A 57,671-nucleotide genomic window follows, 5' to 3' on the forward strand; every position below is an offset into this window, starting at 1 on the left:
AAGTTTTTACCCATAATATTTGGTTCAATAATATTTCCTTGGATAAACTGTCCAACACCCCAAACGAGAGCCATTTTAAATAGCATTGCTGGTGAAGTGAAAGCAGCGACAATTAAAGCAGGAATGATACCAATCGTTGCACCGATAAAAGGGATGATTGCTGTTACGGTAGCGATGGTTGCTAGTACGAAAGCATAATCTAACCCAATCAACAGATAACCAAAGAATAATAAAACACCTAAGCTAAGAGCTACTAATATTTCTCCTTGGATATAAGAACGAACGACATTGGAAACACGTGTGGAAACAGTTTGAATATCATCACGGAAAATAGGTGGGATCATTTTCATCATAAAAGGTCTAAATTTCCCTTTATCTGCCAACATAAAGAAAAGAATAACTGGGAAAGTAATAATAACAGATACGACAGTCGAAATAGTAGAAAAGACATCGACAATTTCTTGAGAAGAACTCCCAATCCAATCCATTACTTTTGTAGGAATACTTCCAACGGTGCTATCTAAACTATTCATAGCATTTTGATAATAGCTTTCAAACATACTTCCAGAAACAAATCCTTCTAAACGTTGTTTTAACGTGTCAATATAATCAGGGAAGTCGGATACAAATTCTCCGATTTGTTCGGATAAGATCGGAATTAAGAGAACTAGTCCATATCCCAATAGAACTAGGAAAACAATAAAGACAATAGCTGTACCGAATTTTCTTTTAAGACCTCGTCTCTCCATCCAGGAAACGAGTGGATTTAATAAGTGATAGAAGACTACCGCAAGGATTAAAGGAGCAACAATAGTAGTAAAAACAACTTGTAAAGGTTGAAAAACAAAGGAGACTTGATTAAAAATCATAATCAGAAGTGCTATTAAAATTAGCACACCTAAAGTAAAAACTAGTTTTTTTCCACCCCAAAAGTTAATGAAATGCATATCTTCATTAACTTTTGTATTTTTTTTATTATTTTCTTGCATAAGAGCACCTCTTTTACATCTACTTTCTTTTATTTTAGCATACAACACTCTAAATTATCTTGTCTCAAGGTGTAGGGGTGGACCATTAAATAAAAAGTGAAGTACAATGGGGGGGTAACGAGTTTTTTGAAAGAGAAAGGGGAAAAATAATGAAACCACCTATTTATACAAGGACAGGGGATAAAGGTAAGACTAGAATTGGCGGAGGAACAGCAGTTGGGAAAAGTGATCATCGTGTAGAAGCTTTTGGTGAATTGGATCATGTGAATTCTTGGTGTGGCTTAGTAGAAGCTACCTTAGCTAAAGATGCGTATGCAGAAGATATTCGTAAAGACTTACGAATCACTCAACAATTCCTTTTTGATTGTACATCAGACCTTTCCGTCCCTCATGGTTATCGGGAGTACAAAATTACTGCCGATCATCTAACATGGTTAGAAGAAAAAATTGATACATATAGCAAAGAAACCTCAGAAATCCAATTTTTTATTATACCTGGAGGAACAGAATCTTCTAGCTGGCTACATGTTTTAAGAACAACAACACGTAATGCAGAGAGAAAAGTAGTTGCATTCATGCAAGCAGAGCCAGAAGAAGTAAATCCTTTCGTATTAAAATTTGTAAATCGATTATCTGATTATTTCTTTGAAGTGGCTCGTGTGATCAATCAACGAAATCAAGTAGAAGATGTAGCTTACGAGCGAAGTGAAAAAGTATTCCACCTTTCTAAAGAAGAACGCGAAAAAAAGGAATAAATCAAATAAATTAGTTAATAAAATAAGAAGACTTCCAACTAGGGCATCTAGTGGAAGTCTTCTTTTTAGAGTTTTTAAGTATCTTTTCTACTTTAAAATGCTGTCCAAAGCTTCGATAATATCACTAGCCATCATAGTATACTCAGATGTTTGCTTTGCAGCGTAATCTCCAGCCAGCCCATGAATGTAGACAGCCAGTTTTGTGGCTTGGAAAGGTTCTGTTCCTTGTGCTAATAAGCCAGCAATGATTCCAGTTAGAACATCTCCAGATCCAGCGGTTGCCATCCCGCTATTTCCCGAATTATTGATATATCGTTCTTGATCATACCCAACTAACGTACGAGCATCTTTAATAGCGTAGATTAATTGAGAATCAGTTGTACATAAATCTACAACTTCAAGTAATTGATCCTCGATATAAGAAACACTTTTATCCATTAACCGAGCCAACTCTTTTAAATGAGGGGTAATGATTGATTGAGGTGGCAAAGTATGAGAAAACTCATTCAATCTTACATAAGGATGATCGCGCATCAAAGGAAAGGAATTATAAAAATCTGCAATAAGGTTGATGGCATCTGCATCAAATACAGTAGGTTTTTCTAAATAGAGTGTTGTAATATCAAGTAATTGTTTAGAAGATTCGGTAACACCGATTCCTGGTCCAATTACTACAGCGTCAGCTCGTTGTATTGCTTTTTTAATTTTTTCTTTTTCTGCTTTATCTTCTAATTGATCAGGGTTATAAGTAGTAAGGATTGCTTCTGGAAGTTGCGTTTGCAAGATGATACGATTGACATCTGTAGAAAGGATTTCAACTAGACCAGCACCCGTACGATAGGCAGCTTTAGCAGATAGATAAGCTGCTCCACTCATGTTTTCTGAACCAGCAATAATGAGCACCCGTCCAAATGATCCTTTATGTGAATGTTGCTTACGTGTTGGAATATGACTTAAATCATACTCATCATAGGAAACATAATTAGAATCAATCGATTCTAAAGCAGAAGGTGGAAAGCCAATATCTACTATTTTTAATTCACCCACGTAATGATTTCCAGGATGAAGAACTTGACCAATTTTTGCAAAACCAAAAGTAATCGTAACGTCTGCTTTTACAGCAGTACCCAGAACTTTTGCATGATCTGCAGAAATCCCTGAAGGAATATCTAATGCATATATATAACTTTCATGTTCATTCATTTGTTGGATCACTTGGGCAAATGTTCCTTCTATATCTCGATTTAAGCCAATTCCGAATAATGCATCTACTAAAATTGTATAATTGCTAAAATTTATTTCATCAATAGAATTCCAAATAACAATATCTAAATTCTCTACAATCGTTAATTGCTGTCTTGATTCTGTAGTTAATTGGTCTCTTTTTCCCGCAAAAAAGACATCAACTTGATAGCCGCTGTTTGAAAGAATTCGAGCTGCTGCTAAACCATCGCCGCCATTGTTTCCAGAACCGCATACAATCAATATGATATCTTTTGGGGTAATTTTCTTCTCCATAATCCGAACCACTTCATTAGCTGCATTTTCCATTAATACCATTGAAGGGATTCCAATTTTTTCAATGGAGTAAGAATCAATGGCTTTCATCTGTGTTCGAGTTACTAATTTTTTCATCGACTTTTACCTCCATTACCTTTTGTCCGAGTTGTATTTATGTATAATTCATTATACCATTTTGTTGCTCATAATCAGAATAAAAAGATTATAGTAGGAAACACAAAGAAAGCAGAAAGAATATTTCCTTTCTGCTTTCTTTTTGTGTAGACAACCATAGAGTAGAAATGTAAGAGATTTTTTCAACCAAAGAAGGAGAGAAGTACTCCTGCTGCTACTGCAGAACCAATTACACCAGCAACGTTTGGTCCCATAGCGTGCATTAATAGATAATTAGAAGGGTTATATTTAACTCCTTCTTTTTGTACAACTCGAGCTGCCATTGGAACAGCAGAGACTCCGGCAGCACCAATTAGTGGATTAATTTTCCCACCGGTTAATTTATACATGAGCTTGCCCATCAATACTCCTGAAATAGTTCCAATTATAAAAGCAAATAGTCCTAGAGCAATAATCTTCAATGTTGTAGCAGAGAGGAAAAGATCCCCAGTTGCTTTTGCACCAACGGTTAATCCTAATAATATCGTAACGATGTACATAAAAGAATTTTGTAAGGTTTCGGTTAATTTAGGAACTCGTTCGCTTTCCCTGATTAAATTTCCTAACATTAACATACCAATCAATGCAGTTGCAGAGGGAACTAATAAACTTACAAAAATCGTTGTAATAATGGGAAATAGAATCCGTTCAATTTTATGAACGGGACGTAGTTGTTTCATCATGGTTTTTCTTTCTTCTTCTGTGGTTAGAAATTTCATAATAGGTGGTTGGATAATAGGAACAAGAGCCATATAGGAATAGGCCGCTAATGCAATGACTGGTAGTAAGTGCTCAGCCAGTAGTGCAGCTAGAAAAATAGCAGTAGGACCATCGGCACCACCGATGATGGCAATGGCTGCTGATTCCTGTGGGGTCATATTTAAAGACAATGCCACAAAAAAAGCTGCAAAAATACCGAACTGGGCAGCGCCACCAAGTAGTAATGTTTTTGGATTTGCAATCAATGGACCAAAGTCAGTAGAAGCACCGAGGCAAAGGAAAATAAGAGGGGGATAAATTCCTAAATTAGTTCCTTGAAAGAGATAATAGAGTAAACCTCCTGGCTGTCCGTCTATTGGAGCAGTCATAAGTCCGCCTAAAGGGAGATTAACAAGTAAAATTCCAAAAGAAATGGGAATTAGAAGATAAGGTTCATATCCTTTTTTGATAGCTAAGTATAGAAAAAGGAGTGAAATAATAATCATAATAATTTCTTTGTAGGATATGGATGCAATTCCAGAATGATTCCATAAGTCTAATAATATTTGCAACATAAGAAAGCTCCTCTCTAGAACACGATTAATACTTGTTCTGAATCAACACTCTCATTTGGTTTCACTAATATTTTCTTTACCGTTCCATCTTTAGGGGCAACAATTTCATTTTCCATCTTCATAGCTTCAAGTATTAGTAAAGGAGTTCCCGCCTGTACGTTTTGATTGGGATTGACTAGTATTTTCAGAATGGTTCCTGATATGGGAGCGATTATTTGGTCTTCCGCTCTTTCATTTGTATTTGTAGAAATGGGATGATTAACAGGTGGTTGAGAAGATGAATCTTCCATTTTCATGGATGCATCATCAGGGAGCTCTCGTACCTTCACATGATATAGTTGTCCATCCACTTCTATTTCATATTTTTTCATGGTTATTTACTCCTTTTCACAAATAAACTTTTGATGATCTATTTGATTTGTTTTATTTCTATGACTTCATATTTTTTTGCTGGTTTTTCTTCGTGAGCATAAATTAAAGCCATTAGAATAGCTACCATTTCTCTATTTTTATCTACTTCGATTTCAGATTCTCCTAAAATATCTGGAGATGTAGGAATTGGAGGGGCAATCGTTATTCTCTTGGTTATTTTATGAACGATTTCCATCAATCCCCAAATGGAAGCAAGAATGATAAAAACAGTAAACATTGCTACAAAAGTCACAATCAATCCATCACTAAGAAGAAATGTATCATTCATTCTGTATCCACCTCACTTTATTTATGATAACGAGCCTGAATTCGAATAGGTTCCTCTTCTGTCAGAGATTCTTTTTTTCCATATTTTTTTTGAAGATATGCTTTTCCTACTTGTGGAAATAGAGCATATGTTAAAACATCTTCATCCGTTTTAGCTAAATCCCCTAGTTCTAGTTTTAGTTGTTCAAACTCTGGTTTCAGATGATTAGCTGGGCGATCAGTCATTACTTCATCATTTCCAATAATAGAAATTCGGAAGTCATCTGCAACAGGGACCGGGCTTTTTCCATATTTTCCATGAAGATAATCTTTTACTTCAGTAGGAACCATTTGATATCTTTTTCCACTCAGAACGTTAAAGACCGCTTGAGTTCCAATCATCTGGCTCATCGGAGTTACTAAAGGCGGAAAACCTAAATCTTTCCAAACACGTGGGACTTCTTGCAAAACGTCATCATACTTGTCAATTGCATTTGCTTGTTTTAGTTGAGAGTTTAAGTTGGAAAGCATTCCACCAGGAACTTGATAAATTAGTGCCTTAGGTTCGGAAAAAAGCATTTTAGGATCTAGTACTCCAGAATCTAAATATTTATTTCTAATTATTTTGAAATAATCAGCAATCTCTTCTAAAATTTCAACATGTAAGCCAGTATCGTATCCCAACTCTTCCAATGCAAGGGTAAGAGATTCCGTTGTGGGCTGACTGGTGCCTTCTGCAAAAGGAGAAATGGCACAGTCAATAATATTAGCACCACCTTCTACGGCTGCTAGATACGTCATTTGTCCGATTCCACTGGTTGAATGAGTGTGGATATTTAAAGGTAAATCGCTAACTTCTTTAATAGCACGAACTAAATCTCTAGCTACCTTGGGAGTAAGGATACCCGCCATATCTTTTAAGCAGATCGAATCTGCCCCCATTTCTGTTAATTCTTTCGTTAATGTACGATAATAGTCAACGGTATGAACGTCACTAATGGTGTAACAAATAGTAAGCTGTGCGTGTGCTCCATATTTTTTTACAGCATCCAAAGATGCTTGAATATTACGAGGATCGTTTAGGGCATCAAAGATACGGAAAATATCGATTCCATTTTCTACTGCTTTCTCAACGAATTTATCGACAATATCATCTGCATAATGACGATATCCAATTAAGTTTTGTCCGCGCAATAACATCTGTAATTTTGTGTCTGGGGCTTTTTTTCGAATTTCACGTAGTCGTTCCCAAGGATCTTCCTTTAAAAAACGAATAGCAGCATCATATGTAGCCCCTCCCCAACATTCAAGAGCATAATAGCCAGCTTGATTCATTTTCTCGATAATAGGTAACATATCAGCAGTGCTCATACGGGTGGCCATCAAACTCTGATGAGCATCGCGCAATACGGTTTCTGTGATTCTAATCACTTTTTCAGTCATAAAATATCACATCCTTTTAAAGTATGTAGAGTATGGAGGGGAGAATGGGTGAGAGAGAAGATGCTTTTAAAGCGCTTACATATTATTTTAAAAAAATAAATCCAATCATGAAAAATATAGATTTGTTCTGACATCATTTAAATAGTTTGTACGAGTATCCAAGCCTCCTTTTCATAAAGTTTCATATACTCCTATTGTAGAAAAGATAAGTGGAAAAAGCAATAACCATGAGGATTTAAAACTAAATAACTATAAAAAAAGAACGGCATTTCGCCATTCTTTTATCCATCCTTTAAATAGATGGAAATTTGATTAATAAAAATAAAAGTTGCAGCTTTTATTTTCGAAATAGGTCGGAAAAGATTTATTAGTAGGTTCATCTATAATAATAGACTAAAAATATGAAGAAAATCTGACATTTATGTAATATTTTAAAGAAATTTTGATTAAAAATTATCTTTTTTTTCACATAATATTTTTTTAATCAATTATTTTTGAAAAACACTACTCTTAAAATAGCATACAAAATAAGAAAGCGCTATCTTTTTTATGAGTAAAAGAGAATGTTGTAGAAAGAGAATATTCTATTGTTTTTATAAAAAACCTCTGCTATACTCTAAGAGCAAAGTCCTTTAAGCTGATCCAGTGAGATCAAGAAGGGTAACAAATCGAATATTTGATACCTATAGGTCCTTTTGCGAATTTATTCTGGAGGGTTTTTTTTGTGCCCAAAAATAGGAGGAGTTAGGTATGGCAATTAATCAAAGACCATTATTATTAGATGTGGATGAGAAACCACCCGTCTTAAAAGGAATGCTGTTGAGTGTTCAACATGTATTCGCAATGTTTGGAGCAACCATTTTGGTCCCACTCATTTTAGGTATGCCGGTTTCTGTCGCTTTATTCGCAAGCGGGATTGGAACATTAATTTATCAACTTGCAACAAAGGCAAAAGTTCCCGTTTATTTGGGTTCTTCCTTTGCTTATATTACCGCAATGGCAGTTGCTATTGATCAAATGGGTGGAGACATTAGTGCCGCACAAACGGGTGTTGTTTTAGTTGGACTTGTTTATATCGTTATTGCAGCAATTGTAAAAATGGTAGGAACCAAATGGATTGATAAATTGTTGCCACCAATCGTGATTGGTCCAATGATTATTGTTATTGGTTTAGGGTTAGCAGGTTCCGCAGTAACAAACTCAGGTTTTGTAGCTGGTGGAGATGTTCGAAATATGATTGTAGCCGCCATTACATTTCTAATCACTGCTTTTGTAAATACAAAAGGAAAAGGCTTTTTCAAAATCATTCCCTTTCTATGTGGAATCGTTGGTGGATATATCGTTGCTTGGATGGTTGGACTGGTTGATATTTCTCCAGTTATGGCTGCAAGCTGGTTGGAAATGCCTCAATTTAGATTACCTTTTCAGACAGCGTGGTTTGACTCTTATGAATTTTACTTAGGACCAGAAGCATTAGCGATTGTTCCAGTAGCGTTAGTAACGATCTCAGAACATATTGGAGACCATACTGTTTTAGGGAAAATATGTAACCGTGAATTTTTAAAAGAGCCTGGACTAAAACGAACTCTTCTTGGAGATGGAGTAGCAACCGCAGTTTCTGCTTTTATTGGGGGACCTGCAAACACAACATACGGAGAAAATACCGGTGTAATCGGAATGACCCGCATTGCATCTGTTTCTGTGATTCGTAACGCGGCTTTCTTTGCTCTAGGGTTAAGTTTCTTTGGTAAGTTTACTGCTTTAATTTCTACCATTCCCAATGCAGTATTAGGAGGAATGTCCATTCTCTTGTATGGAGTGATCGCAAGTAATGGTTTGAAAGTTTTAATTGAAGATCAAGTAGATTTTGGGCAAGTACGGAATTTAATTATTGCTAGTTCTATGTTAGTACTTGGGCTAGGGGAGCAGAACTTGATTTAGTTTTCATTTCTTTGTCAGGGACCGCACTTAGTGCATTAACAGGAATCTTGTTGAATCAAATTTTACCAAAAGAAGAGCCATATGAAGTAGAAGAAGTGGACCAAGAAGTAGTTAATGAAGAAAAAACTAAATAATACTAAAATTTAAATTTAATGATCTTAAAAGTAGTGTTGTCCTTTCATTGGACACACTACTTTTTGTATTTTAGAAAAAAATAAAAAACATATGTTAAAATAGATGAATAGAAAAGTAGTAAACTAGTAGAGGAGAATGGTTTTGGGAAAAAAGATTAGCATTGCCATAGATATGGATGATGTATTGGCAGATACAACCGGGAAACTAATAACCGTTTATAATCATTTATTTAATGAAAATTATATTTCGGAAGACTTTGTAGGAGTAGATACAGACGCTCTGTTTCCTAAAGAAGCACTGCATGAATTGCATAAAGAATTTAACAAGCCAGGATTCACTAGAGATCTTACAGTAAAGTCACATGCACCAAAAGTTGTAGAAGAGCTGAATGAACGATATGACGTATATATTGCTACAGCTGCGATGGAAGTACCTGGAACATTTAAAGATAAATATGACTGGTTAAAAGAACACTTTCCTTTTCTGAATGAGAATTATTTTATTTTTTGTGGAAATAAAAAAGTGGTTCAAGCAGATTATTTAATTGATGATAACTTTCAACAATTAAAACAATTTCAAGGAACCGGTATTCTTTATACGGCGACAGTAAATAAAGGGAAAGATATTCCTTTTATTAGAATGGATAATTGGTTGGATGTTCATCACCATTTTGTCGATTCCTATCAAGACAGAATGATTGAGGCAGAAGAGCGACGATTTAAAACGTTCCATTAAGTAAAAATAAAAAAACTTGTATTTTTTTACGAGTGATTCTTCATAGTTTTTTCACAATCAAGTGGTATAATACTTCTCGAAAGAGAAAGGAGAATGAAGATAAATGCCATTCCTTTATCCATTTTTTGACAGCACATACATATTAATTATTATTGGGTTAGTAATCTCACTGGCTGCTCAAGCATTTGTGAAAAGCACTTTTTCTAAATATAGTGAAGTTCGTAGTAGAAAAGGGTATACAGCTACAGATGCAGCTCACTACATTCTGGATCAATCAGGAATTACGGATGTTCGTGTAGAACGGATTGCTGGGAATTTAACCGATCATTATGATTCAAGAGACAAAGTATTACGTTTATCAGACGCGACGGCTAATTCTACGTCTGTTGCAGCAATCGGTGTAGCAGCTCACGAGGTGGGGCATGCCATTCAAGATCAAAAAGGATATATTCCTTTACGATTGCGTGCATCACTGGTTCCTGTTGCTAATTTTGGGCAAACCGTTTCATTGCCGATGATTTTAATAGGATCTTTTTTAGCAGGAAGTCAAACGCTTATTAATTTAGGTATTTTAATGTTCTCATTTGCTTTTGTGTTTCAAGTGGTAACGTTACCTGTTGAATTTAACGCTTCTGCCCGTGCACTCCATATTCTTGGTAGTGGTGGGGTTTTGACAAGAGAAGAAGTTCCGCAAGCTAGAAAAGTGTTGCAAGCTGCTGCTTTAACTTATGTAGCTGCAGCAATCATGAGTTTCTTGCAATTAATGAGATTGGTCATACTTTTTGGCGGTGGCAGAAGATCGAATTAAATAGATAACAAAATGCCCTTCATCAGAAATGATGAAGGGCATTTTTAAGGAGATTATTTTATTAAGGCATCGTTTCTTCTGTTCTTACTATTTTACCCAAAAACGCTTCAAACATCCAGATATGTTTATCTACTTTATGTTTCTTGGCAATTAACATATCTTGAGTAGTGTCATCTCCAGCTTCACCAGTAATAGCAATGACTTTCATCAAATCGTCTGTAATTGTTCGTAAATCTTCAACAGTCCCATCGACCATATCCATGTCAGAAACGTCTTTATTTTGAGGGTGCTCTTCCAATGTAGAATGTTCTAGACATTGAGCCATCGTACTATACGGACGCCCTCCAATAGATAGAAGTCGTTCTGAAAATTCATCATAGGTTTCAGCAGCTTCCTCATATAATTCTTCAAATTGTTTATGCAAGGTAAAGAAGTGGCTTCCTTTTACGTAAAAATGGCGATGATACATTTTAAACATGAATACCGCTTCAGTCGCAATTAAACCATTTAACGTCTCGTGAACATTTTCGTAACTAGTCATTTTATCATTCTCCTTTATATTTTTTATTGTTTTTATTTATATAGTAAAGACTATAAATCAAGCAGATAGAGGGTAACTTCTACAGATTTTTAAGGAACGAGGGCAACATACCACAATTTTTACGTTATCTTCCAGTAGACATTGATCAAAGCAGTTATTACAAGCAGCAATCCACTCAACTAGTCTTTGTTCTAAAAGCTTAGTAGCATCATCCATTCAATAACCCCTTTTTCCTCAGTTTTGTATACCCTTACATACAAAGTGTAGGACTTTTATAGAAAGAAATCAAATCATATCTATGTGATGTTGTGATGTTTCGAACAATTCTTATGGGAAATAATTTTCTTTCTAAAATGCGATTTATTGTGAATGAGCAACTATCTATATTATAATAGAGGTAAGATATCGTTTTTTCATGTAAAAAGAGAGATATTTTTATGTACTAATATAAATACGAACTTAAAATAGTGCAAAATAAGGAGGTCAAAATGAAAACCAGGGGAAAACAAACAGACAGGCGAGTAATTCGGACAAAAAGAGAGATTCTCAGTGCACTTACAAAACTAATAGAACAAAAATCAATCGATGAAATTACAGTTCGAGAAATTACTGATTTAGCAGGGATCAATCGAGGAACCTTTTATCTCCATTATGTGGATAAATATGATTTGATGGAGAAAAGTGTTAACAATCTAATTATTGAATTAAGAGATATGGGAATTCATATTATAAATTCAAAAGAAGCAACTGGAGATTCGGAAGAAAGAAAAGAAAAAACGATTTCTTCCCTTACCTCAATTTTCGAATATGTACAAGAAAATAGTCGCTTTATTCGTAGTCTTTTAAGTGACAATAGCAGCTATTCGTTTCATCATAAATTCAATGAAATTTTAAAAGATTCCTTTATAAAAGAAATCCAAATGACAGATCCAAAAATTCCGTCTTTATACTTAGCGACTGCAATTTCTTATGCTTATCAAGGATTGATTAATACTTGGCTTATGCAGGATATGGAGGAATCACCTCGTAAAATGGGAGAGTATGGGTATGAAATTTTACAATATTTTATGGTAAATGCTACTAATAATCGAGTTTAAAATAAAAAAGGATTGAATAACATCAATATTTTTAAAGGTGTTATTCATTTTTTATTTTAAATAACAAGTTCTTATGATAAAAGGAATACTTCAGAAGAATGAAGGAGTGAGGGGAAAGTATGATGAAAGGAAATGTTGACTTTACTTTAGTGGAAGAAATGTTGAATAAGACAAAAGAAGAAATTGAAAAAATGTCACCTGTAAATGTTATGTTAGTTGGGAAAACAGGAGTAGGAAAAAGTACATTAGTTAATAATGTGTTTCGTGAGCGACTTGCTTCAACTGGAATTGGGAAACCGATTACGAAACATCTTCGCAAAATCGAAAAAGAAGGAATTCCAATTGTACTATACGATACACGTGGTTTAGAATTAAGTACAGAAGTACAATCTACTGTACGAAAAGAAATTTTTGAAGCCATTCATATCAATCATAAAAAAGGACCGGAAAAAGCGATTCATGTGATCTATTATTGTATTAATGCGAACTCTTCTAGAATTGAAGAATCAGAAATTGATTTTATTAATGAGCTTTCTGAGTTATTACCCGTCATTATTGTTCTTACACAATCAATGGGAAAACCTGCGGAGACCTTTAGAAAGTATATTGAAGAATTAAATCTTAAAGTTATGGCAGTCGTAACAGTTATGGCTGAACCTTATTTGATTTCGTCAGATGTTACTATTCCTAGAAAAGGATTAAAACAACTCATTGAGTTAACCTTTGAAGTGATCCCGGAAGAAGCAAAGTTAGCTTTTAATAATGCCCAGCAAGTGGATATCCAAAGAAAGGCTCGTGCAGCCAGGAGTTGGGCAACTCGATATATAGCGACTACATTTGGTGTTGGCTTTACACCTATACCATTTTCGGATGCGACTATCCTTGTACCGATGCAAATAGCGATGATGTCACATATTACTGCTATTTTTGGTATCTCCATGGACAAGACGAGTATTGCTAGTATCTTATCTGCTATCGGTGGTACTAGTGGAGCAACGTATGTAGGAAGATATCTAGTGTCTAATTTAATTAAATTTATTCCAGGAGCGGGTACGATAGCTGGAGGAATAATCAGTGGAGCAACAGCGTCTGTTTTAACTACCGCTTTAGCAATGAGCTATATCGAAGTACTTTCTTTTATTGCAAAGGGAGAAGTAGAAGGAACATATCCAGACTTAAAAAATATTGGAGATTTGATGAGAGAGCGACTGCAAGTCTATTTAAAACAAAGTGAAGAGACTTCTATTACAGATTCCACAGTCGATGAAGAACGAACAGAGGATGTAGAGAAAAAAGAAAAGCCAACATTTTTTCAAAAAATCCGTAATACATTTACAAAAAAATAAAGATGATATAGATCAGACAGGTTCTTCTTGCTTAAAAGCAGAGAGCCTTTTTTATTTGTGATTAAAAATTGTAAACGCTTGACATTTAGTAAATTTGTTCGTATTATAAAAGAGTAGTTTCCAAATGATAACTTTACGTTTCCTTATAGGAAACAATGAAACGTTTGGATACACGGTATTTATAAAAAATAATATAAAGAAGAAGGAGAATCAGTAATGGAAACAGCGTATAAAACGTATTATGCACATGCACCAAAGGATGTTGAACATTATTCTACTGAGCAATTAAGAGAAGAGTTTTTAGCACAAGGGTTATTTGTACCAGGTGAAGTTAAATTAAACTACACTCACTTCGATCGTCAAATTTTTGGTGGAGTTACACCTACGACGGAAGAACTAGAAATTGTTTTAAATGACTCACTAGGTGTAGATTACTTCCTAGCAAGACGTGAATTAGGCGTAATCAATATTGGTGGACCAGGAAGTATGATCATTGAAGGTAAAGAAGAATCAATGAAGAAACAAGATGGATACTATATTGGTAAAGAAACAAAAGATGTTCGTTTCAAATCAGATGATCCAGCTAATCCTGCAAAATTTTATGTAGTATCAACACCAGCTCATAAAATTTATCCAACCGTGAAAATTTCTATTGATGATATTACTCCAAAAGTAACGGGAGAAGCAAAAACTCTAAACCAACGAAAAATCTATCAATATGTTCATCCAAACATGTGTGAAAGCTGTCAATTACAAATGGGTTATACCATCTTACAACCAGGTAGTGCTTGGAATACAATGCCAGCTCATACTCACGAACGTAGAATGGAAACCTATTTATACTTTGATATGGAACCTGATACAAAAGTATTCCACTTCATGGGAGAGCCAAGTGCAACAAAACACTTAGTAATGAGTAACGAAGATGCTACGATTTCTCCAAGCTGGTCTATTCATACAGGTGTTGGAACAAGTGATTATACATTTATCTGGGCAATGTGTGGAGAAAATATTACATATGAAGATATGGACCACGTTGCTATGAACGATTTAAAATAAAAGAATTAAATAGAATGAATGTAGATTTACGAGGAGGAAAAAATATGGAATTCAGTATGGATTCATTTTCACTTAAAGGGAAAATTGCACTAGTAACAGGAGCTTCTTACGGAATCGGTTTTGCGATTGGTAGTTCACTGGGTAAAGCAGGAGCAACTATTGTTTTCAATGATATTAATGAAGAGTTTTTAGAAAAAGGTCTTGCAGCATATAAAGAAGCTGGAATCGAAGCTCATGGATATGTTTCAGACGTTACTAATGAAACTCAAATACAAGAAATGATTAAGAAAATTGAAAAAGACGTAGGTACGATAGATATTCTAGTGAATAATGCTGGAATTATCAAACGAATCCCAATGATTGAGATGACACCTGAAGAATGGCGTCAAGTGATTGACATCGATCTAACAGGTCCATTTATCATGGCAAAAGCTGTGCTTCCGGGCATGATTGAAAAAGGACATGGTAAAATCATTAATATCTGTTCATTAATGAGTGAACTTGGACGTGAAACCGTTAGTGCGTATGCAGCAGCTAAAGGCGGATTGAAGATGTTGACTAAAAACATTGCAGCTGAATATGGTGAACATAATATTCAGTGTAATGGAATTGGACCTGGCTATATTGAAACACCACAAACAGCACCTCTACGTGTGGAAGGTCATCCATTCAACAACTTTATTATTGACAAAACACCTGCAGCACGTTGGGGTACACCAGAAGATCTAAAAGGACCTTCCGTATTCTTAGCTTCAGATGCATCTAACTTTGTAAATGGTCACATCCTTTATGTAGACGGAGGAATTTTGTCTAGTATTGGTAAACAACCATAATAGCTTGAACTAAAATTTGAATTTCTAATAGGGGAGGGACGAATTTAGATAAAATCTGAAATCGTCCCTCCTTTATCTAGGAATATAAAATAAGTTGTATATAATAAAAAAGAGGGGAGGCAATCAATATGACCGAAAAAAAGCTCTATGGAACAGTTTTAGTTAAGTCGGATGTTATATTAGAATATGTATACGGTAGTGATGAGCCACAAGGTTTGGCAAATATATCCGAGAATACTGGTCTAACGAAATCTACGACATTAAAAATTCTAGATACGTTAGAACATATCGGATATGTTATCAAAAATAAAAAAGATCGAACCTATTCAATTGGTTTTAAATTAATGAAATATTCTTCTAAAGAAATGAGTCAAATTGATTTAGCAGCAAAACTAAATCAATATTTAGAAGACTTACACAAAAAGTTTGATGAAACCGTTCATTTAGGTGTTTTTAAAAACAATCATATTTTTACCATTAATAAATTTCAATCCAGTAGACCGGTCGTATGCTCCTCTTCGGCAATCGGAGAAACCAAAGAACTATATAGTTCAGGGATGGGAAAAGCAGTATTAGCCGAGTTGGATGATAATACTTTATTGAACTATATTAATAGCAATGAATTTATTCCCAAAACAGAAAAAACAATTGCAGGCACACAACGGTTACTTGCTGAACTAGAAGAAACTCGTAAAACGGGTTATTCTGTGGACAATGAGGAAAATGAAGAGGGAGTTTACTGTCTAGGAGCAGCTATAACCAATACAACCGATAGTGGTGAAAAAACAGTTTTGGGTGCGTTTAGTATTAGTATACCTTCCTTTCGTGCAACCGATGATGTACTCAAACAATTAGTGGACGCGGTATTAGAAACAAAAGAAATAGCAAATGCTAGTTTTAATAAATAAGAATGGAGGAATAAGCATGAAAAATTTTAAAGTAACAATCGCAAATGATAAAAATGAAGTGCTAATGGAAAAACAGATTCAAGAGAGGGGTTACCTCTTTTATGAAAAAGCTTATGACGAAGGAGATAAAGTTACTCTTACGTTAGATCAAGCAGGACAATTTGTTAAAGTAAAAATTGATGATGCAATGGCTGAAACAATTCTATTTATAAAAGGGACAACATGGACTTTTGAAATTCCATCTGAAAAAAATATTAAGGTATCTTATCCTACCTATGCTTTTTCAGGAGAAAAACATTATCTTTCTTTTGGTATTCCAACAGAAGATGAAGTCTATGCATATCGCAATCTAACTTTAAATCCTTTAGATCAAAATAAAAAAGAAGAAGCTTTTCCACACGCTTCTGCTAACGTGGAAACTCGAAATGAAGCTACTTTCTTTGCTCGTAATGCTATAGATGGAGTTCTTGCGAATGAAGATCATGGCTTTTAGCCATATCAGTCTTGGGGAATTAATCGTCAAGCAGATGCAGCATTGCGTGTCTTATTTGGAAAAGAAGTGGAAGTTGATCGTGCTGGAATTGCTTTACGTGCTGACTACCCACATGATAGCTACTGGACACAAGCTACATTAGAATTTTCTGATGGATCTCGTGAAGTAGTTTCTTTGGAAAAAGATAAAGATTTACAATTTTTTGATTTCAAAAAACGTACCGTAGAATGGGTAGAAATTAAAGAACTGATCAAAGCAGAAGATGAGTCACCATTCCCAGCACTCACTCAATTAGAAGTTTATGGTAGATATCTAAAATAAAAATAATTTAATTTTGATTGTATGGAAGGGAAAGCAGCCATATGCTAGGACTACAAGGAATAGAAATCGGGATGCTGATTATAGCAGCTGTAATTGTAGGTTTTTCAAAAGCAGGAATTCAAGGAGCTAGTATTCCTGCAGTTGCTTTGATGGCTATTATTTTTGGAGGAAAGCAATCAGTAGGGATTATGCTACCGATGCTTCTTGTAGGAGATTTAGTAGCAATTAAAAAATATGGAAAACAAGCAAATACAAAAGATGTTTTACGATTATTACCTCCAACTATTCTTGGAGTAATCGCAGGAGCTGTCTTAGGAAATCAGATGAATGATTCTCAATTTAAATTTTTAATGGGAATCATTTTAATGGTTTGTCTTATTTTATTAGTTTTTCGTTCTCGTTCAAAGGAAGCAAATACTCTTTCTGAAAATACTTCTCTTCGTTGGTTCGTTGGTATGATTAGTGGCTTTTCTTCTATGGTAGGAAATGCAGCGGGACCGATTTTCAGTGTTTATATTTTAGCACAGAACCTTCAAAAACAGACGATGATAGGGACAGCAGCTTGGTTCTTTTTTATTATGAATATGATGAAAGTTCCCTTTCATATTTTTCTTTGGAAAACGATTACGTTCGAAACTGTAAAATATATTGTGTTTGCTCTTCCTTTTATTGGATTAGGAGCTGTTATAGGGATATGGGTGGTTCGCCATATTAGTGAACATTGGTATCGTAGAATGATTATTCTTACCACAGCAATAGCGTCTATTCGTTTACTCTTATAAAATAAAAATGTACTCCATCTGTTTAATAAACAGATGGAGTACATTTTTTTATTTAAATATCCAAATTTCGTTCTACTTCATCTGCCGGATCGACTTCTTGATCCATATACTCGTAACCAGCTCGATGAATTTTGAGAGCTTCTAGAATAGGTACGAAAATAGCAGCAACTAATCCACCAGCAAAACCATTATTATACAAATTAACCCCTCCATGAAGGAAACTTACGTTAACCACTAGCGTTAAATGAAGTGCACCAGCGATAAAGCCCGCAACAGCGCCATAATGACCTGCGATAGGGGCAAGGGTTGTAACGAAGAGAATAGCGATTAAAATGCTCGTATTTTGCGTATCGTGCAAGGTGACGAAAGACATAAAGGTCGCCCCTAACATAGGGGGGAAAATCGTTTTTACATTTTTCCCAAAAGCTCCAAAGCCTACAACTGAGAAAATCCCTCCAATTACAGGACCGTTTATTTCTCCTCCTAATATTAAAATATAAGTGGTCGTGATAATTCCTAGTAAGCCCATATTTAAGAACGTTGCACCATCTCCAGCAATTTCCACATAATCCGTAGAGAGTTGTCCAGAATGATTTAGGATTTTTTCCATTCCTTTAAAGGTCCATTTATTTATAAGAAGGCCAAGTAGGGTAGTACAGATAAAAAGTGAAAATAAGAAGATTGAAAACGGTACATTATATCCACTAGCAAGAATGGAAACAGAATCTACTTGTTTTCCAAAGTTTCTCATAAGTGAGGTAAAAACGGTTCCAATTAATCCACAAGTAAAGCCAATATTATAGAGACTGAACCCTTTGGTGAAGGTTACCGCATGTCGAGCAAGAGGTGGCAAAATAAATCCAACAATAAAACCTGCTGCGATCCCTAGTGGAACACCAATGAGAAGAGGGAGTTCTTCTCCAAAACTTAATTCACTTACTAAAGGACTAAGTGCTGTTCCGAAAAGAGCAGCGAGTAATGATTTTGAATAAGGGATATGAGTGACTTTTGCGTAGCTAAAAGCACCTATGATAATAGGTAAGGAATTGTAAAAATTCTTTCCAAAAAAAGAGAAGCCAGTAATGATGAGAATCCCAGCAATAACGGGACCGTTTATCTTTGCTTTACAAAGTCGAACAATCAATAGTGCTTCCAAGGTCATGATAGAAGCATTAAAAAAAGTAGCACCAGCATTTGCCAGTTCAATATAATCAGTCAGTAGATTAGCAGGGGAACGCATAATTAACCAAAATCCGTCCCAGATCTCTTGTGGTGAATTAAATAGAAAGGCTATCACACCAAGTAGTAAGGCAAAAATAGTGAAAATTACAAACATTGTTTTTTCAGGTACGCTTGAGTAAGAGATTTTTTCTTCTACTGTAATCGTCGTCATAGATTTCCTCCTGTCATAAAAATAAAGGCAGAAACATGATGGCGTTTCTTATTTTTTTGATTGTAACAGAAAGGACAACTACATCACAATAGATATATTGTTTTTTTAATGTTTATTTTAATCATGCATAATCGTATTTGCTAACTCATAGAGTTTCTTGACGTCTTCTCGGTACACCCATTTACTAAAAGACTCACTGATTGCACGACTAGCTGTTTGATAATAAATAGTAGGAGCGTTATCAACACAGTAATAATAAACTCCTTTACGTTCGTATATTGGATCTTCAAAAGGTGTATATTGAATTCCTTCTATTGTGCCATCCCCATCAGCAGCTGCACCGATTATAAGAGCACCTTTTTTTATACGTTCCTGATGTTCATACGTAATAAGTGAAGGTGTACCATGAGGAATTTGAATCCCATTAATAATAATATCGAATTCTTCTATATTTTGTATAAATTCTTCCATTGTTCTTCGGTAATACATACGAACATTGGTACTATATTTAGAAATAGCATTCATTGCTCCTTGGGAAACGTTCCCAGACCCTAAAACGGCTACTCGATAAGATGCATCAGGAATAATCCCTTTATGCATTAAAGCGTGAGAAGTAGCGGAAAAACCTGCATAAAAACTATTCATATAAATAAAATTGGAAGGAATCCATGGAATTTCTATCGAACGATCTTGATAATAAATAGCAGGAGTAATATTATCCAAGTCTACAATAATGAGCTTTTTAGGAATTCCTTGACTATCCATAAAAGATTTTCCACTTATTTCAGGGTGAGTCCAGCCGATAATCATTTGTCCTTCACGAATATCATCGTAATCTGCTGGTTGAAGTACTTTTAAAGAGACAATCGTATCACAAGTAGCAAATACTTCTTTTCTACTCAGAATGGTACAACCGACCGCTTTGTAAGACTGATCGCCAATGCCCATGCTTTTTCCTAAACCTTCTTCAATAACTACTTCGTTCTCAAAATTGTGAATATCTTCTGGTAGAATGGGTATCCGTTTTTCTGCTGGATAATGGGAAATAACAAATCCAATTTTCATTTATAAATCCCTCTTTTTTTTTTTTTATATTATCAGAAATATAGTTCTGTAAAGCAGCATCACACTTAACAATACCATAAAATCGCTTTCAAATCAAAAACATCATTATATTTGCAAATGTACTAAAGGGACGATCAGCGAAAGACTATGATGAAAGGGATCAATTACTTACTCACTTTCATGAAATAAATATTGTAACTGAATAAACAAATATAACCTCAAGAAGAGACAAAGTTTTCTTCCCTTTCTATTCATTTAGATTACTTCGTTTGGTAGCCTTCTCATAATCGTTTAAAAAAGATATAATAGAGGGTAGGGAAAGACTTAGAGGGGGAACCAGGATGATTAACAAGACAATGTGGGATTTTGTGAAAAGTAAAGTAGATATGAATATTCGAGAAATAGGAAAGAACTTTCCAAAGAATACTGCTAATGGAACCTATCTTTTAGAAGATTCTGAACAAAGAATCGCAGGTTATTGGCCAGGAGTTTTATGGCAAGCCTATCAAGCTATCGACGATGAATCATACGCCATGCTTGCACGCGAATTAGAAGTAGAATTAGAAAATAGTCTTTTTGATCCTGATAAGCTCGATCAAAATGATGGAATTATGTGGACATTAACAAGTTTAGCAGACTATAAAGTGACTGGTGATAAAGATGCGAGAAAGAGAGCCTTACAAGCAGCCAACCTTCAAATGGCCCGATTTAATGTAGCAGGAAACTTTATCGGTTCGAAGTTTGAAGAAGGTGAGAATCAGTTGGTTACGATTGATTCGGTTATGGATGCCTCCTTATTATTTTGGGCAGCATCAGAAACTGAAGATATTCGCTATAAACATGTCGCCGAAGCTCATTTAACTACTATCATTCAATATTTTATTCGTGAAGATGGATCGCTCTGTCAATCTTGTCTTTTTAATTCTGAAACAGGAGAGTTTATTGAAGAAAGAGCTTCTTCTGAAGAGGAAAAACAGAGTTCTGTCGCTATGAGTTTAGCTTGGGCTATATACGGTTTTTCTCTAGCAGCTCGTTATGCGAGAAGACCAGAATATATAGACGCAGCTAAACTATTTGTAGATGACTTCTTAGAAAATTTTCAAACTTATATTAAAGTAAATCCATCGGCAGCTGCCATTACAGCAAATGGATTACTAATTTTTGCTAAACTGACTAGTGTAAAGAGCTACCGAGAAGATGCAGAGAAAATTATTACAGACTTATTTGAGCATCATAGTACGAAAGAAAATGTAGCACACCAAGGAATGATTCTATCAAATAATAAAAATGATTCTGAATCAGATATGGAAGGAGATTACTTCTTTACGGAGGCAGTTGTTTCTTTTGTATTTGATAAAGATTTATTTTGGTAAAAAAATTATACTAAAAAACGCTCTCCAGTAGAATTTCTAACTGGAGAGCGTTTTTTATTCTATTACAAGATCAAGTAGGGTCATTTGCTAAGGTATTGCTTGTGGAAGATTCTTCATGGTGTAATTCCATACTCATGGAATAAACACTGTAGAAAATAACACCTAGGACAATCCATTGTAACATGTTGGTATTCAAGCCGGTTACAAAGAATGCAGCAACTAATACACCAATCACGCCAAACACAGCAGAAAATAGAGTGATTTTACGAGAGTAAGAGTCTAATTTAACAAATTGAATACTCCCAACGGGAATAGATAAAGTACAAGCACCCATCATAATAGGAAAAGCAACACTAGGATCTAAGCCTAATGCATAAATAGTTGCCATTGTTAATGCATAAGAACCAATTCCAATATTGTTCAATGCGCCATAAATCAATGATAAACCACCTAATAAGGCTAATTTGAATCCGGATAGAGAAGTAGCTTGTCCACCAGCTGGATAGACACCCAGTTTACCAGCTAAAATTAGTCCAGCTGCTATCAGTAATCCTACAATTACAAATTTTTTAATAGTGTTCTTTGGTAGTTTAACAACAAAGCGCGGGCTGATGTAAGAACCGATTGTTTGAGCAACGATTGGAACAACTAAAGTAGCTAGTCCTACTTCAATAGAAGTGAGATAGGCGATCGCCATCACAAATACAGGAATAACCACAGCAGCATTCAATGTTCCTGGTAATTTCTTATCATTTACCCACTTTGCTTTTGGATATAAAGATGCACCAATAGCAAAGTCAGAAATACCAAAAGTAGAAAGGAAAAAAATCATGAATTGTGAAAAGGCCATTAAAATTGGATTTCCAGGTTCTTTGGCAATACTTGCTTTATGTGCAAACAAATCTTTCACGAATGTAATTAAAAAAGTACTATTAGCTACCACGATGAGAATAAAGATTATTTGTAAAATCATATTTGCTCCTCCAGTATCTTCATTTATTTTTTAAAAATCTCTTGATAAAATACACCGATAATCAAATAGTGAATTCAATTATAAGTAGGCCCAGAATAGTGCAGTAGATTTATGTTTTGAATCAACACAAATAAGTCTATCTTCAATCTTTGTATACAAAGAAATGAAACCATGTTATTAACAACGGTTTTTTTAATGAATAGACTTTCCAAGAATCATTGAATAGATTTAATAAAATATGGTTTGTACTGCCCAAGGGAGTACATAGTATAAAACCTTAAGATTTTAGAGTCAAACAAAGCGGAAGATAAAGCGCTAATTCTAGCAGATTCTTAGTGAAAACTAATTTTAAGCATAAAAAAACCCCGACGGAAGTGGAATTCGTCAGGGAATGGTACTGAAATAGAATTAAAATTCTAAAATTGAACCAATATTTACTTTTTTTGCAGCTTCATAAATTCGTTGTGCAGTGACAATGTCAAGAACGGCATTACCAGTTGTTTTAAAGAAAGTGATTTCTTCTTCAGATTCCCGTCCGGGTGTTTTCCCGTTGATTAGATCTCCAAGCTCACCAGTAATGTCATCGGAGTTGAACAAGCCATTTTCGATTGCTTGAGTAAAGTCACCACTTTCAACTAATGCATCTTTCGTGTCACAATAAATTTTGTGAGCATTTTTTAAAATGTTTGCATCAATTTCAGCCATTGCAGGCGTATAAGAGCCAACACCGTTAATGTGTGTACCTGGTTTTACCCATGAACCCTCAAAAGTTTTCACTGGAGATGTAGTAACAGAAGTGATTACATCAGATTGGCGAACAGCATCCTCCAATGAAGGAGCAGCTTCAATAACTGTATTGTATTTTTCACCATAAAGTGAAGTCATTTTATTAGCAAACTCTTTTGCTCGTTCCATATCCAAATCTGAAACATAGACTTGTTTAATAGGACGAATGGCTAAAACTGCTTCGAGTTGTGTTTCGGCTTGTCCGCCTGTCCCAATTAAGGTAAACACGGAACTGTCTTTTCGAGCCAGTTCATCGGTTCCAGCACCAGCGACAGCGCCAGTACGTAGTTGAGTAAGATACGTTCCATCCATGATGGAAGAAACTTGTCCGGTTTCTGTATCGACTAATACCATTGTTGCAGGTACACTAGTCAATCCTTTTTTGATGTTACCAGGATAAACACTGACAATTTTCACTCCTAAAGCAGAAGCGTCTGCAGCATAGCCAGGCATATAAAGGCTCTGACCTTCTTGCTCAGGTATATTTAAATTCGTTCTCAAAGGGATAGTAACCTCTCCTTTGGAATAAAGAGATAGGGCATCTTTGTCTGCTTGGATTGCTTCCCGCATGGACAATACTTCTTTCATTTCATGGTCTTTCAATACTAAGATTTGCATAAGAACTTCCTTCCTGTTCAATAATTTTTTAAAAAGATTAACCGATTGAATCTCTTGCTATATTTTGTTTTGCAATTTTATCGTTACGTAAATCCATTGCCATAGAGTAGACACTATAAAAGATAACAGCTAGTACAACCCATTGCAAGACGTTGGTATCTAGACCTTTTACTAAGAATGCAGCTACTAATACACCAATTACACCAAATGTTGCAGAGAAAAGGGTGATTTTACGAGAGTAAGAATCCAACTTGATGAACTGGATGCTTCCAACTGGAACAGAAAAAGTACAGGCACCCATCATAATAGGGAAAGCAACACCAGGATTCAAGCCAAACGCATAAATGGTAGCCATTGTTAAAGCGTATGATCCGATACCAATGTTATTCAACGCACCGTAAATCATAGAAAGAACACCTAATAGAATTAATTTAAAGCCCGTTAAAGAAGTTTCTTGTCCACCAGATGGATACACACCCAATTTACCAGCTAAAATTAAACCTGCAGCAACTAAAAGACCCGTAATTACGAATTTTTTAATGGTGTTTTTTGGTAATTTTACAACGAAACGTGGACTAACATAGGCACCGATAACTTGTGCAACAATTGGTACAAGTAGGGTAGCAACCCCAACTTCAATGGAAGAAATGTAAGCCAAAGCCATTGCTGCTACAGGAACTACACAAGCTGCATTCAAGGTACCAGGTAATTTTTTATCTCCAACCCATTTTGCTTTCGGGTATAGGGAAGCACCAATTGCAAAGTCAGAAATACCGAAAGTAGATAAAAAATAAATAAAGAATTGTGAAAAGGCCATTGCGATTGGATTTCCAGGCTCTTTTGCTAAACTTTCCTTATTTTTAACTAAATCTTTCACAAGCTGCATTACAAAAGTACCATTTACGAGAACAATTAATATAAGAATAACAGTTAATAACATTTTTTTTCCTCCATTATATAGGTATATGTTTTATTTTTTAATTTTAAAATGAAAAAATATCTCGGAGACCTTCCATATCCTCACCATAGCGCGCTTTGATCTGTTCCGGAAATTCATCAATTAAGCGTAAGCAATAGGCATCATGAATGACATATTCACTAGCAAAGAAAGCGAGCATTGGATTTTTGGTATGGATGGCTTTAGCAATTCCTTTAAAAGGAAGGGTACAGTATAAAATATCTTCTTTATCAGCAACTACAGTAATCCATCTATGACCAATTTCATCTAGTTTATCTTGCTCAAAACCATGTGGATAAAAATGAGTGAGGGTTGTATCGTAACGAGCTTCTGAATCATATAAAACGACCACAACATTTTCAATTTCATTTTGTTTTTTATTTATAAGTGCAACTAATTCATCATCTAACTCATCGATCCATATTTGAATCAACAGATTGGATGTAGCTTCTTCGATTTGTAGGATAGCTTTAGCGCGAATGCTGTTCCATTCTTCCAATTCCCAAATGGTTTGATTTTCTTCTTTTTTAACAAGTTGTGCACTTTCTTCATGAAAAATAGTCATTGTATCTTGAAAACTTCCAGTCAATAGACTAGATAATTGATCAGTCGAAATAGCTTGGTAAAGAATGGTGTTGTCAGAGGTACTTTGTTCAACAATCCCTCTAGACACTAAATTTTCTAAAAGGTTATAGATTTTGGATCGAGCAACACCAGATACTTTGCTCAGCTCATAACCAGTACAGCTTCCATGTTGAAGTAAGGAAATATATATCTTTGCTTCTGATTCTGTAAATTTAAAATCTTTTAAAACATTAATTAGATTGATCATAGGAACGTCCTTTCATGAAGCGGTTTCCAGGGCCCTGGAAATAATTAGCTTCGGAATATCGTAGTTGCTACCCTTGGTAACTCCTAGTATAGAACCATGTTCTTTCAGAGTCAATAGAAATGTGAAATAAAACACAAGTTTAATTAAAATCTCACGAAAAACTAATCTTTCATCAGTGGAATAGAGTATAGAAAAGGGTGCTGTATTGCAAATCGTCTTTTTTTGCCTTATATTTGAAAAAGAATAGCCAAGTAAGAATGGAGAAAAAAAGATGACTCAACCTTATGGAACCGTACTAATAAAAGCATCAAAAATTTTAGATTTTCTATCAACAGAGCGTTCTCCTCAACCTCTTCATATGATTGCTAAAGAAACGGAAATGACTAATTCAACAACTTCCAAAATATTAATGACCTTAGAAATGATTGGTTATGTGGAAAAAGATTCAGAACAAAAGACCTATCAGTTAGGAAATGGCTTAGTTAAATACGCTAGTCAATACCTATCTGATTTAGATATTTCTAAAATTGCCTATCCTTACTTAAAAAAGTTACATGCCTCTTTAGATGAGACAGTCCATCTTTCCATACGTAAAGCAGATGAAATTATGTATATCAATAAAATAGAATCACTTCGCCCAATTGTTGTAACAACTTCTCGTATTGGTTTTACGAAACCGATGTATGCGTCAGCGATGGGGAAAGCGATCTTGGCAGAGGAAAAAGAAGAAGAAGTAGATCGTTACTTAGAACGAACAGAATTAAAGGCTTATACTCCCCATACCATAACTAGTAGAGAAGTATTAAAAGAGGAACTGAAAATGGTTCGTGAAAAAGGATATGCATTTGATAATAGTGAAGAACAAATTGAAGTGTTTTGTATTGCCGCAAGTTTGTCTTGGGAAGATAATATCTATGGGGCATTTAGTGTTAGCATGCCAGCTTATCGACGTACAGCCGAATTAGAAGAAAAAGTAATTCATGCCATTATGGAAGTTAAATCTGAAATACTAAAAGAATTAGCCCAACTTCACTTCTATTTATAAAAGGAAAGACTACTATTTGATAGGATTGTCGAATGTGGGTTGTTCAGACTGGATTAATGATTTATAATGAAAGAGACATTTCCTATATGAATAATTGTTTTCCTATTTAGAAAGTATGTGTAAGGTATTTTAAAAAAATAATAGAAAAAGAGGGAATCATATGAATCAAACAATTTTATGCGTAGGCGAAACATTAGCGAGATTATCTACTCAAGTAGGTGTCCATTTTTTTGATACAACGGGTTTGCAATTACATTATGGTGGAGCAGAGGCGAACGTAGCCATTAACTTGAGTAGCTTGAATCATCCGTCCGTTTATTTTACGAAAGTCCCAGACAATCAGTTAGCTAAAGCAGCCATTAAACATGTTCAAAAATATGGTGTAGATGTAAGCCCTGTTATATATGGTGGCGAACGTTTAGGAACTTATTACGTAGAACCAGGTGCTGGAGGCCGTCCAACAACCGTTATCTATGATCGCGCTCATTCTTCTATATCACAAATGAAAAAAGAAGAAATCAATATTGATGAACTGCTAGAAGGAAAACATTTACTCCATATTACAGGAATTACGGCTGCTTTATCAGAAGATTCTAGAGAAATGACTTACGAATTAATGAAGGAAGCAAAAAATCGTGGAATAAAAGTAAACTTTGATATGAACTATCGTGCGAAGTTGTGGAGTGTCGAAGAAGCAGGTGTGTTCTTGAAGAGTGTTTTACCATATGTAGATTATCTTTCTGCTGGTAAATTAGATGCAATTAACTTTTTGGGAATAAAAGAAGCTGGTGCAGATGTTTCGGATGAACTTGCTTATTATTATGATGCCATTCATCACTTGTATCCAAATGTTGAAATCATGTATTCCACCATTCGTGATGTTATTTCTGCAACTCACAATACATTGCAAGGAACATTCTGGAAAGATGGAAAAACAACGTATTCGAAAGTACATGATATGGACTTTATTATTGACCGTATTGGAGGCGGAGATGCTTTTGCATCGGGTGTCCTGCATGGTATTTTAGAAGAAAAAGATCCTCAGTATATTATTGAATTTGCAACAGCATTTTCAGCATTGAAACATACGATTTCTGGAGATGCATCTCCCTTTACTATTGGAGAAACAGAACGCATCATGAGTAGCGATGCACGAGTAGACAGATAAAAAAAGAGCAGTTGTATCCCCGAAAAAGGGAATACAGCTGCTTTTGATTTTAATAAAAGTGAGTAAACTCTTTAATTTTATCTACCTCACGATTTTTCTTTAAATAAATCATATGAAATGGATGTAAGATGGTTAGGTCGCTAACAGAAATTTCTTTAAGGAACCCTTTTTCTAGTTCATCTTCCACACATAGGCGGTATAGAAAAGAAATCCCTTTGTTTTCAGAAACTAATTGTTTGATTGCACCTATATTTCCAATCACTGTAGTGTGAGAGAAGCTACTTAAACTAACTCCTTTGGAATGCAAGAGATTTTCAAAGATGAGACGAGTTCCAGATCCTTGCTCCCGAATCAAAACCCGATTAGAAAATAAATCCCAAATACTTCGCTTTTCTTTCCATAAGTCATTTTCAGGAGCGCAAACGGCAATGAATTTTTCATCAGAAACTTGTTGGAAACCTAATTTGTTTTGATTAAAGTCTCCCTCAATGAAAGCAAAATCCAATGTACCATATTCAACACGTTCAATTAATGTCTTTGTATTTTCTACTACCATATCAATTTGATTGGATGGAAAAGCCTCTATGTATTTATTAATAACGGATGGCATCAAATATTCTCCAATCGTAAGAGTAGCACCAAATGTTAAGCTTACTGAATCTTCTGCTTGATGTAAGTGTCGTTGAATTTGTTGAATGTCTTGGTTTAGTAATAGTAATTGATTTTCTAGATAAGAGCCTTTTTCAGTTAAGTAAAGTTGTTTGCCTTGATACTGAAAAAGAGTGATTCCTAATTCTTGTTGAAGTTGTTTGATTTGTTGAGTAACTGCTGGTTGGGTAATTTTTAATTTTTGAGCAGTGCGTGTATAACTTCGTTCGGTTGCGAGTGTTAAAAAAGTTTGGTATCGATAATCAAGCATAAGAAATCCCTTCTTCTATTCATTCATTTAATAGTTCCATAATAAACTATTATTTTCTTTTATACTAATTTTTTTGTACAATATGACAAGGAGATTGTTAAGTAGGGAGATAAGATCATATGGATAAAATAAGAAATGAAATAAAAGGGATTGGCCCCGGTTTACTAATTAGTATTTTGATTTCAATAGTCAGTCAGGTGTTAGCAATATTTTTACCAACATTGGGTGCAGCACTTATTGCCATTCTATTAGGAATGGTATTAGGAAATACATTATTCAGAAAGCCTAATCTAAATCCGGGTACTAAGTTCTCTGAAAAAAGGCTATTAGAATATTCGATTGTCTTAAATGGATTAATTTTAGACTTTCAAATGATTCAATCAGCAGGAGTAAAAGGATTTTTCTTTATTATCCTTCAAATGGCACTAACCATTTATATCGCCTACAAACTAGGAGTATTCTTTGGATTTAATAAAAAGTTTGCTTTATTAATGGGGGCAGGGAATGCGGTGTGTGGTTCTTCTGCAATTGGGACCGTATCTCCTATTGTAAAAGCAAGTGATAAAGATAAAGGAATCTCAATAACCATCGTAAATGTAACGGGTACATTTTTAATGATCGGTTTGCCAATTCTATCGGCCGTCGTATACAACCAAGCAACGTTGCAAACTTCTGCACTTATTGGTGGAACGGTTCAATCTATCGGACAAGTAATTGCTTCTGCTAAATTAGTAAATGATGATGTAGTTGCGTTGTCAACGGTCTTTAAACTGATGCGTGTTCTCTTAATTATGGGAGTAGCGTTACTGTATAGTCGAATGAATCTGGATGAGGGAGTGCCTTTATTCTCTAAAAAAACAACTCCTCAAGTGGCTGGAAAAGATAAAATTTCTGTTGGGATTCCGTGGTTTATTATTGGATTTTTCATTTTATTTTTAGTGAGAAGTTTTAACTTAGCACCAACTGGTTTATTGACTAGTTCAAAATGGGTCAGCACACAGTTTGAGATAACAGCTTTAGCAGCAATTGGGATGCGGGTTAAGTTTGCAGATATTGTTAAAGAAGGACCAAAATCTTTATCATATGGATTGCTTATCGGAGTAATTCAAGTAGTTATGGCACTAGGATTGATCAAACTTTTTTTGGTTAAAAAATGAAAATAAAGAAGTAGCTTCTACCGGTATTCAAGCGGTAAAAACTACTTCTTTATTTTTTTAGATATTAGTTTTTCTTAACAAGTTCTGATTTCAAGTAAATCCGCCCAAATCCATCCATGGTGCACTCAATATCATGACCATCAATGGGTTCAGGTAAAATACGAAGTTTAGTTGCTCGCATTCCTTGTTTGATACGATTTGATCCTTTTAACTTGATATCACGGATTACAGTTACATTGTCACCCTCAACTAGTTCTAATCCATTAGAATCACGAACAACTTCTTTTTCTAAAGTTGCCTCTTGTTCTGTTTCCGTCCACTCATGAGCACACATCGGACAAACAAGTAACGCGCCATCTTCATAAGTCAAGTCACTGCCACACTGTGGGCAATTTGGTAGACCACTCATTTTTTCTCCTCCAAAAAGTTATTTATATCTATATTGTACAGGATTAAAATTAAACTGCCACTTCTTCTAGTCATTTTAAATGGCTTTTTTTATTATCACAATAGTAAATAATAAAAAAAGTTAAAATTACCATTTGACTATACATAATCATATTGACATTATGGGGGTCCGATGGCTATAATAGATAGATGTGTGTTTACACAACTATTTTTGTATAGGAGTAATCAGCGTGGAAAAAAGAAAAACAGTTTTATATACAGAATTAACAGCTAACCCTGCACCACTAGGTTTAATGGGTTTTGGAATGACAACGGTCTTATTAAATATTCATAATGCAGGTTTCTTTGCATTAAACCCAATGATTTTAGCAATGGGATTGTGTTATGGAGGATTAGCACAAGTGATTGCGGGAATAATGGAGTTTAAGAAAAATAATACATTTGGAACAACAGCATTTACATCCTATGGATTCTTTTGGATATCCTTAGTTGTTTTGAATATTTTACCACTTCTTGGACTTGGGGAAGCATCTGATTCACTCTCCATGGCTGCTTATCTATTTATGTGGGGGCTTTTCACACTATTCATGTTCATCGCAACCCTACGCATCAGTAAAGCGCTACAAGTAGTATTTGGAACGTTGACACTCTTGTTCTTCTTACTTGCAGTAGCAAACTTTACGGGATCGGATACTATTTTAAAAATTGCTGGTTATGAAGGAATCTTTTGTGGTTTTTCAGCAATTTATGCAGCAATGGCCCAAGTAATTAACGAATCGTATGGTAAAACAGTCCTACCGTTAGGCGAAGTAAAATAAATTCTCACCAAAAAAGCACCAGCAAAAGAGTATGTTAACATACTCTTTTTGCTGGTGCTTTTTATATGTCTATTTATATTTATTTTTTACGAACATCTTCCATGTCATCTAACATGTTCATGTCTTCTTCAGAGATTTCAAAATCAATCTTCGAATTTTCAATGATTCGTCCTTCATGGGTAGATTTTGGTAATGGTAACGTATCTTTCTGCAAGCAATATCTAATACAGATTTGAGCAGGAGTACGATTATATTTTTCTGCTAGTTTTTTAATTTCATCACTATTTAAAACTTCGCCGGTTGCCAAAGGAGAATAAGCTTCTACTAGGATTTCATGTTTTTCACAAAAATCTAGTAACTCTTTTTGCTCATGAAATTTTCCAATGTAAAAAGGAATTTGATTTACAAAAGGTACGATTTCACAACTATCTATAATAGCTTGTAAATCAGAAACAGAGAAATTAGATACACCAATCGTACGAATTTTACCATCTTTGAATAATTTCTCCATTGCTTTCCAAGCTTGGATATTTCCTTCTGTACAATCAGCACCAATATCATCCCATGGCCATGGTGCATGAATTAGGAACAAGTCCAAATAGTCCATTCCTAAATGATCTAAAGTTTCTTGGAAGTAGGTAAGGGTATCCTCATAATTTTTAATATGAGAAGGGAGTTTACTAGTTACAAAAACCTGATCACGTGGAATATCAAATTCACGAATCGCTTTCCCAACATTTTCTTCATTCTGGTAAGCATAAGCTGTATCAATGTGAGTATAGCCATTTTTCAAAGCCATTGTGACGCTATCGTGAGCTTCTTTGTTTGGAATTTGCCACGTACCAAATCCGATTTCTGGTATTTCGACACCGTTTCTCATTACAAATGCGTGATCTTTTCTCATTCTTTCAGCCTCCTAGTTTTTACGTTCTCTATAAGTAGTTTAGTCCTTATGAAAAGAATTGTAAACGGATACGCAAGCGGAGAGTTGTAGAAAGATTAGTGATTAGCTAGCCATTCTAAAATCGCGGCAAAGCGTTTCATACGTAAATTAGGTAATCCGTTTCGAGATAAACCATGGCTAGATTGAGGGAAGGTAATCAATTTTGATTCTACCCCATGTTTTTTCATTGCCACATAAAATTGTTCCGCTTGTTCCATCGGGCAACGCAAGTCTTGGTCGCTATGCATCATCAAAATAGGTGTTTCCACATCTTTAGCATAGGCGAGGGGAGACATTTTCCATAATCCTTCCATATCAGATAAGTCTCGTTGAAGTTGGAATTCAACAAAGAAAGCTCCGACATCACTCGTTCCATAAAAACTAATCCAATTGGAAATAGAACGTTGAGAAATAGCGGCACGGAAACGATTGGTATGGCCAACAATCCAATTGGTCATGAATCCACCATAGCTTCCGCCCATCACATAAAGCTGATTTTGATCGATTTCTGGATGGTCATTTAACACATAGGTAGTAGCTAACATCAAATCTTCGTAATCTTTATTTCCATAATCACCTAAAATAGCCGAAACAAAATCTTGACCATAACTATTTCCACCACGAGGGTTTAAGAGAATGACACCATAGCCCTCTGCTGCTAGTGCTTGCATTTCATGGAAGAAAGACTCGCCATAACAAACTTGTGGACCACCATGTATGTATAGAATAGCAGGATGATTTTCTTTTTTCTCTACAGGAGGGACGTACCAACCTTGAATATCCCATTGATCGGCTCCCTTACACCAAAACATTTCTGGCTTTACAGTAGTGTGATTTTTGAAAAAGGATTTATTTGGAATATATACTGTTTCAATTTCTTCTGTTTTTAGATTCAAAATACCTAATTCACTCGAGATTGTAGGAGAAGAGTAGGTTACAACTAATTCTTCAGATTCTTTAAGCAAGAATCCATCGGTTATGTGCATCCGTTCATTAAATAGTACAGTCGTTTTTCCTTCCAGGTTTCCTTTGTATAAATGAATTTTCCCTTCTACTGTAGCTGGAAAAAGAAACTCTTTTTCATTTAACCAAGATATATCTACTCCAGAGACACCTTGTTGGAAGTCCGCAACAATCGTATCACTTACTTCGACATCTAAATCTTCTGTTAAACAAGTAAGGGTATGTGTGTGCATATCATATCCATATACTTTATTAAGCGTAACAAAGGCGTATTTAAAATCGTTTCCTACTAATAGAAGATAGTTTTCATTTTCAGACATAGAAGCATAACTAAAACTTCCTTTTGGAACAGAGTCAGTTAAAGAATGCTTTTCTTTGGATGCCAAGTCATAATAAAAAACAGTTCCTCCGTAATTCCATTCGTCATCCGCATCCAACTCATCTTGAATTAATAGATAACTTTCATCTTTGGCAACATAATTTAAATGTAAAGAACGATCTTCTTCCAAAACTAAATTCACTTCTTTAGAAGCAATGTTTACTTTCTTAATTTGATGCAAGCGATCTTGTGGTAGAACACCCATCCCATCTAATTTATAAGTTAGTTTACTGATTTCGGTAGTATCTGGAAGTTTCTTTTCAGTTCCCAACTTATCTTGAGCAGATTCATTTTCTTCTGTTTCAGCAGGAATACTAGTCTGAAAATAAATACTACTGGAGCTATGATTCCAAAAATAGTTGGAGACTCCATCTTTTTCAGACGTTAATGCAAATGCACTCCCACCATCCAGTGGCATGATCATGATTTGCATTTTCTTCTCTTTATTATTATTTCCTAAATAAGAAAGCCATTTCCCGTTTGGTGAGATTTCTAAAGAAGATTGCTTAGTTCCAGCATCTCCCCATTTCCGTCGTTCTTTCGTCGTTCGATCGATGCTATAGATAGCCGATTGATAGCTATTGTCTTCTTTATTTGGTGTAGTTTCTATATAAAATATTTGATTCTTCCATGCAACCGGTTGTCCTAGACTTTTCAGTTCGAACAAGCTGTCCATCGATATTTTTTCTTTTTGCATAATGAACCTCCTTAAAATCCTGTATAGAGTCTATTTTATACTTTAATGTGTATGAATGAAAGCAGCATACATAATAGAGTATGTCACATAGACCTAAAATTAAATGTTTTTCCCTTAATGATTAAATGCTTAAAGGAGCTTTAGAAATAATTGTTTTTACTATGAATATTATCAAAGTCTACATATTAGTAGTAAATAGACCAAGAAGAGTTAATCTAAAAGCTGTCCTTAGTCTATTATTAATAACACCTATCTTGGTAGTTTTACTTATTCAGCTTAGTTAAAAGGACCGATATAAAAATCAATCATCTTATTAACTTTTTCTATTAAGTTACTATCATCATCTAACAAAATATATAATGCTTTCTCTCGAGTTATCTTTTTAGTCTTTTTTAAGTATTTTTTTATTTTATTCATTTTATCAAAATGGACACTTTCTGGAATTATAGAGAGTGCCATAGAAATTACTTTAGCCATTGATTTATCAATATTACTTAATTCTTCGTTTAAGAATTGATTCTGGTACTGATTCATTTCATCAACCGCTTCTTTTAAAATGGTTCCTGTGTGAGGAATTCCTAGTCGCTCATATTGTTCTAGCGGACATTCATTTTTTAACATAAGCTCACGCATAAGAGAAATCATTTTTAATTGAATATCTAAATCATCAAGTTCATTAAGTTGCTTTGGGTCTTCCTTTAAATCAAATAGTAAATTTCCATACCAATAAGGATTAAAGGAGGGATTAGTGGGTATTTTTAGCACTTTGATCCCTTCTGTAAATTCAAAATCGTTCACTAACTCTGTTTCTTTTAGCTCTTCTGGATAAAACTGAGCATTCATGTGGTTGGGCATTAGTGTATATTCATACAAGGGTCGATTATCAGGTTTTTTTGAGGTATGCATATATACATACCTTCCATCTGTCACATTCACATGTCCTCCATGAATTCCAAAAAGACCAGCTTCTCTTATTTTTTTATCTGATTTTACTACTGGGGTTAAGGAAGTTCCATCCATATACATAGGAGGTTCAATATTAAAAAATTCTGCTAAAGTGGGCACAATATCTATGGTTTGAGCTAAAGAATCTCTTCTCTCATTTTTGAATGGATTCCTAGGATCATGAATGAAAAAGGGAATATGTATTAGCTCGTCATAAAAAGGTTGAATATTTTTCCCCATCCATTCTTTTTCACCTAGCATAAATCCATGATCAGTATTCACAATAAGCATTGTATCTTCCCACATATTATATTCATCAAATTTATCTAATACTCTTCCTAATTGTTCATCACACATACTCATTAATGCTGCATATTCTAAACGAACATGTTCCGTTTCTTCTTTTGTATAGGTGTTACGGCCGTAGTCTGGCTAATCTAGTTGCTTTCCTCGATAATCATTAGGGTAAAGTTGTTTGTACTTTCCTAAGCTATAAAAAGGTTCATGTGGATCAAAGGCTTCAATTTGTAAAAACCAATTGTCTTCTTTTGCATTACGATCAATGAAATCAATCCCATTTGAAAAAGTTTGCCATTGAGGCATCTTTTCTTCTTCATTTATAAAAGACCGGTTGACCCAATCATGTCTCCAATTCACTGTATCCACTCTTCGAGAAGCGGTTTCTGGGTATTCAGGATCTTTCACTTGTCCTATCCAATGATCTCCTTGTTGACCTCTAATCATCTCATAACTATTAAAACGATTCAGATAGCTGGCACCGCCATCTTCCCAATAATGGAAATGATCTGTAACGATATGTGTGTATATTCCTGCGTTTTTCAACCGTGCAATAACAGAGTCATCAAATGGTTCTAAAGGGGTCCAACTTCTATGTAAAAAATTGTATCTTCCAGTATGTAATTCTCGACGTGTAGGCATACACGGCATACTACCACCATAAAAGTTATCAAAAGTTACCATGTTTTCTTCGAGTCTTTTAAAATTTGGCATTTTTGTCCATTCACATCCAAAATTGGGTAAAAATTCTCTATTTAAAGAATCAAACATAACCATAACCGCTTTCATTTGAAAACTCTCCTCTTATATTTTATTAGTATAACTGAGCTTCAGTTGATTATTATTAAATATAAAAATATTGTTTATAATGTATATAATATATATTTCAAGTTTACCTTATAAGAAAGAATTTTAAAAGTCAATGAGCGACATGTATATATATAGTTTTATGTAACCAAACCTATAAAAAATATCAGAAATCCATTAGAAATTAATGTTATAGTATTATTGTGTAAGGGTCACTTTGTAATTAAAAATTTAAGAACATATTTATAAGGAGCGCTAGCAAATTATGAAAAAAGAAATCCATGTAGTAGGAGCAGTTATTGAATCAAATAATAAAATTTTATGTGCCCAGAGAGGTCCTGATAAAACGTTAGCTCATTTATGGGAATTTCCCGGAGGTAAAGTTGAGATAGGAGAATCAGAAAAAGAAGCTCTAGAAAGAGAAATCCGTGAAGAACTCCTTTGCAAAATAAAAGTAAATAAAAAAATTACGACTACTCGTTATGAATATGATTTTGGATTTGTAACTCTTACCACCTTTCAATGTAGTCTAATAGAAGGTACTCCCGTATTAACAGAACACGTAGAAGTAAAGTGGTTATCAAGAGAAAAGTTAGAAACATTAGAATGGGCTCCAGCTGATATTCCCACGATTCATATTTTAAAAGGAGAATAATATAAAGAGTGGAAGGACGAGGTGAAGCTTGTTGTATTCGTTGATAAATAATACAAGTCAGAAAAATTTATTAGATGAATTAAAGCAATCGTTAGGAGAATGTAAAAGCTTTTATTTTAATGTAGCATTTATAAGTTTTTCGGGTATTCAACTACTATTAGAAAGTTTTCAAAAAGCAGATCAAGATGGGGTTAAAGGTCGAATCATTACAGGAACGTATTTAAATTTTACCGATCCAAAGGCAGTTCGAAATCTGAAAAAAATCTCTGGTATTGATATCAGAATCTTTCTGGCAACGGAACAGCAAGGATTCCATCCGAAAGCGTATATTTTTGAATATGAAGACTATTATAAAATAATCATTGGTTCCTCGAATTTAACAAACTATGCATTGAAAAGTAATATTGAATGGAATTTACAAGTAATTGCTAAAGAAGATATTGAAGATGAAAATTTTCTTTCATATATCATGGATAGTTTTGAACAAATTTGGGACAATAGTTCCGAAGTGACAGAACATTTACTAAGTGAATATGAAAAATTCTTAGATAATCGTAATCATGATGGAATGGTAAGAGAACCACAGAGTGTTTTTCATTTCCCGTTTGAGCCTCGTTTAAAACCAAATAGTATGCAGATAAAAGCAGTGGGTGGACTATCGTTACTAAGGAATTCAGGAGAAACACGAGCATTGGCAGTAGCAGCAACAGGAACAGGAAAGACGTACCTAGCAGCTTTTGATGTAAAAAAAGTAAAGCCTAAGAAAATGCTTTTTCTCGCCCATCGAGAAATGATATTAGAAAATGCAAAAGAGTCTTTTGGTAAAGTAGTAGATATTCCCTCTAGCAAAATGGGTATTTTAAGTGGAAATCAAAGGAGTTATGAAGCTGATTATCTTTTTGCAACGATTCAATCGATGTCACGTCACTACGAAAAGTTTGAACCAGATGAATTCGAATATATTATTGTCGATGAAGCACACCACGCAACCAGTCCGACTTATCAAAAGGTACTTGATTATTTTAATCCTACTTTTCTTTTAGGGATGACGGCTACACCTGAACGTTCTGATGATGGGAATGTCTTTGATTTATTTAATAATAATTTAGCGATTGATATTCGGCTACGAGAAGCGCTCCAAGAAGGACTGCTTGTACCGTTCCATTATTATGGAATCACTGATCGATCCGGCGTAGATCTTAGTGACTCTAAATTAAAACCTCATGAAATAGCTGAAAAATTAAATGTTACAAGAAGAGTAGACTTTATTATAGAGCAGATGAATTTTTATGATTTTGATGGTAGAAAAAGAAAAGCATTGGGATTTTGCATTACAAAGAAACATGCAGAATTTATGGCTGAAGAATTTACGAAAAGAGGAATTCCTAGCACGTTTTTAACAGGTGAATCATCTGAAAAAGAACGAGAACGACAAATTAAACTGTTAGAGAGTGATACCGATCGTTTAAATGTCATTTTTACAGTAGATATATTTAATGAAGGGATTGACATTCCCACTGTGAATACCGTTTTGATGTTACGTCCGACAGAGTCTCCAATTGTCTTTACTCAACAATTAGGTCGAGGACTGAGAAAAGCAAAAAAGAAAGAATTTTTAACTGTTTTAGATTTTATTGGTAATTATAGTAAATCCTTTTTAATTGCTATTGCCCTAAATGGATCTCGGACCGTAACCAAAAAGACCATTACTCATGATGTAAGAACAGGGTTTCGGAATATCCCAGGACCATCCAATATTCAAATGGATGAAATTGCAAAAGAACAAATCTTACGTCAATTGGAACATGAAAACTTTTATTCTCTGAAATATTTAAAAGAGGACTATCTTTCTTTCAAAAATACGTTAGGAGGAAAAATTCCTTTTCACTTACAGGATTATCTAACTTTAGAAGGAGCTCCTGACCCTGTTCTTTTTTTTAGTAAATCAGTTAGTGCAAATAGATCCAATAATTATTTAGAGTTTCTTGGTCGGATGGAAAAGGATAATGAACGTATAAAAAGCATAGTAGAAAATAAAAAATTTATAGAGGGTTATTCTTTATTATCTGAGTTAGTCCCTTTAAAACGTCCTCATGAGTTCGCTATTTTAGAATTAGCTTTGAAAAGAAAATCCTTTCAATTAACGGATGCTTTAAAGCAAGTTGAACAGTATTGTGAAGGCGATCAAAAAGACGCGATTCTTCACTCTTTAGAAACCTTTCAATTACAATATGCTGATGTAACTGAAAAAGAAAACATTCAATTTATTCGAGAAGAAAATGGTACCTACTATTTTCATCCAACTTATCTTCAGGTACTTGAAGATCATGAATTTAAAACGTTTCTAGAAGACCTATTTCATTATGGATTATTACGGTATCAAATCGAATTTGGTAGAGAAAATTATGGTTATCCATTCTTGAAATTATATGCGGAATATACACAAAGAGAAGTTGGTTTAGTAACTAATTATAGGAATACTCATTCTTCTTTTCGAGGAAGTACCTTAATAGATAAAAAGCCAGGAGAGCACTTCTTTCTTTTTGTAGATTTACATAAAGAGCAAGAAATTGATGAACGAATTAATTATAAAGATAAATTTATTTCACGAAAGCAATTTCAATGGGAAAGTCCGAATGCTACGAAGTCAACAACGCCTAGAGGAAAAGATCTTACTTGTAATAAAGAAAGAGGGAAAGTGATCCATCTCTTTGTAAGAAAATATAAAGAGGTAAATAGAGTTACTCAACGGTATACTTATATTGGAACTGCTGATGCAATTAGTTTTCAAAATGAAAAACCTATTGAAATTCAATATCAATTACATGAAAAGATGCCTCTAATTATGTATGAAGAATTCGAACCAGATAAAATTACTTTTTAAAAAGCTGTTTTATTTAAATAGGAAGGATGAATGCAATGATTCACTACCAACGAATACCAGCTGCTGACAGGGAACAAGCTGCTATATTAAAAGATTATTGTTTTAAAAGGAAGTGGGATAGTTTAGAATCATATACCTTTCACTATTGGTTTAAGAAAAGTATTGCTCTAGGCGCGTATGACGAAGAAAGGCTAGTTAGCCAGTATTTAGTTATTCCTTTTCAAATGAATATATTTGGAACTACATATGAGATGGGTGGAGTAGCTAGTGTTTGTACGTATCCTGAATATCGAGAAAAAGGAATTACCAAACAGTTACTCTTACAATCATTAGAAGAAATGCGAAATAATAAACAGAGTATTTCTATTTTAAGCCCGTTCGCCATTTCTTTTTACCGTCATTTTGGATGGGAGTTATTTTTTGAAAATACTCGCTATCAGATTTCCCCAAATGGATTATCGGTACGAAATAAGGTAGATGGGAATGTTGTTCGTTTTAACTATAAGTCTTCAGATGAGGAACTATTTATGGAGAAAGTTCGTACTTTTCATAAACAAGAAGTAGCGAAACGACATGGAAATCAATACCGGGACAAAATGTGGTGGGAAAGAATAAAAGAACGAAATCCCGAAGCGAATTATGCGGTCAGTTTAGATGAGAAAGAGCAAATAGATGGGTATGTACGTTATGAAATCCAAGAACAAGAATTTCAGATTAATGATCTTTTTGCTGCGAATGATGTTGCTGAGAGAAAAATATGGCAATTTATCCAAGCCCATGGGTCACAAGTTACGACTATTATTGGAGAGTCTCCTGCTACAGACTCTTTTGGATATCTCTTTACGAATCCAGAAATAACTCGAGAAATCTTCTTTGATAAAATGGTGCGAATTGTAGATGTGGAAGCTTTTCTTAAACAATATCCGTTTCAAACGATTAAAGAGCCACTTTATGTAAAAATAGCAGACAAACAAGCAGAATGGAATCAGGCTATTTTTAAAATTGAAGCACAGAATCAAGTTGAAAAAGTAAGTCAAGAAGAAGCGGATCAGCTCCTTGAAATGGAAATAGGACCTTTTTCTGCAATGATGATAGGCTATCATCCATTAAAATGGTATTGTAGAAATGGTAGGGCATGTGCGGAGGAAACAGTGATTTCTAATTGGGAACAAGCTATTCCACGTGTATATCCTACTCACCATGACGGATTTTAAAAAATGATAGATTTAAATAAATAATCTACGTACTTATGAGAAGCTACGTAGTACTTGAAAAGGTTATTTATTTAAGAAGGAGATATAAAAATGGAAGTTCCACTAAATGGATACTACTGGATCATGTCTGTGATGCCTATTATTCTCTTAATGGTATTGATGGGGAAACTCAATTGGGGAGCTGCAAAAGCAGCGCCTGTAACACTTCTTTTCGGCTTAGTAATCAGTGTCGTAACGTTTAAAGCAGATTTTTCAGTTCTTTCTGTGGAGTTATTAAAAGCACTTTGGAGCTCTCTCAGTATTGTCTTAGTAATTTTCACTGCTCTTTTACTATATGAAGTTAGTAAAGAGGCGGCCACTTTCAAGACTCTATATCGATTAGTTCACCAAGTTGCTCCAAATGAACTGATTCGTATTCTTTTAATTGGAGTTTGTTTTGCTAGTTTTCTACAAGGTTTTACAGGATTTGGGGTACCCGTCTTAGTAACTGCACCTTTGCTATTACAAATGGGGTTAGCTCCTTATTGGGCGGTAATCGTTCCCTTATTAGGCCATTCCTGGGGTGGAACGTATGGTACTTTTGCATTAGCATGGAAGACCATGTTAGATCAACTAAATGTTCAAGATGCTTCATTTTCAGCATCAGCAGCAGGCTATGCTGCATTATTTTTAGGATTGTTTTTAGTTGTATCACAGATTTATATTGTCTTTTCTTATGGGAAATGGAAGGCAATCAAAAAAGGAACGCCAGCTTTACTAGTTTTAGCACTTACACTAGGAGGTGGTCAGTTAATACTAGCAGAGCCTTATCCAGAATTGGCTGCTTTCTTACCGAGTGCGTTGTCAATCGTAGCTCTCGTTTTATTATCGAAAACCCCACTATATAATCAAGAATGGGCGATTCAGAATAGTAAAATTAAAAAAGATTCTCAAATGGGGGGGCTTCTGCAAGAAGAAAGAAAAAAAGAGAAGGAAAAGAAAAGTCATATTTTCCAAGCTTTTTTACCATATATCCTGGTTATTCTTTTTTCTCTGCCAGTAATTATGTTTCCACCATTAAATGATTGGATGAGTCCATTCACTTTTGGACCTGGATTTAAAGAAACGAAAACAGCTTTGGGTTTTACTAATCCATCTATTTCCCAGTATTCCCCTCTAAGTATCTTCAAACATGCTAGTTTTTTTCTGTTCTTATCTTCGTTCCTTTCCTTTTTGTATTATAAAAGGACTGATGCTTTTATAGGGAAGAAATACTTTACTAGAAAAATGAGTCGAGCGGCTCAGAAAAGTTTATTTCCAGCAACGGCTATTATGTCACTGATAGGGATTGCTCGAGTAATGACTGGAACAGGTCAAACGATTATCTTAGCAGAAGGTATGGCTAATGTACTGAAAGGTTCTTATGTTTACATCGCGCCGTTAGTAGGGATGATTGGATCGTTCCTTACAGGTGGGAATATGTCATCGAATATTCTATTTGGAAACTTTCAATATTACACAGCTGAAATTATTGGCTTGAATCCAGCTTCAGTAATGGGAGCACAGACAGCTGCTGGGGCGTTAGGAATGCTGATCGCTCCTAGTGTGATCGTAGTAGCAACAGCAACGATAGGATTATCAGGTAAAGAAGGAAAAATCATCATGAAGCTAGTACCTTTTGTACTCATCATGGCACTTATGATGGGTGTTTTACTTGCGTTTCTGAATTAAAAAGTTTATCTAATTTTTCTATATACTAATAAAACGAGAGGGCACAATTTGGCTCCCTCGTTTTTATCATTTATTGTTGATCGTTTCTTATCCATTTTGCACATTTTTCAGAGTGATTTGTACAAAGAAACAAAACCATTTTTATATGAAAAGTTATAACAGGAATTAACTTATAAATAAATTTGGTTTTATCCATATGGGATAAATAAAATAAGAAAGTTTAGAAAAACCACCAATTGTAACCGCATACAATAGCCCGTACAATAGAGATAAGAGTTACAAAGGAGGTCTTTTTACTCATTTTACAGTAAAAATAGTTTTTTTCATAAGTCCTGTTGCTATCGTTTCCTAATTTTATTTAAGAAAGAAGGGGTTATCTATGAAGAAAGTTACTTCAATACTTGCTGGATTAATGGCAATCGCATTTATCATTCCAAACGTGGCATTTGCTTCAGCTCAAGATATTACGACCATCCCTGCACCCGAAGGACTTATGGGAATTGTTAGTGTGCTTCCAATCGTTATTATCCTTGTATTATTGTTTATGAAGGTAGATATGTTGTTTGCTGGTTTGGTTGGTGGAGTTTTAGCAATGATTATTGGTGGGATCAGTCTAGGAAGAGCAAATGAATTATTGCTTTCATCTATTCCTGCTATGCTTACTATTACCGTTCCGATCATTAACTCTGCGATTGCTACTGCCGTATTTAAATCAGGTGGATATGCTTCAGCCTTAGCGTTAGTTCGACGAGGAATTAAAGGTAAAGTAGAGTACTTTGCTGCTTTTATTGTATTATTAATGTCTGCAGCTACGTATATGTCTGGAATCGGTGGAGGAACGGCCATGGTATTAGCGCCATTAGCTTTTGCCGCGGTAGGTGCTGTTCCTGAATTAATTGCTGCAATGTGTTTAGCAGCAGCAGTTTCCTTTACAACTTCTCCAGCATCACTAGAATCTAGTATTGTTTCTCAACTATCAGGTGCAAATGTTGCTGACTATATTGTTACGATGCGTCCGTATTGGATTATATTTACAGTCATTGCTATTGTCATTGGTTTTGTTGGAACGAAAATGCGTGGAGCCGCCTTTGTTGGAGAAGAATCAGAAGAAATTAAAGCGAAATCCAACCAAGAACTTTTCATTAATACAATTCCAGCTATTTTCTTACTATTTGCTGTAATTGTAGGACCAGCTATCAACAAAGCGGTTGGTATGCCGATACTAGGCCCTCTTATGTATTTAGTTCTTACGATTGGATTGATTGCAGTTTGTACGGATTTCAATATTAAACAATCTTCTACAGCATTAGTAGATGGATCAAATTATATCTTAACCCGTTTGTTCCAAGTAGGTATTTTTATTACATTTATTAATATCATTGGGGAAACAGGAGCGTTTACTGCAATTGTTAACGTAGCAAAAGGGGCACCTGGATCGGTATTAGTTCCTGCTCTTATTATTGCTGGTTTTGCAATTGGAGTTCCTGCAGGAGCATATGTTGCAACGATTCTTGCATTGATTTTACCGATTGCTGTTTCCTTGAATTTACCACTCCTTGCAATTGGGTTAGTTACAATGGGAGTTGGCTTAGGAAGTCAAATGAGTTTCGTAAACATCACGATGCAAGCACAATCTGCTGGTTTTGATATTCCTATTTTACAAGTTGTAAAAGGAAACACAAAATACATTTTAGGTTCCCTCATCGTTTTAATAGTAATTGGATTTGTAATGGTGTAATGAATTTTTAAAATTTATAGGAGGAATATAATGGATATTTTATTAAGAAATGTAATTGTGGATGATTCAAATGAGCTAGTGGACATTGCGATTGAAAACGGTACGTTCAAACAAATTGGCAAAAATTTGGAAGGGACAGCTGCTCGTGAAATAGATGGAAAAGGGAAAGTCGTTATTCCCGGTTTAGTTGAATCCCATATTCACTTAGATAAAGCGTTAATAGCAGATCGTCTTCCTAATAAATCAGGTACCCTTCAAGAAGCATTAAGTGTGACTGCAAAATTAAAGTCTACGTTTACTCGAGAAGATGTTATGGAGCGTGCAGAACGTGCGTTACAAATGATTATTGAGCGAGGAACGACTCATATCCGAACTCATTCTGAGTTTGATCCGATAGGTGGTTTCCATGGTTTTGAAGTAATTATGGAATTAAAAGAAAAATATAAAGATTTTGTAGATATGCAAGTAGTTGCTTTCCCTCAAGAGGGAATTATCAAATCACCTGGTACAGAAGATCTGATGTATCGTGCAATGGATCTAGGAGCAGATGTTGTTGGCGGAATTCCTTATAATGATACAGACGCAAAAGATCATTTGGACATTGTATTCGAAATTGCGAAAAAATATGATAAAGATATCGATTTACATCAAGACTTTTTTGATGATGCTGAGAAACAAACTATTGAAATGGTTGCTCAAAAAACAATTGATGAAGGATATATAGGACGTGTTTCTGTAGGTCATTTGACTAGTTTAGGAGCAGTTCCAAGTGATCAGTTGAAACCCATCATTGAGTTAATGGCCAAAGCTGAAATTAACGTAATGGCATTGCCAATGACCGACTTACATCTAGGGGGACGTCATGATGATAACAAGGTTCGTCGTGCTGTAACCCCTATTCGTAAATTACGTGATGGCGGTGTAAATGTTGTGATTGCAACTAATAATATTCGTAATCCATTTACTCCTTATGGAAATGGTGATTTGCTTCAAGCGGCAATGCTCGCTATTCCAGTAGCACATTTAGGTGGTGCAGATGACTTGCCTACGGTTCTACCTATGGTGACAACGGGTCCTGCGAAAGCTTTAAAATTTGATGACTATGGAATTGAAGAAGGAAAAGCAGCGACATTAGTGTTACTTGATTCCACACGTTATCAAGATGCGATTATTGATATTCCAGATCGTCTACTAGTTTTAAAAAGAGGTAAGGTCACAGTAGAGCTTGATAAAAAACTACATATCAATTTCCCAAAATAAAAAGAATAGAAAAGAGAGCGAAGATTTTTAAAAATCTTCGCTCTCTTTTTTATTTTAAGATAGAGTCTGTTCTAACCAAGAAATGATTTTTGAATAGGTCTTAGGTCCTGTTTCTTTCAGATCTACTCGATCAAAATCATGTTCATTGGAATGAATAGTTTCTAAATGTGAAATAAGAATTTCTTTTTCCATTTTTTCAGAAAGTCGGAATGGAACATCTGGGTCCCCCGTACTAGCTGCTAAGAATGAAGGAGGAAGTTGAGATAAATCTTCTTCAGAAAGAGAGTAGAGGGATGGTTTTATTCCTGCTCCTAAAATTCCACGGATCCAATTTCCTGATTGGCGATAATGAATATAAATGCCAAAACGAAGCTCAATAGGTCCCTCGACAATTGGTTTATCTTTTACTAACTGATTTACAACTTGTTCGCTTACAAGTGGAAATGTTAGATAATGTCTACTTGGAAGCCGAAACGAAGATTCTTCTAAAGTGTGATAGCCATAGAGAAGAAGAAGAGCTTTCGGTTTATTTATAAGAGCACGGGCAGTTAAAATAGATAAGTAAGCACCTGCAGAACGTCCAAAAAGGATAAACTCGGATGATGATAGTTGAAGTGTAGAATGATAATTTTTCTGAAACCACTCCATTCCTTCTGCTATTTTTTCTAAGATTACTTTCATTTTTGTTTCGGGTGCTAGTGGATACTCAAAAGCTATGAAATCATATCCAGCATCCAAAAGCATTTGTCGATAAAGATCTGGTAAGTCATGTGCAGACCCATAGACTAATCCACCACCATGAAAATAAAAGATGGTTTTATTTTTTCGGTTTTGGGTAGCTTTATATAAATAAAAATGGAGTGGTTCTTGTTTAATTTGTCCATATTTATATACGAGTGGCTGTTGTATCTCATTTTTCATTTTTGGATCCTCCATTTAAATACGTTTGTTTTGTAGTATTTGCTGGAATCAGCTTAAGTAATCTTATTCCAATACTATACCGCAAGGTTTCTTCCGGATTTTGCAAATCAATCTGAAAGGTTTCTTTCAACCGATCAATCCGGTAGCGAACCGTTTTTGGATGAACAAAGAGCTTTTCAGCCGCTTCTGAATAGTTTTGATTGACGTCAATAAATGTATGAAGAGTCTTTAGTAGTTCTGGGTTTTCTTTATGTAAGGTCCAAATCATTTCTGGAATAAATCGTTCCAAACGATCTAAATTATCTGTTTCAGCAAAAATTTGATAGATTCCAATATCCTCGTAAGAAGCAACAGCATGTTGATTTCCCATTAACTGTAATATTTTTTGAGTGTCGAATGCTTGTCGATATGCTTCTGCTAAATGATCTAAGAAAACATTGTTGCTGATACTAGAATGTATTTTAAAATCTTTATATAATTTATTTTCTGAAACTCTTCGTACCATTTCTTCTGTTCTTTTTTTAGTTTCTTTCAAAGACCATTCATAAACAGGAACAATTAAGATAACCTTTTGCTTTCTAGTAACATAAAAACGTTCCGGAAACTCTCGTTTGGAATGATTGATTAAGGCGTCTGAAAAGCGGGTAGTCAAAGGAGAAGAGAAGGTAGTATCTTGATTGGGTAATTCAAAGCTAAAGAGGATTACTCGATATTTTGTTTGTGAATCCAGCCGAAGTTGAGAAATTGTTTCTTCAATATCTTCTTGATTATGTAACCGACCATGCAGAAGATCAGATGCCATTTCGTTCAATCGAGATCGACTATTTTCCTGTAAAGCATAGCGCTTTACCAAATCAATTTGTAACGCACCTACAGCATTCTCAATAGACATAAAATTTAAATCGTTGGTCGTGCCATCTAATTCGTGAATAATTAACTCAAACTCTTCATATCCTAGGTTAGGAATGGAAATGGATAGTTGATTATATATCTTGGTTGGATGATGAACATTATATTTTACTTGGTATTGTTGATATTGTAAATTCATATATTGTTCTCGAGGTAAATATTTTTTATCTAAAATTTCATATGCATTTAACTCTGGATCCGTTCCTATAATGTGTTTTTTTACATTTTCAACAAGAGATACAGGTTTGTGGATGAGATTTTTTAGTGTGAGAAGGATTTGTGAAATTTCTGGTTGGCTCATCATTAAGTGAATAAATTGTTTATGGGCATTGTAGTAACTTTGTAAGACGATTGCGTTTCGATTGATTTTCGTTTCTAAAATTTCAGTAATAATTTTTTCATACTTCGTTGCTTTATCAATTTGAATAAGAGGGATTTGATATTTTGTACAAGAAGAAATGAAAACATCTGGGATTTCCTCTACGAGACGATCAATTTTAACAATAAATCCTGCAATCCCCAGCCGCTTAGCATGGCGGAAGAATAAATCAATACGTTCTTCTGTCACATCTTCTAGCGCATAGTAACTGGTCAGGATTAACAAACCTTTGCGCCCCCACGTTTCAATATCGGGTGCTTCCATCACCATAACGCCACTTACTTGGTTATTTAGAGCCGTTTCCCCAGTAATTAGTTTTGCTTTTTGAAATAATTTATATAATAAAATATCTTTAACTGATGAAATCATAGGTTCACCCTCACTTCCGTTCATTATTTTCTCTATTATATCATGCCTTACTTTGCTTTCTTTGTCTACAATGGATAAAGAAAGAGTGAAAATTTAGTGATGTTTGCAATGTATGCGCAATCAGTTTTCCTTTATAATAAAGATATCTAAAAGGAGGTACTAGAATGCTATATACCGTTATTAAAGAAAACAGCTACCAAGACTCCATCAATCTAATGCTTTTGACCAATGCTGTTAGTACAATCGAAGGCGTGAAACAAAGTCAAGTGATGATGGGTACCGATGCCAATATGGATATTTTTCGGTCTGCAAATTTACTTACCGCAGAAGCTGAAAAAGCAACACCTAATGACATGGTAATCGTGGTAGATACGGATGATGAGTCAATAGTAGATCAAGTAGTAGAAGCTGCTGACAAGTTTTTAAGTGACCTTTCAGTAAAAAAAGAATCAGACAACATTAAAAATGTGAAAAACTGGGATGATGCAATGGAAGCTTTACCGGATGCTAATTTAGCATTGGTATCGATTCCTGGTATTTATGCTGCCAATGAAATTGAAAAAGCGCTAGATAGGGACTTACATGTATTCTCATTTAGTGACAACGTGACGATAGAAGAGGAAGTACGTCTCAAAAAGAAAGCTCATGAAAAAGGGTTACTACTAATGGGGCCGGATTGTGGAACAGGGATTATTTCAAGTGTTCCTCTTGCATTTACGAATGTAGTTAATCCAGGAAACATTGGACTAGTAGGGGCTTCTGGAACAGGGATTCAAGAAGTAACGACTATTATTGAACGAATGGGTGGGGGAGTTGTCCATGCGATAGGTACTGGTGGACGTGACTTACACGAAGAAGTAGATGGAATTACGATGAAAGACGCTATTATTGGATTGGAGCATCATGACCCAACAGAGGTTATTGTAGTAATTTCTAAGCCCCCTGCAAAAGTAGTTCGAGATGAAATTATGGAATTATTACAATCTGTTTCTAAACCAGTAGTAGCGGTCTTCATGGGTGAACACCCAGACCACCATATTGGGAATGTATATCTTGCTCATACGCTTGAAGAAACGGCACAGATTGCGATTGATTTATCTAAAGGCAATACAGTAAAAGAAACCTATCATGAACCTGTTCAAACGGATATAACCGAAACGCTTTCTGAAGGGAAAACCGTTAAAGGGCTTTACTCAGGAGGAACCTTAGCGAATGAAGCGGGAATGCTTGTTTCAGAAGCACTTGATTTAGGGGAAATGATTCACGAAGAAGGATATATTTTAAAAACAAAAGGTTTTGAAGTAATGGATTTGGGTGACGATGTTTATACACAAGGAAAACCACACCCAATGATTGATCCAGAAGTTCGTATAAAGAAAATAAAAGAGGTTGTTTCCGATGATACAACAGGAATTATTCTTTTGGATGTTGTATTAGGATATGGTGCCCACCCGGATATGGCAAATGCATTACGTCCAGCTATTGAAGAAGCATTGGCTGGTGCAAAAAAATCGAATCGTCAAATGTATATCATTGCAACCGTTGTTGGAACGAAGTATGATCCTCAAGATTATGAAAAATCTGTTCAAATTCTAAAAGATGCAGGTGTGTTAGTAGAATCTAGTAATGCTAAAGCAGTTCGACTAGCGCTACACTTAATGGGAAGAGACATTAAAGAAATACCTAAAAAAATGATTCCGTATGATAAAAAACCAATGGAACTTCCAAAATTGAGTCCACAAATTGATGAATTGTTTAATACCGTTCCTCGAGTAGTAAATATTGGTGTGGAAAGTTTTACAGAGTCCGTTCAAACATACGGTGGAAAAACAGTCCAATTTGATTGGAGGCCAGTTGCAGGTGGGAATCAGAAACTGATTCGAATTCTAAATGAACTGGATCGTAAAGATGAAATTGATGTATCAAATGAAAAGGTCATTGGGCGAATGCGTGATTCTCAACCGTTCTTAATGGATGTTGTTCCAGCTTTATCTGTGATTCCAGAACTGAACGGAAAAGTACTTCTACATGCAGGTCCACCCATTCTTTATGAAAATATGACCGGTCCAATGCAAGGGTCTTGTGTGGGAGCGAGCTTATTTGAAGGATGGGCAGAAACAGAAGAAGAAGCAAGACGTCAATTGGAAAGTGGAGAAGTAACCTTTATTCCTTGTCACCACGTTAATGCAGTTGGACCTATGGGTGGAATTACTTCTGGAAATATGCCTGTATTCGTTGTTGAAAACAAGCAAGACGGCACAACAGCTTACTGTATTATGAATGAAGGAATTGGGAAGGTATTGCGTTTTGGAGCTTATTCTCAAGAAGTTGTAGATCGTTTGACTTGGATGCAAGATGTATTGGGTCCAGTCTTAGGAAAAGCAATTCGGACTATGGAAGATGGAATGAATATAAACGTAATGATTGCAAAAGCAATTACGATGGGGGATGAATTCCACCAACGTAATATTGCCGCATCGCTTATTTTCTTGAAAGACATTGCTCCTTCTATTGTTGAATTGGATATTCCTCAAAAAGATAAAACAGAAGTAATTGACTTTCTTGCAAAAACAGATCAATTCTTCTTAAATATTATGATGGCTACTGGAAAAGCGATGGTTGACTATGCTCGGAAAATTGAAGAGGGAACCGTTGTGACTACCTTAAGCCGAAATGGTGAAAACTTTGGAGTTCGAATTAGTGGAATGGGAGACGAGTGGTTTACTGCACCAGTTAATACACCAAAAGGTCTTTATTTCACAGGGTTCTCTGAAGAGGATGCTAATCCAGATATTGGAGATAGCGCGATTACGGAAACTGTTGGAGTAGGTGGATTTGCTATGATTGCTGCACCAGGAGTTACTCGTTTCGTTGGAACAGGTGGCTTCCAAGATGCTTTGAATACTTCTAATGAAATGAAAGAAATTACAATTGCTCATAATCCGAATTGGACCATTCCTACTTGGGATTTCAAAGGTGCCGTATTAGGAATTGATATCCGTAAAGTAGTTGCTACAGGAATTAGCCCGATTATTAATACAGGAATTGCCAATAAAGTAGCCGGTAAAGGGCAAATTGGAGCGGGGACTGTACGTGCACCGTTAGCTTGTTTTGAAAAAGCCTTAATTGCTTATGCAAAAACACAAGGTATTTCAGTGGATGAAGAATGATCGCAGAAATAAAACAGGGATTGAAGAGTAATTTTTTAATCCCTGTGCTTTCTGATGTTGGAATGGGTTACATACATTCTATATATGAAAATACGTTTAATATTATTTTTGAAGGAACGTTAATTCATTTTGGAGAAATGCAATCAAGTGTCTCTGCTTTTGGAATGTTAATTCCAAGTCGTGATTTAAAAGCAATCATGGCCGCAATTGAAAGAGAAGATCGAGTAAAGATACAAGCAGGGACTTTAACGATCTACGCACAAAATAAAACTTGGAAAATTAAAACAACATCATTTAAACAAGTAGATTGTCTTGTTCCTAGCATGGATTTAGTGGATCAAACGTTTTTAAAAGAACTTTTGAAAAAGCTACTGTCTTTGTCGATTGAAAAAAGAACAGGTGTTATAACTAGTGAAGAAGAGCTCATTTTTATAAATAAATTAGTTGATACAAAATGGGAGGATGAATGCTTTCAAAAATCCTTTATTTCTCATTTTATTGGAAGAGGAATAGGATTAACACCTAGTGGCGATGATATGCTAATGGGGATTCTGATGATGAATCAGAGTCTAAGGTTCAATGAAAATTGGAAAGAAACCTTAATGGAACAATTGAAAAAAATCAAAACAACAGAAGTCAGTATGGCATACTACAAAGCACTATCAGAAGGATATACTAGTTCATTTTTCGTAGATTTCCTACAAGCAATTAAAGAAAAAAATCTTACGAACTGGGATGAACTAATTAATCAAATTAGTAAGTATGGGCATACCTCGGGTTGGGATACCCTTTATGGCATACAGCTCTTTTTACAAAAATGGATAAAGTATAATGAGACGGTCTTGTCAAAATAAAATAAAATAAAAAAATGAGTATATTAAAGAAGGAGTTTGAAATATGTCAAAAAAAATAGTAGTCGCATTAGGTGGAAACGCAATATTATCAGATGTAGCAACAGCAGAGGCACAAAAAGAATCATTACGTGAAACAAGTGAACAATTGGTTGACTTTATTAAAGATGGACACAAATTAATTATCACTCATGGAAATGGTCCTCAAGTAGGAAATCTTTTGCTACAGCAGAGTGCTGCAGATTCCGAAAAAAATCCTGCAATGCCGTTGGATACATGTGTAGCAATGACACAAGGTAGTATTGGTTTTTGGCTTCAAAATGCAATGCGTGAATCATTGATCTCTCACAATATTGAAAAGCAAGTAGTATCATTGATTACACAAGTTACTGTAGATGAAAATGATCCTGCTTTTAAAAATCCAACTAAACCGGTAGGTCCTTTCTTGACGGAAGAAGATGCCAAAACAGAAATGGATAATGGAAATGGCACCTTTATGGAAGATGCAGGACGTGGATGGAGAAAAGTAGTTCCTTCCCTAAACCACAAAGTATTTTAGAGTATCCAATTGTCGAATCTCTTATTGCAAATGATGTTGTTACCATTTCAGCTGGTGGTGGTGGAATTCCAGTTATTGCTTCTGATAAAGGATTTAAAGGAATTGAAGCAGTAATTGATAAAGATTTTGCTGGAGCAAAATTAGCAGAATTGGTAGATGCTGATTACCTAATTATTCTAACAGGAGTTAATAATATTTTTGTAAACTGGAATAAACCTGATCAACAAAAACTAGAAGAAGTTACGGTTGACGAATTGAAAAAACATATGGATAATAATCAATTTGCTCCGGGAAGTATGCTTCCAAAAGTTCAAGCGGCTATTGAATTTGTTGAAAAATCAAAAAATGGAACAGCGATTATCACTTCCTTAGAGAATGTAAATAAAATTTTCTCAGGTACTGGCGAAGTAACAACCGTTATAAAATAAGGATAAAACTAACCATGTACGAGTCTCCGCTATCCCGTTTTATCACGGATAGTGGAGTTTTTTTGAAAAGAAATTATTTATTTTTATATACAATTGCACAAGGGGTTCAGAGGTGCTAGAATAGATTGGATTTAGGATGTCTGAAGAAATTTAAAATGGTCCTGATGGAGGAAAAGAAATGATAAATCAAGAAGTGATAGAAAAGATATTGAAAATCATTGAAACCAATAGTAAACTCACAGCTGAAGAAGTAGCTACCATGTTGGATCTAGATTCTTCAGAAGTAACATCGACCATTAAGCATTTAGAAAAAGAAAAAGTGATTTGTGGGTATCACACGTTAATAAATTGGGATAAGACAGATGAAGAACAAGTTTCTGCAATTATTGAATTAAAAGTGAATCCCCAACGAGGATCTGGTTTTGACAAAATTGCAGAGCGGGTGTACCAATATCCAGAAGTGGAAGCGGTATTTCTTATGTCAGGATCGTATGATTTATTAGTAGAGATGGCTAAAGCTCCTATGAAAGAAATTGCCTCTTTTGTAGCTAGCAGACTCTCAACCATTGATGAAGTTCAGTCAACGACTACTCACTTTATACTAAAACGATACAAAGATCATGGCACTTTGTTTGTAGAGGATGAAGGAGATAAACGAATGGTGGTTTCCCCATGAGAAGTCCTTTGAATCAAAAAGTTCAGAGTATAAAGCCTTCAGGAATTCGTCGTTTTTTTGAGATTGCTACCGAAATTCCTGGAGTAATTTCATTAGGGGTAGGAGAGCCTGATTTTGACACCCCGTGGATTGTTCGTGAGGAGGGAATGTACTCTCTACAAAAGGGAAATACGTTTTATACGGCCAATGCTGGCTTAATGGAATTACGCCAAGAAATTAGTCGCTACTTAAAGCGTCGCTATCAATTAGATTATCGTGCTGCTGATGAAGTTCTCGTCACAGTAGGAGGTAGTGAGGCAATTGACTTAGCGTTACGTGCGATGGTAGATCCTGGAGACGAGGTTATATTTTTAGAACCGTGTTACGTATCCTACTTACCTTGTATTATATTGGCAGATGGAAGTCCAGTATCCATTTCGTTAAAAGAAAAAATCAATTCAAGCTTCAGCCAGAAGAGTTAGAAGCCGCAATTACACCTAAAACGAAAATAGTCATCTTATCTTATCCGAATAACCCGACAGGAGCAGTTATGGGAAAAGATGATTTACAACGTATTGCACAAGTAATCGTTGATCATGATTTATTTGTAATTAGTGATGAAATTTATAGTGAACTATCTTATCAAGAGCATCATGCTAGCATTGCTTCGTTGCCAGGAATGAAAGAAAGAACCGTTGTAATCAATGGGTTTTCTAAAGGGTTTGCGATGACAGGGTGGAGACTAGGGTATGCGACAGCACCGACTGTCATAATGGATCAAATGGTTAAAATTCATCAATTCGCAATTATGGCGGCACCGACAGTAAGTCAATATGCTGGAATTGTTGCCTTGCGTGACTGTGATCGCGAAGTAAAAGAAATGCAAGAAAGCTATAATCAGCGACGTCGTTTTCTTATGAAAGCAATAAAAGATCTAGCAATTCCCTGCTTTGAACCGTATGGTGCTTTTTATATTTTTCCAAATATCACCGAATTTGGTTTAAGTTCGGAAGAATTTGCGACCATGTTGGTTCAAGAGGAAAAAGTAGCAGTTGTCCCTGGAAGTGCATTTGGTGAATCTGGAGAAGGGTTTATTCGAATCTCCTATGCCTACTCGATTGATGAACTAAAAGAAGCTTTCGTTCGGTTAGAAAGATTTGTATCTAAACGGAGAAATAACTAGGGTTTAAAGTCTAGTTGACTTTTTTCTTTTATATTATGAAGAGAATTATTTTATTGAAACGGAAAGTGAGTTATGAAAATATTCTCATATATCTGTTTTACCCTTTTCATTTTATAGAAGAAAGGCTAAGATAGGATTGTAAAAGTATTGAACTTAAAATTGAGACGAACTTATTATGGAGGGTAAATGTGGACATTCAACAAATGTTTTTTCAGTTTTTCGGTGGTCTAGGGGTTTTTCTATTTGGTTTAAAATTTATGGGAGATGGCCTGCAAAGATCAGCAGGGGATAACCTACGCTCTATTTTAAACGCATTTACTTCCACTCCTTTTAGAGCTATTCTAGCAGGGATCTTTGTAACCGTATTGATTCAAAGTAGCTCGGGGACAACCGTTATTGCGGTTGGACTAGTGAGTGCAGGGTTTATGACTCTTAAACAAGCCATTGGTGTAATTATGGGAGCTAACATTGGAACAACGGTTACCGCATTTATTATTGGGGTTAATATTGGAGCATATGCTCTTCCAATTATGGCAATTGGTAGCTTTATGTTATTTTTCTCTAAAAAACAATTTGTAAATAGTGTTGGACAAATCATATTTGGTTTTGGATCTTTATTTTTTGGTTTAGAATTAATGGGGGATGGAATGGCACCTTTGCAAACTCTACCTCAATTCGAACAATTGATGTTAGATCTTTCTTCGAATCCACTCTATGGAGTATCTGTTGGGACGGTATTGACGTTAGTCGTACAAAGTTCTAGTGCAACGATTGGAATTTTACAAGAACTCTATTCGCAAGGTTCTATTACATTAACTGCAGCCTTGCCTATCTTATTCGGTAGTAACATTGGAACAACGGTTACGGCAGTATTGGCAGGTGTGGGAGCGAGTGTTGCTGCAAAACGTACGTCTGCTTCACATGTTATTTTTAACGTAACGGGAACGGTCATCGTTATTTTATTGTTAAAGCCTTTTGGCGCTCTAATTTTAGGGTTATCTCAACTTTTGAATTTAAATCCAGCGATGCAAATTGCCTTTGCTCACGGACTATTTAACATTTCTAATGTACTGGTTCAAATGTGGTTTATTAGCCAAATTGCAGCACTTGTAACAAAGGTAATTCCAGGAGAAGCAACAGTTATTGAATATGATGCTTCACACCTAGATTACTCCTTAGTACATACATCACCGATTATGGCTTTGAACCAAGCTAAAGTAGAAATTGGTCAAATGGGAGATGCAGTAGTAGAACAATACCGTTCTATGTTTTCATTTTATGAACATCAAGATGAGAAAAGCCATGAGAAGAGTATGAAACTAGAAGAAGTTGTGAACGAAATTGATATGAAATTAACTGAATACCTAATGCTTATTTCTACAGAAGAATTGCCGATATCTAGTTCTAACGAACATACCATTATGATGGATGTTTCTAAGTACTTAGAACGAATTGGGGACCATTGTGAAAGTATCTTAAAAAATATTAAAGAAGCTAATCAATTAGCAAAACGACAAAATAAAAATGCTAAAAAGAATGGTAAAGAAGTAGATGTATTCTATGATGAAGACTTAATGGAAATGTTCCATTTAGTAGAACTCAATATTCGTGAGTCAATCGAAAGTTTCACAATGAATAGTTATTCTCTTGCAGGTAATGTTATCAAACGTGAAAAAGAAATAAACTCTTTAGAAATGCATCTAAGAGGAAAATATATCGAACGTTTAAATCAAGGAGTAGGTAAACCGTCTGACGGAATTATGTTTGTAGATATTGTTTCGAACTTAGAACGGATCAGCGACCACTCAGTTAAGATTGCGAAGCATGCTTTGGGCTTCCGCTATCCATTTATCAGTTCAAAACTTGTGAATATGGGAAGAAAAGTAGAAAAAACACCCATCAATTAATTGAAAATGCAAAGAACCATGTTGACAGCGAAAAGATGCTGTTCGCATGGTTTTTGTACTTATAATTGAAAAGGACATGATTGTAGGTTCAATATATTTTCTTCTACACAAATCAAGCGTATAATAGAATTAGAAAAGAGGACTGTTGCATGAAAAGAATATTAATGAAGGGTGTCAGGGGATATCAGAAGACCATTTCACCATTATTTCCACCATCTTGTAGGTACTATCCAAGTTGTTCACATTATATGATGGATGCTTTAGAACAACATGGTGCGATTAAAGGAACCGCAATGGGGACTGCTCGTATTCTTCGCTGTCAACCATTTCTTAAAGGTGGTTTTGATCCAGTTCCCAAAAAGTTTACCTTACGAAGAAACCTTACTGCGGACGATCAGCTTGAAGCGATGAAAGAAGAATTAGAAGCAAGAGTAAAACGAGATATGGAAAACTTTAAATAAAAAGAAGAGACGAAAGAACGTTTTTTAAACGTATTTCAGTCTCTTTTTTTAGAAAGAACCTC

Annotated in this window: 47 protein-coding genes and 4 pseudogenes (1 of these 51 cut by a window edge); 30 read left to right on the plus strand and 21 right to left on the minus strand. The window is 35.0% G+C overall.

Annotated features, from left to right (window positions below; all coding sequences use genetic code 11):
* A protein-coding gene (locus LZ578_RS03005; RefSeq protein ID WP_235145863.1) for an AI-2E family transporter crosses the window boundary here: on the minus strand, nucleotides 1-989 show its 5' portion. It extends 277 nt beyond the left edge of the window; 989 of the gene's 1,266 nt are visible here — the first part of the coding sequence; the start codon lies at nucleotides 987-989; the stop codon falls past the left edge of the window.
* A 149-nt stretch (nucleotides 990-1,138) separates the two neighbouring features.
* On the opposite strand from LZ578_RS03005, the gene LZ578_RS03010 reads away from it, so the two are divergent.
* Nucleotides 1,139-1,744 (plus strand): cob(I)yrinic acid a,c-diamide adenosyltransferase, encoded by a 606-nt coding sequence (locus tag LZ578_RS03010; RefSeq protein WP_235145864.1) that lies wholly within the window; start codon nucleotides 1,139-1,141, stop codon nucleotides 1,742-1,744.
* An 87-nt stretch (nucleotides 1,745-1,831) separates the two neighbouring features.
* Here the strand turns inward: LZ578_RS03010 and LZ578_RS03015 are convergent, their stop codons facing one another.
* The 5 genes from LZ578_RS03015 to LZ578_RS03035 form a co-directional block, all read right to left on the minus strand.
* The gene (locus LZ578_RS03015; RefSeq protein WP_235145865.1) at nucleotides 1,832-3,379 is read right to left on the minus strand and encodes an NAD(P)H-hydrate dehydratase; all 1,548 of its coding nucleotides are present in this window, start codon (nucleotides 3,377-3,379) and stop codon (nucleotides 1,832-1,834) included.
* A gap of 182 nt (nucleotides 3,380-3,561) precedes the next feature.
* Nucleotides 3,562-4,692: a sodium ion-translocating decarboxylase subunit beta gene (locus tag LZ578_RS03020; RefSeq protein ID WP_235145866.1), complete on the minus strand. Its 1,131-nt coding sequence runs from the start codon at nucleotides 4,690-4,692 to the stop codon at nucleotides 3,562-3,564.
* A 14-nt stretch (nucleotides 4,693-4,706) separates the two neighbouring features.
* Nucleotides 4,707-5,063 carry a biotin/lipoyl-containing protein gene (locus LZ578_RS03025; protein WP_235145867.1) on the minus strand — a complete coding sequence of 119 codons (357 nt, stop codon included), beginning with the start codon at nucleotides 5,061-5,063 and terminating at the stop codon, nucleotides 4,707-4,709.
* 38 nt (nucleotides 5,064-5,101) lie between these two features.
* On the minus strand, nucleotides 5,102-5,392 hold the full coding sequence (locus tag LZ578_RS03030) for an OadG family protein (RefSeq protein WP_235145868.1): 291 nt from the start codon (nucleotides 5,390-5,392) through the stop codon (nucleotides 5,102-5,104).
* 17 nt (nucleotides 5,393-5,409) lie between these two features.
* The gene (locus LZ578_RS03035) at nucleotides 5,410-6,813 is read right to left on the minus strand and encodes an oxaloacetate decarboxylase subunit alpha (RefSeq protein ID WP_235145869.1); all 1,404 of its coding nucleotides are present in this window, start codon (nucleotides 6,811-6,813) and stop codon (nucleotides 5,410-5,412) included.
* A gap of 750 nt (nucleotides 6,814-7,563) precedes the next feature.
* Here LZ578_RS03035 and LZ578_RS03040 point away from each other — a divergent pair.
* From LZ578_RS03040 to LZ578_RS03050, 3 genes and pseudogenes are all read left to right on the plus strand, one after another.
* Nucleotides 7,564-8,888: pseudogene (locus LZ578_RS03040) on the plus strand (uracil-xanthine permease family protein).
* Nucleotides 8,889-9,030: 142 nt separating this feature from the next.
* Nucleotides 9,031-9,624 carry a 5' nucleotidase, NT5C type gene (locus LZ578_RS03045; protein WP_235145870.1) on the plus strand — a complete coding sequence of 198 codons (594 nt, stop codon included), beginning with the start codon at nucleotides 9,031-9,033 and terminating at the stop codon, nucleotides 9,622-9,624.
* A gap of 103 nt (nucleotides 9,625-9,727) precedes the next feature.
* Entirely contained in the window at nucleotides 9,728-10,432 is a 705-nt protein-coding gene (locus LZ578_RS03050) for a zinc metallopeptidase (RefSeq protein ID WP_235145871.1), read from the plus strand.
* A 61-nt stretch (nucleotides 10,433-10,493) separates the two neighbouring features.
* Here LZ578_RS03050 and LZ578_RS03055 read toward each other — a convergent pair whose 3' ends face one another.
* Nucleotides 10,494-10,973: a DNA starvation/stationary phase protection protein gene (locus LZ578_RS03055; RefSeq protein ID WP_235145872.1), complete on the minus strand. Its 480-nt coding sequence runs from the start codon at nucleotides 10,971-10,973 to the stop codon at nucleotides 10,494-10,496.
* Between the two features lie 57 nt (nucleotides 10,974-11,030).
* Nucleotides 11,031-11,189, minus strand: coding sequence for a hypothetical protein (locus LZ578_RS03060; protein ID WP_235145873.1), 159 nt, complete (start codon nucleotides 11,187-11,189; stop codon nucleotides 11,031-11,033).
* Between the two features lie 272 nt (nucleotides 11,190-11,461).
* On the opposite strand from LZ578_RS03060, the gene LZ578_RS03065 reads away from it, so the two are divergent.
* From LZ578_RS03065 to LZ578_RS03100, 8 genes are all read left to right on the plus strand, one after another.
* Nucleotides 11,462-12,070 carry a TetR/AcrR family transcriptional regulator gene (locus tag LZ578_RS03065; RefSeq protein WP_235145874.1) on the plus strand — a complete coding sequence of 203 codons (609 nt, stop codon included), beginning with the start codon at nucleotides 11,462-11,464 and terminating at the stop codon, nucleotides 12,068-12,070.
* 119 nt (nucleotides 12,071-12,189) lie between these two features.
* Nucleotides 12,190-13,416 (plus strand): YcjF family protein, encoded by a 1,227-nt coding sequence (locus tag LZ578_RS03070; protein ID WP_235145875.1) that lies wholly within the window; start codon nucleotides 12,190-12,192, stop codon nucleotides 13,414-13,416.
* A gap of 216 nt (nucleotides 13,417-13,632) precedes the next feature.
* A complete protein-coding gene (gene kduI, locus LZ578_RS03075) occupies nucleotides 13,633-14,475 on the plus strand; it encodes a 5-dehydro-4-deoxy-D-glucuronate isomerase (protein WP_235145876.1) in 843 nt (280 codons plus the stop codon).
* A gap of 44 nt (nucleotides 14,476-14,519) precedes the next feature.
* Nucleotides 14,520-15,308, plus strand: coding sequence for a gluconate 5-dehydrogenase (locus LZ578_RS03080; RefSeq protein WP_235145877.1), 789 nt, complete (start codon nucleotides 14,520-14,522; stop codon nucleotides 15,306-15,308).
* A 128-nt stretch (nucleotides 15,309-15,436) separates the two neighbouring features.
* On the plus strand, nucleotides 15,437-16,216 hold the full coding sequence (locus tag LZ578_RS03085; RefSeq protein ID WP_235145878.1) for an IclR family transcriptional regulator: 780 nt from the start codon (nucleotides 15,437-15,439) through the stop codon (nucleotides 16,214-16,216).
* Nucleotides 16,217-16,232: 16 nt separating this feature from the next.
* A complete protein-coding gene (locus tag LZ578_RS03090) occupies nucleotides 16,233-16,709 on the plus strand; it encodes a hypothetical protein (protein WP_235145879.1) in 477 nt (158 codons plus the stop codon).
* 42 nt (nucleotides 16,710-16,751) lie between these two features.
* Nucleotides 16,752-17,030, plus strand: a complete 279-nt coding sequence (locus LZ578_RS03095) for a hypothetical protein (protein WP_235145880.1) — start codon at nucleotides 16,752-16,754, stop codon at nucleotides 17,028-17,030.
* A gap of 41 nt (nucleotides 17,031-17,071) precedes the next feature.
* On the plus strand, nucleotides 17,072-17,812 hold the full coding sequence (locus LZ578_RS03100; protein ID WP_235145881.1) for a sulfite exporter TauE/SafE family protein: 741 nt from the start codon (nucleotides 17,072-17,074) through the stop codon (nucleotides 17,810-17,812).
* Nucleotides 17,813-17,864: 52 nt separating this feature from the next.
* Here LZ578_RS03100 and LZ578_RS03105 read toward each other — a convergent pair whose 3' ends face one another.
* Both LZ578_RS03105 and LZ578_RS03110 read right to left on the minus strand, forming a co-directional pair.
* Nucleotides 17,865-19,205 carry a DUF1576 domain-containing protein gene (locus LZ578_RS03105; RefSeq protein WP_235145882.1) on the minus strand — a complete coding sequence of 447 codons (1,341 nt, stop codon included), beginning with the start codon at nucleotides 19,203-19,205 and terminating at the stop codon, nucleotides 17,865-17,867.
* Nucleotides 19,206-19,322: 117 nt separating this feature from the next.
* Nucleotides 19,323-20,270 carry a N(5)-(carboxyethyl)ornithine synthase gene (locus LZ578_RS03110; protein WP_235145883.1) on the minus strand — a complete coding sequence of 316 codons (948 nt, stop codon included), beginning with the start codon at nucleotides 20,268-20,270 and terminating at the stop codon, nucleotides 19,323-19,325.
* A 341-nt stretch (nucleotides 20,271-20,611) separates the two neighbouring features.
* Here LZ578_RS03110 and LZ578_RS03115 point away from each other — a divergent pair, with 341 nt between their 5' ends.
* Nucleotides 20,612-21,643, plus strand: a complete 1,032-nt coding sequence (locus tag LZ578_RS03115; RefSeq protein ID WP_235145884.1) for a hypothetical protein — start codon at nucleotides 20,612-20,614, stop codon at nucleotides 21,641-21,643.
* 70 nt (nucleotides 21,644-21,713) lie between these two features.
* Here the strand turns inward: LZ578_RS03115 and LZ578_RS03120 are convergent, their stop codons facing one another.
* From LZ578_RS03120 to LZ578_RS03135, 4 genes are all read right to left on the minus strand, one after another.
* Entirely contained in the window at nucleotides 21,714-22,616 is a 903-nt protein-coding gene (locus LZ578_RS03120) for a sulfite exporter TauE/SafE family protein (RefSeq protein ID WP_235145885.1), read from the minus strand.
* 408 nt (nucleotides 22,617-23,024) lie between these two features.
* Nucleotides 23,025-24,020, minus strand: coding sequence for an ornithine cyclodeaminase family protein (locus LZ578_RS03125; RefSeq protein WP_235145886.1), 996 nt, complete (start codon nucleotides 24,018-24,020; stop codon nucleotides 23,025-23,027).
* Between the two features lie 37 nt (nucleotides 24,021-24,057).
* Nucleotides 24,058-24,960 carry a sulfite exporter TauE/SafE family protein gene (locus tag LZ578_RS03130; RefSeq protein ID WP_235145887.1) on the minus strand — a complete coding sequence of 301 codons (903 nt, stop codon included), beginning with the start codon at nucleotides 24,958-24,960 and terminating at the stop codon, nucleotides 24,058-24,060.
* 43 nt (nucleotides 24,961-25,003) lie between these two features.
* Complete coding sequence (locus tag LZ578_RS03135) at nucleotides 25,004-25,810, minus strand: TrmB family transcriptional regulator (protein ID WP_235145888.1); 807 nt, start codon at nucleotides 25,808-25,810, stop codon at nucleotides 25,004-25,006.
* A gap of 271 nt (nucleotides 25,811-26,081) precedes the next feature.
* Here LZ578_RS03135 and LZ578_RS03140 point away from each other — a divergent pair, with 271 nt between their 5' ends.
* Together LZ578_RS03140 and LZ578_RS03145 are read left to right on the plus strand one after the other, a co-directional pair.
* Complete coding sequence (locus tag LZ578_RS03140) at nucleotides 26,082-26,855, plus strand: IclR family transcriptional regulator (protein ID WP_235145889.1); 774 nt, start codon at nucleotides 26,082-26,084, stop codon at nucleotides 26,853-26,855.
* Nucleotides 26,856-27,015: 160 nt separating this feature from the next.
* A complete protein-coding gene (locus LZ578_RS03145) occupies nucleotides 27,016-28,023 on the plus strand; it encodes a sugar kinase (protein WP_235145890.1) in 1,008 nt (335 codons plus the stop codon).
* A gap of 49 nt (nucleotides 28,024-28,072) precedes the next feature.
* Here LZ578_RS03145 and LZ578_RS03150 read toward each other — a convergent pair whose 3' ends face one another.
* Nucleotides 28,073-28,942: a LysR family transcriptional regulator gene (locus LZ578_RS03150; RefSeq protein ID WP_235145891.1), complete on the minus strand. Its 870-nt coding sequence runs from the start codon at nucleotides 28,940-28,942 to the stop codon at nucleotides 28,073-28,075.
* A gap of 119 nt (nucleotides 28,943-29,061) precedes the next feature.
* Here LZ578_RS03150 and LZ578_RS03155 point away from each other — a divergent pair, with 119 nt between their 5' ends.
* Nucleotides 29,062-30,099, plus strand: a complete 1,038-nt coding sequence (locus LZ578_RS03155) for a YeiH family protein (protein WP_235145892.1) — start codon at nucleotides 29,062-29,064, stop codon at nucleotides 30,097-30,099.
* A gap of 64 nt (nucleotides 30,100-30,163) precedes the next feature.
* On the opposite strand, the gene LZ578_RS03160 is transcribed toward LZ578_RS03155, so the two are convergent.
* A complete protein-coding gene (locus LZ578_RS03160; protein ID WP_235145893.1) occupies nucleotides 30,164-30,508 on the minus strand; it encodes a zinc ribbon domain-containing protein YjdM in 345 nt (114 codons plus the stop codon).
* A gap of 229 nt (nucleotides 30,509-30,737) precedes the next feature.
* Between LZ578_RS03160 and LZ578_RS03165 the strand changes: the two genes are divergently transcribed.
* The gene (locus tag LZ578_RS03165) at nucleotides 30,738-31,325 is read left to right on the plus strand and encodes an acetate uptake transporter (protein WP_235145894.1); all 588 of its coding nucleotides are present in this window, start codon (nucleotides 30,738-30,740) and stop codon (nucleotides 31,323-31,325) included.
* 79 nt (nucleotides 31,326-31,404) lie between these two features.
* Here LZ578_RS03165 and LZ578_RS03170 read toward each other — a convergent pair whose 3' ends face one another.
* The 3 genes and pseudogenes from LZ578_RS03170 to LZ578_RS03180 form a co-directional block, all read right to left on the minus strand.
* Nucleotides 31,405-32,229, minus strand: coding sequence for an aldo/keto reductase (locus LZ578_RS03170; protein WP_235145895.1), 825 nt, complete (start codon nucleotides 32,227-32,229; stop codon nucleotides 31,405-31,407).
* Between the two features lie 95 nt (nucleotides 32,230-32,324).
* Complete coding sequence (locus LZ578_RS03175) at nucleotides 32,325-34,307, minus strand: S9 family peptidase (RefSeq protein ID WP_235145896.1); 1,983 nt, start codon at nucleotides 34,305-34,307, stop codon at nucleotides 32,325-32,327.
* A 276-nt stretch (nucleotides 34,308-34,583) separates the two neighbouring features.
* A pseudogene (locus tag LZ578_RS03180) lies at nucleotides 34,584-36,338 on the minus strand (sulfatase-like hydrolase/transferase).
* 283 nt (nucleotides 36,339-36,621) lie between these two features.
* Between LZ578_RS03180 and LZ578_RS03185 the strand changes: the two are divergent.
* From LZ578_RS03185 to LZ578_RS03210, 6 genes are all read left to right on the plus strand, one after another.
* The gene (locus tag LZ578_RS03185; RefSeq protein ID WP_235145897.1) at nucleotides 36,622-37,011 is read left to right on the plus strand and encodes a (deoxy)nucleoside triphosphate pyrophosphohydrolase; all 390 of its coding nucleotides are present in this window, start codon (nucleotides 36,622-36,624) and stop codon (nucleotides 37,009-37,011) included.
* A gap of 31 nt (nucleotides 37,012-37,042) precedes the next feature.
* The gene (locus LZ578_RS03190) at nucleotides 37,043-39,895 is read left to right on the plus strand and encodes a DUF3427 domain-containing protein (protein ID WP_235145898.1); all 2,853 of its coding nucleotides are present in this window, start codon (nucleotides 37,043-37,045) and stop codon (nucleotides 39,893-39,895) included.
* A 26-nt stretch (nucleotides 39,896-39,921) separates the two neighbouring features.
* On the plus strand, nucleotides 39,922-41,109 hold the full coding sequence (gene eis, locus LZ578_RS03195) for an enhanced intracellular survival protein Eis (RefSeq protein WP_235145899.1): 1,188 nt from the start codon (nucleotides 39,922-39,924) through the stop codon (nucleotides 41,107-41,109).
* Nucleotides 41,110-41,199: 90 nt separating this feature from the next.
* Nucleotides 41,200-42,819, plus strand: coding sequence for an L-lactate permease (locus LZ578_RS03200; RefSeq protein ID WP_235145900.1), 1,620 nt, complete (start codon nucleotides 41,200-41,202; stop codon nucleotides 42,817-42,819).
* Between the two features lie 379 nt (nucleotides 42,820-43,198).
* Nucleotides 43,199-44,557, plus strand: a complete 1,359-nt coding sequence (locus tag LZ578_RS03205) for a citrate transporter (protein ID WP_235145901.1) — start codon at nucleotides 43,199-43,201, stop codon at nucleotides 44,555-44,557.
* Between the two features lie 30 nt (nucleotides 44,558-44,587).
* The gene (locus LZ578_RS03210; protein WP_235145902.1) at nucleotides 44,588-45,817 is read left to right on the plus strand and encodes an amidohydrolase family protein; all 1,230 of its coding nucleotides are present in this window, start codon (nucleotides 44,588-44,590) and stop codon (nucleotides 45,815-45,817) included.
* Between the two features lie 54 nt (nucleotides 45,818-45,871).
* On the opposite strand, the gene LZ578_RS03215 is transcribed toward LZ578_RS03210, so the two are convergent.
* Nucleotides 45,872-46,738: an alpha/beta hydrolase gene (locus LZ578_RS03215; RefSeq protein WP_235145903.1), complete on the minus strand. Its 867-nt coding sequence runs from the start codon at nucleotides 46,736-46,738 to the stop codon at nucleotides 45,872-45,874.
* A complete protein-coding gene (locus LZ578_RS03220; RefSeq protein ID WP_235145904.1) occupies nucleotides 46,728-48,395 on the minus strand; it encodes a PucR family transcriptional regulator in 1,668 nt (555 codons plus the stop codon). The genes LZ578_RS03215 and LZ578_RS03220 overlap by 11 nt, the downstream gene beginning before the upstream one ends.
* 164 nt (nucleotides 48,396-48,559) lie before the next feature.
* Between LZ578_RS03220 and fdrA the strand changes: the two genes are divergently transcribed.
* The 7 genes and pseudogenes from fdrA to yidD all read left to right on the plus strand — a co-directional run bounded on the left by fdrA (nucleotide 48,560) and on the right by yidD (nucleotide 57,609).
* A complete protein-coding gene (fdrA, locus tag LZ578_RS03225; protein ID WP_235145905.1) occupies nucleotides 48,560-51,565 on the plus strand; it encodes a DUF1116 domain-containing protein in 3,006 nt (1,001 codons plus the stop codon).
* The gene (locus LZ578_RS03230; protein ID WP_235145906.1) at nucleotides 51,562-52,419 is read left to right on the plus strand and encodes a DUF2877 domain-containing protein; all 858 of its coding nucleotides are present in this window, start codon (nucleotides 51,562-51,564) and stop codon (nucleotides 52,417-52,419) included. The genes fdrA and LZ578_RS03230 overlap by 4 nt, the downstream gene beginning before the upstream one ends.
* A gap of 43 nt (nucleotides 52,420-52,462) precedes the next feature.
* Nucleotides 52,463-53,403: pseudogene (gene arcC / locus LZ578_RS03235) on the plus strand (carbamate kinase).
* 178 nt (nucleotides 53,404-53,581) lie between these two features.
* A complete protein-coding gene (locus LZ578_RS03240; protein WP_235145907.1) occupies nucleotides 53,582-54,079 on the plus strand; it encodes an Lrp/AsnC family transcriptional regulator in 498 nt (165 codons plus the stop codon).
* A pseudogene (locus LZ578_RS03245) lies at nucleotides 54,076-55,241 on the plus strand (aminotransferase class I/II-fold pyridoxal phosphate-dependent enzyme). Before LZ578_RS03240 ends, LZ578_RS03245 begins: the two are co-directional and overlap by 4 nt.
* Nucleotides 55,242-55,444: 203 nt before the next feature.
* A complete protein-coding gene (locus LZ578_RS03250) occupies nucleotides 55,445-57,148 on the plus strand; it encodes a Na/Pi cotransporter family protein (protein WP_396326714.1) in 1,704 nt (567 codons plus the stop codon).
* Nucleotides 57,149-57,297: 149 nt separating this feature from the next.
* Nucleotides 57,298-57,609, plus strand: a complete 312-nt coding sequence (gene yidD / locus LZ578_RS03255; RefSeq protein ID WP_235145909.1) for a membrane protein insertion efficiency factor YidD — start codon at nucleotides 57,298-57,300, stop codon at nucleotides 57,607-57,609.
* Nucleotides 57,610-57,671 lie beyond the last annotated feature (62 nt).

Origin of the sequence: Jeotgalibaca sp. MA1X17-3 (assembly GCF_021513155.1) — a bacterium.
Taxonomy (GTDB): Bacteria; Bacillota; Bacilli; order Lactobacillales; family Aerococcaceae; genus Jeotgalibaca.

Excerpts from the sequence above, each read along its gene's own strand:
- LZ578_RS03115 (WP_235145884.1), top strand. The coding sequence starts at position 20,612 with ATGATTAACAAGACAATGTGGGATTTTGTGAAAAGTAAAGTAGATATG.
- LZ578_RS03175 (WP_235145896.1), bottom strand. The coding sequence starts at position 34,307 with ATGCAAAAAGAAAAAATATCGATGGACAGCTTGTTCGAACTGAAAAGT.
- LZ578_RS03125 (WP_235145886.1), bottom strand. The coding sequence starts at position 24,020 with ATGCAAATCTTAGTATTGAAAGACCATGAAATGAAAGAAGTATTGTCC.
- LZ578_RS03170 (WP_235145895.1), bottom strand. The coding sequence starts at position 32,229 with ATGAGAAAAGATCACGCATTTGTAATGAGAAACGGTGTCGAAATACCA.
- fdrA (WP_235145905.1), top strand. The coding sequence starts at position 48,560 with ATGCTATATACCGTTATTAAAGAAAACAGCTACCAAGACTCCATCAAT.
- eis (WP_235145899.1), top strand. The coding sequence starts at position 39,922 with ATGAATGCAATGATTCACTACCAACGAATACCAGCTGCTGACAGGGAA.
- LZ578_RS03065 (WP_235145874.1), top strand. The coding sequence starts at position 11,462 with ATGAAAACCAGGGGAAAACAAACAGACAGGCGAGTAATTCGGACAAAA.
- LZ578_RS03110 (WP_235145883.1), bottom strand. The coding sequence starts at position 20,270 with ATGAAAATTGGATTTGTTATTTCCCATTATCCAGCAGAAAAACGGATA.
- LZ578_RS03010 (WP_235145864.1), top strand. The coding sequence starts at position 1,139 with ATGAAACCACCTATTTATACAAGGACAGGGGATAAAGGTAAGACTAGA.
- LZ578_RS03210 (WP_235145902.1), top strand. The coding sequence starts at position 44,588 with ATGGATATTTTATTAAGAAATGTAATTGTGGATGATTCAAATGAGCTA.
- LZ578_RS03215 (WP_235145903.1), bottom strand. The coding sequence starts at position 46,738 with ATGAAAAATGAGATACAACAGCCACTCGTATATAAATATGGACAAATT.
- LZ578_RS03060 (WP_235145873.1), bottom strand. The coding sequence starts at position 11,189 with ATGGATGATGCTACTAAGCTTTTAGAACAAAGACTAGTTGAGTGGATT.
- LZ578_RS03035 (WP_235145869.1), bottom strand. The coding sequence starts at position 6,813 with ATGACTGAAAAAGTGATTAGAATCACAGAAACCGTATTGCGCGATGCT.
- LZ578_RS03145 (WP_235145890.1), top strand. The coding sequence starts at position 27,016 with ATGAATCAAACAATTTTATGCGTAGGCGAAACATTAGCGAGATTATCT.
- LZ578_RS03120 (WP_235145885.1), bottom strand. The coding sequence starts at position 22,616 with ATGATTTTACAAATAATCTTTATTCTCATCGTGGTAGCTAATAGTACT.
- LZ578_RS03055 (WP_235145872.1), bottom strand. The coding sequence starts at position 10,973 with ATGACTAGTTACGAAAATGTTCACGAGACGTTAAATGGTTTAATTGCG.
- LZ578_RS03070 (WP_235145875.1), top strand. The coding sequence starts at position 12,190 with ATGATGAAAGGAAATGTTGACTTTACTTTAGTGGAAGAAATGTTGAAT.
- LZ578_RS03240 (WP_235145907.1), top strand. The coding sequence starts at position 53,582 with ATGATAAATCAAGAAGTGATAGAAAAGATATTGAAAATCATTGAAACC.
- LZ578_RS03100 (WP_235145881.1), top strand. The coding sequence starts at position 17,072 with ATGCTAGGACTACAAGGAATAGAAATCGGGATGCTGATTATAGCAGCT.
- LZ578_RS03090 (WP_235145879.1), top strand. The coding sequence starts at position 16,233 with ATGAAAAATTTTAAAGTAACAATCGCAAATGATAAAAATGAAGTGCTA.
- LZ578_RS03050 (WP_235145871.1), top strand. The coding sequence starts at position 9,728 with ATGCCATTCCTTTATCCATTTTTTGACAGCACATACATATTAATTATT.
- LZ578_RS03085 (WP_235145878.1), top strand. The coding sequence starts at position 15,437 with ATGACCGAAAAAAAGCTCTATGGAACAGTTTTAGTTAAGTCGGATGTT.
- LZ578_RS03205 (WP_235145901.1), top strand. The coding sequence starts at position 43,199 with ATGAAGAAAGTTACTTCAATACTTGCTGGATTAATGGCAATCGCATTT.
- LZ578_RS03025 (WP_235145867.1), bottom strand. The coding sequence starts at position 5,063 with ATGAAAAAATATGAAATAGAAGTGGATGGACAACTATATCATGTGAAG.
- LZ578_RS03155 (WP_235145892.1), top strand. The coding sequence starts at position 29,062 with ATGGATAAAATAAGAAATGAAATAAAAGGGATTGGCCCCGGTTTACTA.
- LZ578_RS03250 (WP_396326714.1), top strand. The coding sequence starts at position 55,445 with ATGTTTTTTCAGTTTTTCGGTGGTCTAGGGGTTTTTCTATTTGGTTTA.
- LZ578_RS03185 (WP_235145897.1), top strand. The coding sequence starts at position 36,622 with ATGAAAAAAGAAATCCATGTAGTAGGAGCAGTTATTGAATCAAATAAT.
- LZ578_RS03140 (WP_235145889.1), top strand. The coding sequence starts at position 26,082 with ATGACTCAACCTTATGGAACCGTACTAATAAAAGCATCAAAAATTTTA.
- LZ578_RS03080 (WP_235145877.1), top strand. The coding sequence starts at position 14,520 with ATGGAATTCAGTATGGATTCATTTTCACTTAAAGGGAAAATTGCACTA.
- LZ578_RS03105 (WP_235145882.1), bottom strand. The coding sequence starts at position 19,205 with ATGACGACGATTACAGTAGAAGAAAAAATCTCTTACTCAAGCGTACCT.
- LZ578_RS03160 (WP_235145893.1), bottom strand. The coding sequence starts at position 30,508 with ATGAGTGGTCTACCAAATTGCCCACAGTGTGGCAGTGACTTGACTTAT.
- kduI (WP_235145876.1), top strand. The coding sequence starts at position 13,633 with ATGGAAACAGCGTATAAAACGTATTATGCACATGCACCAAAGGATGTT.
- yidD (WP_235145909.1), top strand. The coding sequence starts at position 57,298 with ATGAAAAGAATATTAATGAAGGGTGTCAGGGGATATCAGAAGACCATT.
- LZ578_RS03150 (WP_235145891.1), bottom strand. The coding sequence starts at position 28,942 with ATGCTTGATTATCGATACCAAACTTTTTTAACACTCGCAACCGAACGA.
- LZ578_RS03220 (WP_235145904.1), bottom strand. The coding sequence starts at position 48,395 with ATGATTTCATCAGTTAAAGATATTTTATTATATAAATTATTTCAAAAA.
- LZ578_RS03015 (WP_235145865.1), bottom strand. The coding sequence starts at position 3,379 with ATGAAAAAATTAGTAACTCGAACACAGATGAAAGCCATTGATTCTTAC.
- LZ578_RS03030 (WP_235145868.1), bottom strand. The coding sequence starts at position 5,392 with ATGAATGATACATTTCTTCTTAGTGATGGATTGATTGTGACTTTTGTA.
- LZ578_RS03130 (WP_235145887.1), bottom strand. The coding sequence starts at position 24,960 with ATGTTATTAACTGTTATTCTTATATTAATTGTTCTCGTAAATGGTACT.
- LZ578_RS03200 (WP_235145900.1), top strand. The coding sequence starts at position 41,200 with ATGGAAGTTCCACTAAATGGATACTACTGGATCATGTCTGTGATGCCT.
- LZ578_RS03230 (WP_235145906.1), top strand. The coding sequence starts at position 51,562 with ATGATCGCAGAAATAAAACAGGGATTGAAGAGTAATTTTTTAATCCCT.
- LZ578_RS03020 (WP_235145866.1), bottom strand. The coding sequence starts at position 4,692 with ATGTTGCAAATATTATTAGACTTATGGAATCATTCTGGAATTGCATCC.
- LZ578_RS03135 (WP_235145888.1), bottom strand. The coding sequence starts at position 25,810 with ATGATCAATCTAATTAATGTTTTAAAAGATTTTAAATTTACAGAATCA.